Origin of the sequence: Aneurinibacillus uraniidurans (assembly GCF_028471905.1) — a bacterium.
Taxonomy (GTDB): domain Bacteria; phylum Bacillota; class Bacilli; order Aneurinibacillales; family Aneurinibacillaceae; genus Aneurinibacillus; species Aneurinibacillus uraniidurans.
On sequence record NZ_CP116902.1, the window covers coordinates 1,106,712 to 1,163,952 of the forward strand.

Here is a 57,241-nt window from a genome sequence, read left to right on the forward strand (position 1 = left end):
AGTTCCATTTGTGTTTGGAGTTCCGCTTGTGCTGGAAGTTCCGGTTGGGCTCGAATTTTTCATGTATCTCCCTCCTGATTACGGATCCTGCATTCGCCGCTTAAGAGCAGCCAAAATTTCATCCAGTGTAATCGTACCGTTATTACGTAGGAAGTTAGCAAGTTCGCCGACACGATTTTCCTGCTGATTCTTCTGGCAGGGATTCTGTAACTTTCCGACCAGCGAAACGATAATCCCTCCATCGCGTCCGAACTCAATGGAATCGGTGATGAGTTCTCCAGATAAAAGCAGAGCAGCCGTAATAATTTCAAGTTGTTTCGAGGAGAAGAAATGGTCATACGGAGAAGAATGGGTGCTATTTGTTTGTGTATTGTTTGTCTGCGTTTTGTTTGTTTGTCCGCTTGATTTTGTAGTCTCGGTATTCCTACGCTTCGCCATTTTCTCCCCTCCCTCTTACACAGTATGCAGGAGTGGGCCGGATGCGCCGATTATCGCGGCTCAATTAATTGGAACGCGCCTGTGCCGGCTAGTATAAGTCGCCCTTTCTCATTATGAATGCGGCATTCACATACACAACGAGTACGTCCTCGCCTCAGTACAGAAGCGGTAGCGATTAATCTTTCTCCCTTGCCAGGAGAAAGGTAGTGAACGTTCATCTCGGTAGTGACGACCTTATAACCTGTAGTCCGACTTGCTACTGATCCCATCACGCTATCGGCGAGAGTAGCTGTCATACCGCCGTGTACAATACCGAGTCGATTCATCATAAAAGGGGTAATAGGCACATCAAAGCGGTATGTCCCATCCTCCAGGTATTCTCCTTGCAGTCCAAGGAAGCCGGAAATATAGGCTGTTTTACGTTCCTGCATGTATTCTATAGCCTGGCGGGCAAGATATAGAATCTGTTGATCTTCCTCTGATCCATTCTCAAGCGTATCTTTTACAAATTGAAGCAATGCTTCCTGGTCGTGTCTCATGCTTTCACCTGTCCTTTGTAGGATTGCTTTGTCGTGTTCTTTTGTAGTATACAAGATTTTTGTGGAAAACTACTTTTCGTATAACAAGGAACGTGCAGTTTGTCTTGACGTAGGAAATGTGTATACTTACTTACAACAATGTTTTGTATTCGGATGGTGAACCGTATGATTCAAACAAATAACGATGTTTACACAGTAGATCGGATTCTTGGCAGTATTAATGAAAGGCTGTATACGCAGCTTGCTTCCGTAAATAACTGGCCAGAAAGAAACAGGGCAGCGCTACATCTGCTTACCCCAACAACAGTGGAACAAACGTGGCAGGCGATGACACAGGAAGAAAAACAAATGCTTGTGTATATGCTGTTCGCGATCGGTCACGATATGCTTACATACCGACAGATGGAGCAATATGCGCGTACTACATCGCCACTTGCTGCTTATAGTGGCTTAACAGGACTTAGAAGACGGGGGCTTGTATATACACTCCGCCGATTATGGGGAGAAGTCGCATATATCATGCCATACGACTTGCAGGCAGTGTGGCGAGCTCACATCCGAGCTAGCGAAAAAAAGGGTGGATCATTACACATAAGAATGGATGGATCTGAACCTGTACCTGCTATATGGGATGTATTATTTACGACTATACATACATACCGTCATGAGCCCATTGCGTTAACAAAAAAGGGTACATTGCCGATGAAAATAAGGCGACGCCTGCAGGCGCTTATTCCGTATGAGGAAGAGTTGATCGCTGCTGTATATGTACCAGATACCGATTACACAGCAAGAGAAAGATTTGTAGTAGACTTATTACTTCAGACAGGAGCGCTTCAGCTTTATGAAACAGATGCAGGGCTCGTATATCAGGTGGAAAATAAAGCGGTATGTCGCTTGTTTGCAGATAGGCGATCAAACGTGCAGGCTCGCGTATGGCAAGCGACTAAAGAGATTGTAGGTCGTTTACATCCGCTGTATCCGGGTATGCTAGAAGGACTTACGCTGGCTGATGAAGTGGATGTGGAGGCTTTGTATGACCGGGAACGTATTCTTCTTGCGGAAGCAGGGGTCACCTTGGATCAACAGGCATGGGATGGTTTTATTGATCATGTGCTGCCGCTTCTTGCCGGGTTAGGTTTTGGATGCTGCCATACCAACGAAAGCCGTGTGTGGTTTAGCTGGAATGGCCAAAAACCAGGCATGTATGAAGAGGAAACAGGAACAGACGAACGCCTGGGATACGTGCAGCCGACAATGGATGTGCTCCTACTTCCGTCTGCTCCGTATGATGTTCGCTGGGAAATGGGGGCTTATGCAGCGCTTGCGGATCAGCAGGAGGTGTGGACGTTCCGGCTTACACCGCAGAGCGTTCGGGACGGTATGCGTTCCCGAGGGCGTGCCGATCTGAAAGTGCTTCTTACGAAGATTCAGGGGGCGGACATTCCTGAGCCTGTACGAAAACAGCTTGAGCGCTGGATGAACGGTGGGCAGACCGCGACTTTTGATCATGTCCTTTTTTTGCGCTGTCCGGATGAAGCAGTGGCAGACTGGCTAGCTGGCGAGCCATCTCTTGCGCATGCTGTACGAGAGCGCTTGAATACGTGTGACTTTCTCATCCACGAAGCAGGCTGGAACATTGTCCGTACTGCGCTGGAAAAACATAATATTCTTGTCCAGTCTGCCGAGGAACCCGTATTGCGTCCGTTTGCAGTACAAAAGGCAGATGAGATAGGATTTAAGGTAGAATCAGTATTTCCAGTACTGGAAGACTCCCTTCCAGAACTGCGGAATATTCCTGCTATCTGGTATAAAAACTGGCAGACGTATCATGCGTCCACACTTCGTAACATGTTGTCCAAAGCTCAGGTGCTCGGGGTGCCGCTTCGACTTGAAGTCGGAACGAGCGAATGGGAAGGTGCACGTGTAACAGAAATTCGAAATGAAGATGGTCACTATCGTGTTCGATTTGCTATCGCAGACGATAGCATGACGGTTCCGCTTCAAGAAGTTGGTCGGGTCAGTTGGAAGCTCTCCTTCTTCTAAGCAGGCTTGTCGAGCAAAGACTATGCACAGTGAGGACAAAATGATACAATAATGGGCGAGGTGAGGAAATGGCAAGCAAGTCAATCAAGGTGCTAGATTGGAACGATGTATTAGAACGTGCCTATCACATTGGCGAACAGCTGACCCACTCACAGGAAATGCGGCGTTATAAGGAGACGCGTCAGGAGATGGAAGCTGACGGAGGGGCCGCCGCACTGATTGAGAGCTTCAAACGCCTAAAAGAAGCGCATGAAGAAGTGGAACGATTCGGGACTTATCATCCTGATTATCATACTGTTACTCGTGGTGTCCGTGAGAAAAAGCGGGAGCTTGATAAAGTGTCAAGCATTGCCGCATTCAAGCAGGCTGAGAATGATTTAGATGAACTGTTGTATCGGGTAAGCCGGGTAATTGCTGATTCCGTATCGGAGCAGATTAAAGTGCCAAGCAATAACCCGTTGTATGAGCTTGGTGGGGGATGCGGCAGCGGAGGATGCGGTACAGGCGGAGGATGCGGCTGCTCATCACGCTGACCTAAGAGCTAAGCAATGCTAGTATGAAGAAGGAGAGTCGAAGCATGAGAGAAAGACGCGTAGGGCTTGCCGTATACGTGAAAAGCTTAAAAGCGGCCCGCAACTTACGCAAGTTTGGCAATATCCACTACATGTCACGCCGCCTGAATTATGTGTCGATGTATATAGCGGCTGATACATTTGAGCAGACAGTCGAACGTATCGCACGCTTAGACTTCGTTACGCGTGTAGAACACTCTCATCGCCATGAGATTAAGACGGTGTACGACAATGCCAAGCCAGATAAGGCGAAAGAATTCGACTACAAAATGGAAGAGAACCAGATTTTGTCGATTGCGCGTGGAGAACAGCATAATAGCCTATAAAAAGCATAAAATGATTCTGAAGAAGCAGCCGATAAGGGTTGCTTTTTTTATTCATTGTTTGGTAATAGTGCCAATGGTATAATGCATAAGTACACAGAGAAAGGGAAAAACCAAAATGTTTATGCATAACCACATTAAGAGTAAACTCCGCTTCGTTTCGTTAACGGTGATTACGCTATCATACTTTCTTGTTAAGGATTATCCCGGATTTAATGGGATTGTGTTCTGGGGATTGACACTAACCGGATGGATTATTGCAGCTTTTGTATACAGTTGGAAAGGGAAGAAGACAGGAATTTTTCTAGAAGAGAATGAGAGCAAACTTCGTTTTATGGACTTTGCATTTGTACTTTGTTATATGACTGTAACAGGAGGCATTGAAGAAAGTCCTTATTTATACTTGATTTATCTAGGAATCGCATCTGTAGGACTGTACGGTTCAAAGCGCTTTGGTCTAATATACTCGCTATTGGCACTTATAATTTTGGTTGGATACGACTTATCTTACCATCAGATCATGGAGGGCCGGTTTGTTGGGGTGGGGCACATATGGCCCAAGTTATGTATGCTACCGGTATTTGGTCTGTTGGCTGATATGTTAATGGTGCATTTCCAATCGATGCAGGAGAACGAAGAGATTGTACTTGATCAGCTTGTGACAAGTCTTGCCAAAGCGATTGGTAGTAAAGATTCATATACACTTGGTCATTCAACGCGCGTGCAGATGTATTCACTTGCGATTGGCAATGAGCTTGCACTTACCCAGGAAGATATGTTTACGTTGCGGTACGGAGCGTTGTTGCATGATATTGGGAAAATTCATATTCCGTCCAGCCTGCTTAATAAAACAGGTCGCCCTACGCTTGATGAATGGAATGAACTTAAAAGTCATTCCACGGAAGGTGCACGCATTATGGAAGGGCTTCAAAAATTGAGTGGTGTGAGGGATATTATCCTGTATCATCATGAAAAATATGATGGAACTGGCTATCCGAAGGGACTGGCGGGAGAAGAGATTCCATTTCTTGCAGCTATTGTAAACGTTGCCGATTCGTTCGATGCAATGACGTCTACGCGGTCGTATAATCAGCCGAAGACAGTAGAGGAAGGAATGGCAGAAATCCAGAGCTGTATGGGGAAACAGTTTCATCCAAAAGCGGCAGCAGCAGCACTTGCTCTGTTTGAACGAGGGGAGTGGCCGCGCTTTAAGCAGCTTGAGGAAAAAGCAGATAGTGAACATTGTACGAAATCTGCAAAGAATTTTGCCATAAGTAAGTAACATAATTGTGACAACTTTTTTTATTCGAACATGTTACAATGAAAGAGAAAATGAATACAGCTAGGGGGAAAACAGAATGTTTACTAAAATAGTGGTTGCGATTGATGGCTCTGAGATGGGAGTAAAAGCACTGGAGGCTGCGATTGCACTTAGCGCCGAGCAGAAGGCGGAACTTGCTGTGTTGCATGTAGGCAGAGAAGTCTTTGTCTCTCCATATATTGTAGGGGAAATGGCGTATTTGACGAAAGACTTTGATGAGAATGTAAATGAGGCAATTCGTAAAGAATCGCAAAAATTACTTGAAGAAGCGAAAGAAAAAGCGATGGCGCGTGATATTGCGATTCAGGCTGTATATGTAACAGGAGATCCAGCACATGAGATCGTTAAGTATGCAGAGGAAAATCAAGTAGGCCTCGTCGTTATAGGAAGTCGTGGACTTGGTAGCTTGAAAGAAATGATGCTAGGAAGTGTTAGTCATAAAGTTTCTCAGCTCGCTTCTTGCCCGGTTCTTATCGTGAAATAGTGAGAGATTTAATCCCTGATCCGATATGAGCGAATCAGGGATTTTTTATTGTACGAAAAGTAATCGCTTTCTTTTTTATGTTCTAGACTGTTGACAATCAACTGTAAATAATGTAAGTTTAATCCGTTAGAAAAATTAGATAAATAGAAAAAGAGAGAAAAAACAGAAAAAGGGAGAGAATGTTTATGAAGAGTAACCAGGAAGTTGCAGAAACAAAGATCGTAATGTCAGATCCAACCGCACTCGGTGTGTTTGGATTGGCGATGGTAACGTTTGTGGCATCATCACAAAAACTTGGGTGGACGACTGGCACTACTTATTTATTGCCATGGGCGATTTTCCTTGGCGCAATTGCTCAAATTTGGGCTTCAACTGTAGATTTTAAGAAAAACAATTATTTCGGTTCGATTGTTCTAGGCGCATACGGATTGTTCTGGATCGGGGTTGCGTCGCACTGGATGATCGCCCTTGGGTGGTTTGGGGATGTTGGAAAATTAGCAGACCCGAAACAACTGGCTTTCGCATTTTTTGGATACTTGATCTTTTCTTTATTTATTACAGTAGCAGCATTGGAAGTTAATAAAGCGTTTGCAGCGATTCTGATCTTGATCGATGTTCTTTTATTCTCACTTGCACTGGCAACACTCGGTGTGAATAAAGAAATGTTCTCGAAGCTTGCCGCTTATTCTGAACTTATTATTTCTCTTATTGGTTTTTACGCAGCAGGAGCTGCATTCCTCAACGCTTTCTTTGGTAGACAAGTCCTGCCGCTTGGTAAGCCGCTTGGTCTGATCAAGAAAACTGCACCAGCAAATAGCCAGCCTGCTACCGGTCGAAAAGTGGCAGCAAACGAATAATTTTTCTAACATACGTACATTTTCCCGCTGAGTAGATCAGCGGGATTTTTTTTGCAGAAAAGTGTCGGGAAAGAGTTGTTCTCTTGTAAGTATATGGTATAATTTGGTAAAAAAGGAGGGGTAAGGATGCTGGATGTGTCGGAATATGTCATAGCGGTTATCCGGGACGGAATTGCCAGGGGCGCAAGTGATATTCATATTGAACCAGCGACGAATGAACTTGTCATCCGATTTCGCCTAGATGGATATTTGCAGGAAGTAGAGCGTAAAGAAGAAGCCTGGGGACCTCCTGTCATCTCACGTCTTAAACTGATGGGAGGTATGGACATTGGAGAGAGGAGGCTGCCACAGGATGGCGGATTTTCGTTGGAATCTAAGGAAGAAGAGCACGGGGAGATGATTGATGTACGGGTGGCAACGCTTCCGACCATTTATGGCGAGAAAGCTGTGCTTCGTCTACTTCCGCACGCACCTCGCTACGGCACCCTTACTTCGCTTGGCATGAATGAGACGGATGCCTCCCGCGTTCGCTCCATGCTTTCGGGAACACAGGGAATGATTCTGGTAGCGGGAGCGACCGGAAGTGGTAAAACAACGACGATGTACACGATGCTTCAGGAGCTGAGCAGTGAAGGGCGTAACATCGTATCGCTAGAACAGCCGGTGGAATATCGGATTCCAGGGATTAATCAGGTGCAGATTCATCCGCGTTCCGGCCTATCCTTTCATGAAGGGCTGCGAGCTGTACTGCGGCAGGACCCGGACGTTATTCTGGTCGGAGAGATTCGGGACAAGCTGACAGCAGAGATTGCCGTTCGGGCTGCGCTTACAGGTCATCTCCTTATATCGACGATTCATACAAAAGATGCGGTTGGCACGATTGTTCGTTTGCTTGATATGGGAATTGAGCCGTACCTGCTTACATCTGCACTGGTCGGTGTAATTGCCCAGCGGCTTGTACGCCGCCCATGTCCGAATTGCTACGGTGAGATGCCAGCATGTTCATCCTGTCATGGAAGTGGCCTGTGTGGTCGTATAGGGATTTATGAAGTGCTGGTGGTAGCCGATGATTTTCATCCGTATATTCTTCATCGCTGCTCAGCGGATGAAATGAATCGTTATTTACGGACAAACGGATTTGTTCCCTTGTCGGTCTCTCTTGAACAAAAAATAGCGGAAAGAGAAGCGGAGCCAGATGCTCCGATGTTATACAAGTCGTATGCGTCTACGAATCAAGTGGTCTGATGTCTTGCTCTCCCGTCTATGTGACAGTCTCTCTCATCTGCTAGAAGGTGGAATTCCGCTTCTTGATGCGCTGGATGTTACAAGTTCTCATATGCCGCTTTTATATAGACGGCAGCTTCAGGCCGTCAGGAAGGAGCTTGAAGCTGGCTATCCACTATCTCATGCACTCGAGCAAATTCGGCCCCCTGCATTTTTTCTCTCATTGCTTTCGGCAGGGGAAGCTCATGGTGATTATGCTCGTTGCTTTCGATTTGCGGCCCTGCATTATCAAAAGAGGTATGAATGGAAGCAGCGTCTCAGGCAGCTTCTTAGTTATCCGTTGTTGTTACTTGTTCTTTCCTCTTGTAGTCTACTGTTTTTGCTCCATACGATTTTGCCTCAGATGATTTCGATGTATGCGTCGATGAATCTTCAGCTTCCTGTTTTTACTCGTCTATTTCTTCAGGCTAGTTCGGTTACGCTATCGGCTCTACCCATTGTGATTCTCCTAGTAGCTGGCATGACACCTCTTCTCCTATGGGGGCGAAATCATGCTTCTCTCGGCTTATTCTGGCTTCGGATTCCTGGTATACGAACTTTTTGTCGGATTGCATATACCCAATATTTTGCACGCCAGGCAGGGCTTTTGTTTCAGGCGGGTGTGTCTATTCTTGACATTTGTACGCTGTTTTATGAGAAAGCTCCGTGGGCTGTAATGAGGCAGGAGATGCATCTGTTAATAGGGGAACTGCTGAAAGGGCAGAGCTTGAGTGCTACGATGCGGAATCGCGTTTGTTTTACACAGGGATTGATCCGCTGTCTTGAACTTGGGGAGCAGAGTGGGCAGATTGATGAATGTCTGCTTGTGTATAGTGAGCAGCTGGAAAGGCATGTTCGTCATAGGATCGAACAGATGCTGCGCTGGATCGAGCCGGGACTTCTGCTTGGGATTGGGCTGATCGTGTGCGGCGTCGTTTTTTCTTTGTTTTTGCCTGTATTGTATATGATGAGTCGTATTTCACAATAAAGGAAGGAGCCGTATAGATCAGATGAATCGCATGGGAACGAAGCATAATGAACGAGGTTTTACCTTAATTGAAATGCTGGTTGTAGTCGCGATTATCGGCGTGTTTTTGTCGCTTGCCCTGCCTGTTTATAAAGATACGGTTGTGAATGCACAAAATCGGAGCTGTGAGTTAAACAAGCGAATGTTGAAAGTAGCGATGGAAACGTATTATTTGAATAACGGGAATGTATACCCGACAATGCGAAAAGAGATTGATGAACTGTTGGCTAAGCATTATTTAGAAGAACGTCCGACGTGTTCAGGTGGAGGAACGTATACGTTTACTCCATCGGCAGATGGTAAGTCGGTGGACGTATCCTGTACGATACATCATGCACCGTAATCGATCAGGTCAATATGATGGTGAGCGAGGCTTCACCTTGATTGAAATGCTGCTGACCATAACAATTCTTACCTGCATGCTTGCTATTATAATGCCGGTTGTCCAGTACAGTGTTCAGCGGATGCAGGAGCGGCAGTATATTGAACAGCTGACGGCGGATCTATATTGGGCAGCCAGTGAAGCGCGCTGCCGCCAGAGTACGATTACAATCAATTTCGCAGCAGATGCTTCGGGTTATACGATTCGAACGGCATACGGACAACCGCTTAAACAGGCACCATTACCTGTTGGCTTTCGTCTGTATCATAACTTTCAAGGGCTGATGGTTTATTTTAACGAATTGGGACATATCAGTCGTGCTGGGACGATTCGACTGATTAATCCGGAAGGGAAGGAACGAAAGGTTGTGTTGTATATAGCAAGTGGACGGTTTCAGGTGGATGGAGGGAGTGAATGAAGAGTCAGGATGGTTTTTCGTATGTTGAGACAGTGATCAGTATTTTACTGGTGGCTCTGCTTGTAGGCGTGACCGGGCAGATGACGGCGCTAGCTGTGCAAATTCGAGAGGGGCAAGCAGAGGAAACACAGGGATATTTACTCGCTTATTCTATGGTGGAGCGATGGAAAATGGATGGAGTTGTTGGAACGTTTCAAAAGGAGATAGAAGGCTGTCGTTACGACATAAGGATACAGAGTGAGTCGCTTACCGAACGAGTGGAACGGTGTGAGGTGCTGGTGCAATGGGGAGCAGAAGCAGAGCGCAAACAGGTTCAGGTAAAAGGGAGCCGTTTTCTGGGAAGGACTCCTGCAAGAGGAACTGGGAGCGGGGGATAACGCTGTTAGAAAGTCTGATTTCGTCTCTGGTGCTCTTCTTACTAGCTGCCGTTGTGCTGGTACTGTATGTGCAAGTAGAGCGAGAGATGCAGCAGGTGCAAGAGGTGAAGCGACTGGAGATAGAAGCTCGTTCTTTTTTCATGTATATAGAGGAAGAAATTCGTCGCAGTGATCAGTTTGAAACACCGACTTCATATGTGCTCCGTTTTCGGGATGATGCGGGGGGCACGATCATGTACTGGATGACAGGAAATCGGTTATGTCGACAAGTAAACGGTACTGGTTATGTCGTGATACTGCAATATGTAAGTCGGGTGGATTTTACCGTATTTCCGAATGGCTGCCAGGTGTACATTGAACTTACAAAAGGCGGTGTATCCTGGAAGGGGGAAGTGTTCATCGCCAAAAGAGTAGAACTGGCTGCATGAGAGGTGGTATAATGCAGAAAAATCAGACGCGTTCCCGTGGGTCGGCTCTGCTCATTATTATTGTGTATACGCATTTGGTGCTGCTGCTCATTTTACATACAACTGGGATTTTGTATACACTCGGTCGGATTGCGGCAAATGATCGCGCACGCCTAGCGAATAAATATCGGGCAGAAGCTGCTGCATATATGGCAGTGGAATACTTACTGCGAGAGGCTTCGTTGCCGAATACAAGCTGGTATCAGGTAGACGGAGAGCGGGTGAAAGTAGATGTGCTCAAGCGAAACGGTGTATATGTGATGATTGGAGCAGTGGCCGATCGTGCGAGCGTGTGCCTGACAGTAGAGACGCAAGCGGGACGTATTGTGAAGTGGAGTGAAAGTTGATGAGACATGTTATTTTGATCGGATTCATGGGAACAGGAAAAACAACGGTAGGGGAGGCACTTGCCAGACGGCTTGGCTGCAGACAGGTTGATTTGGATGAGTGCGTGGTCGAACAGGCAGGCCGAAGCATTCCGGATCTGTTTGAGACGGAAGGAGAGGAAGGTTTTCGTTTGCGCGAGACGCAGGTGCTGCGTGAGTTGGTGCAGCGCGTAGATGGACAAGTTCTTACAACGGGAGGCGGTGTTGTAACGCAGCCGCGCAATATTGAAATTATGCAGGCGAGTGGAATTGTTGTTGCGCTGTTTGCGCGTCCAGAGACGATTGTTGAGCGTGTTCGTGGGGATGCAAACCGACCGCTTCTGGCAGGGGATGTGGAGGAACGGGTACGAAAGCTGTTACAGGAGCGAGAGGGGCTGTATGATTTTGCCCCGATTCATATCCAAACGGACGGCAAAACCGTACAGGAAGTCGTAGAGGAGATTATCGCACATCCTGCATTTGTGGCGACGTCGGTGTGATTGAAAAGATGTGCGGGGGGATATACTAGAAACAAATGAGCGTACAGGAGGTGGGGACCAATGTCCTCTCAGGAATACGTTCGGTATTTAACGCAGCGCTTTGTTACGTATGTGGAAACACCTAAGCAGGAGCGTCCCAAACGAGTACGGGAACCATGGTCATACCGCTGGTTTGGCTTACTTCCTTTAGCGCTCGGTATGCTGTTTCATCGTCGCCCGAAGAGAAGAACCCGGAATTTGTGATCCGGGTTCTTTTATTGTTTTTTTAGATAAAACAATCCACCGTTGATGAGAGTAACGTCGATGCGTGGTTCATATTGCCAGCGTAACTCTTCCATCCGCCGGGTGTGCGAGGTGGTGTAGTCTGTTTCCTCTTCGGCTGACTCCGCTTGTCGTGTGTAAAATTGCTCGGCCATCTCGAGTTCAGCGGCAAGCCGCTCTTGTGCGCGGGCTGCCCAGGCGGTATCCTCTGCGCTGATGCGTTCAGACAGGTACGTGCGAAGGCAGGTCCGGGCTGATTCCAGACTATAAATAGGGCGCATTGTATACGCATATGCAGGCAAGGCAGGCTGGAGGGTGGTTTGTTCCATTTTGGCATAGAAGTCTTCTACGATATGCCCGTGGATCAGATTAAAACCGAGCGAGAATAATAAATCTTTTTTGCGATCACATACAAAGGAAATTTTATAGTTGATGCCAAGCCAAGGAACGAGTGCGGTCTGTTCACTTGATACGTCAGACGAAGTTTGTTCGTACAGGCGCACATAGCGACCGTGCCGCTCAGCTGAGGCAAAAAATTGCTGCAGCCGGGGCGAACCAAATGTGAGATCTTCCCCTCGTATATCTGGAGGAGCAGCCTGTCGCTCAAACACGCAAGTCATGTTCATTGGTTGAGGAGGGAGATCGAGCTGCTCTACATATGTCCAATAGAACGGGCGGTTGCCGAGATCTTTGTCTACTTTGATCGGAAGCTCAACGACAAAGTAGGCAGGATGCCGTTCGATATAATGTGTCTGATGGGCGTCGAAATAACGTTCAAGAAAGGAGCGAACCTCCTGCTGATTCACGGCAGCACCGATCCTTCCAGTGTCTCGCGTGCTGTTGACGGTATTTGCTTGTGTGCAGACCGGATGATTTCACCCAGATTCTCCATTTTAATCCGAACCTCTCCTTCACTTTTGGATGCGAGCAGAATGTTAATGATATTTTGTTCCAGCGACTTTTGTAAATGAAGTCGGTCAATAATCGTATCGAGTTCACCGATGACCATTTCGAACAGATTAATTTTCTCATATAACAGATGAAGAATTTTTTCTTCAATTGTATTGGCTGTAGCAAGATTATAAATGTATACGTCCCGCTGCTGGCCAAGTCGGTGTATGCGGCCAATTCGCTGCTCAACACGCATGGGATTCCATGGCATGTCATAGTTAATGAGGCGGTTGCAAAACTGGAGGTTGATTCCTTCGCCGCCTGCTTCCGTCGCAATCAACACCTGGGCACGTGACTCAAACAGCTGGCTCATCCAGTCTTTTTTACTGCGCTTAAAGCCCCCGCGAAACAGGACGGACGTAATGTCGTGTTCGGCAAGCAGATGCTGCAAATATTCCTGCGTGGCCCGGTATTCAGTAAAAATAATCAGTTTATCGTCAGATTCCCGAATGATGTCGACTGCTTTTTGCGCTTTTGTGTGACGGTCAATTTTTTTGAGCATGTGCACCAGCTCCACAATATGAGCGCGAATCGGGGAGTTTTCTGGTGCCCGATTATGCATGTTGACAAGTGTCATAAAAGCAGCGTCCCGGCTGCTGCATACTTCTCGCTGGAGTGTGATTAGCGACAGGGCATTGCTTGCGCCTTGTGCAGTCGTATATTGTTCTTGTACGAACTCGGTGACGCCGTTATATAGTGCCTGTTCTTCTGCTGACAGTTCAATGGGGACTGTAATGACATGACGGGTCGTGAATTCCACATTGCCATCCGAGCGTCGATTGCGGACCATCACCTTGCGCAGCTCCTGCTTGAGCGTGTCGTTGTTTTTCACGTTCCGTTTGCCATGTGCATAGCTTTGCTGGAAATGTTCAGCCTGTCCAAGGTGACCGGGTTTAAGCAGGGTGATCAGGTTATACAGCTCATTGAGCGTATTTTGAATCGGCGTAGCGGTTAGAAGCAGACAGTATTTTTTCGTCAGCTGCTGAATGAACTGATAGTTTTTCGTTTGTTTATTTTTTAGTTTGTGTGCTTCATCCACAATGATTAAGTCATATGGTTGGTTCAATACGATGTCGCGATGCGGTGGACGCTTGGCTGTGTCGATTGATGCCACAAGAATATCGTGACGTGTCCACATGTATTCTTTCGTCTGAGCTACCGCAGGGATGGAGAATTTTGTGTTTAGCTCTCGCACCCACTGGACGACAAGCGAGGCGGGAACGAGAATAAGTGCTTTTTTCACGAGACCGCGTACCATATATTCTTTCAGGATCAGGCCCGCTTCAATTGTTTTGCCAAGACCAACTTCATCAGCAAGCAGGGCACGCCCGTGCATATCTCGAATGACGGTTTGCGCCGTAGTAAGCTGGTGATCGAGCGGTGTGAGATGAGGGAGGTAGCGCAGACACTGGAGTTCATCAAAATCTCCAATCGCATTGGCTTGAGTTGCCTCCCATGCCAGACGAAATAACTCACGTTGATCCCATGGACCATCATCGGTTATACGCGTCTGCAAGTCTTCAAACCATTCGTCCTGGAAGGAAACGGAGATGTGTGTCACGATTGTACCACCTTTGGTTTACTAGAATCGTAACTAGTATGTGCGCTGTCTTAAAAACTATGTAGCCGAGAGAAGAGAAACGGAAAGAAAGACAAAAAACGCCGATCTCGTGGATAGGCGTTCTGGTTATTTATCTCGCTGGCGAATGGAAATGCGAAAGCGGCGGATCGAGGGAGTAAACACGTAGCGGATGACGAGAGCACCAGGGAGAACATAGCCGATCAGTGCTTCGAGAATGGCCACACCGCGTGCCCAGCCGAACGGAGATAGATCACCGTAGCCAACGGAGAGAAGGGTAATGGCGCTAAAATAAAGCGTACGGGTAATGCGGTCGCTCCACTGCTTCTGGTGGGCAGCGGAGGCGTAATGGTCAAGAATAAAGCCTAAATTCGCCCATTCGACTACCCAGTATAGGAGGGCAAAAAATATCACCAGATTTACATACAGAAAAAACAGCGTTACAAAGTTGTACCAGGTTTTTTGTTTGGAAATCTGATTCATGGAAAGACTCCTTCATACAAGGGTTACATCTGTACGAATACGATCTTGTACATATGTATGCGGGAGTCTATCGTTTATAATCGGCTGCGGTAAAAATGCTCGTCCCCGTCCTCATCATAGCCTTTTTTGCTAGCGTCTGATTGAGTAGGTTTCTTTGCCTGTTGAATTTCTTGCTGAAGCTCGTTTATACAATTCATGCAGTATGCCCCGGCCGTAATGGCGGCGCCGCATTTTTTGCAGGCATACATCATGCTTGGATAACGGGTTACATCAAAATATTTTTCCTTAATTAAGTATTCTATATAAACAATCGGAATATCGAGGTCTTTTGAAATTTGTGCAATGGGAGCATTTCGATTTTCTTTTGGTTTTAAGTATTGGCGAATTCGCTTAACGGTCTCAAGTTCTTTACGCGCACAATCCGGACATACCGGTTTGGAAATTTTTAGGTATATTTTTCCGCATACCGCGCAGTTAGAAGGTATCATAGCGGTACTCCTTTCTTTAAAACGTACAGTAAAAAACATTCATACTTCTATAATAAGATGTTTCGGTCTGTTCCTCCTATGTTTTCTTGTCTTTTTTTACAAAATGAGAAAATAGCACCTCATTGCAAATGCTGTTTTTGTATAAACTAGTCTTAAAATACTACTTGATTAGAAATGATATACAGTTTAACGTAAAGAGAGATTGAATAAATAAAGGTGCAGTGAAATAAGTAGTAGATAAAAGAAAGAATTCTATCCCGTACCAGGAGGAGAGTGTAGAGAATGGATAAGAAGCCAGTAGTCTGTCATATGGATGAAAAAGGGAATATCCTGCTTCCAGCAGAGTTTCAAAACGTTCTTGGTTATGGTGTTATTGAATTTGTCATTGAGAATGATTGCATTGTACTAACGAAAGCAGAACCGATTTATACAGGCACCCTGGATGTAAAACGGAATCGAAATTGATACATAAAGAAATTTTTTATTTTCCTGAATATTTCGCATGCTAAAGCATAGATTTTACATAGTAGCGGATGAGTGTAGCGGGAAGAGCCGCGTGATGGCACACGTCGCGCAAAAGGAGCAAGGACAGAGATGGGGAATTCCCTATTCCTGTCCTTTTTTATATAACGTGTGGAGGTGGAAACATGACCAAATTACGACGAACCCCGCTGTATGCGCTGTATGAGAAGTACGGGGCAAGGACGATTGATTTTGGTGGATGGGAACTTCCGGTTCAGTTTGCAGGTATTCAGCACGAGCATGAGCGAGTGCGGACAAAAGCGGGACTATTTGATGTTTCGCATATGGGAGAGATTGAAATAAGCGGGCGGGATGCGCCTGCCTTTCTTCAGAAGATGATGACGAATGACGTATCGCGTCTTATGACAGGTTGTGCCCAGTATACATTGATGTGCACGCCTAACGGTGGTACAGTGGATGACTTGCTTGTGTATAAACGGAGCGAACAGGAGTACTTGCTGGTCGTGAATGCGGCCAATACCGAAAAAGATGAAGCGTGGCTTAACAAGCATGTGACAGGCGATGTTGTCATAAAAAATGTATCAGATGAAATGGCGCAGCTTGCCTTACAAGGTCCGCTTGCCGAGCGGATTCTGCAGCAACTAACAGCTGAGCCAATTGCAGCTATTCGCCCGTTCTGCTTTCGAGAGCATGTGCAGATTGGGGCAGTGCGTACGCTCATTTCACGTACCGGATATACAGGAGAAGATGGATTTGAACTGTATGTAGGAGTGGAAGACGCTCCTAAACTGTGGACACAAATTCTTGACGAAGGTGGGAAAGATGTGATGCCATGTGGTCTTGGTGCACGTGACACGCTGCGATTTGAAGCGCGGTTGCCACTGTATGGACAGGAACTTAGTGAAAGCATTACACCTCTTGAGGCGGGCCTTGGATTTGCGGTCAAACTTGAGAAACCGATGTCCTTTATTGGGCAAGAAGCGCTTCGGCGTCAGAAAGAAGCAGGGGTTTCACGCAAACTTGTTGGCATTGAGATGACAGGTCGCGGTATTCCACGAACGGGTTATGCTGTGTATGCAGGTGATCAGGTAATTGGGGATGTGACCACGGGTACACAGTCTCCAACGTTTAAGAAAAATATTGGTCTTGCACTTGTGCAGGCGGTGCACAGTACTCCAGGGACTGAAGTAACCGTTGAGATTCGTGGCAAAAAAGTGGCGGCTGTAGTGGTACCGACACCGTTTTATAAACGAATAAACCCATAAAGGAGGCGCAGCCTGTGTCCTACCGTTATCTGCCGATGACAGACCGAGACCGTCAGGAGATGCTCGATATGCTCGGTATTGCGAATGTAGAGGAATTGTTTGTTGATATTCCAGAGGTGGTACGTTTTCAAGGAGAGTTGGCGATTCCAGCTGCGCTGTCTGAGCCTGCACTCATCAGACATATGGGACAGTTGGCAGCGAAAAATGTAAATGCAGCGGACTGTATTTCGTTTCTTGGAGCCGGGACGTATGATCACTACATTCCGAGTGTAGTTAATCATGTGATTTCTCGCTCGGAGTTTTACACGGCTTATACTCCATATCAGCCAGAGATCAGCCAGGGCGAATTGCAAGCGATCTTTGAATTTCAAACGATGATTTGCGAGCTAACAGGCATGGATGTGGCAAATTCCTCGATGTATGACGGAGCGACAGCATTGGCAGAAGCGGCGGCGCTAGCAGTTAGGAAGACGGGCCGAGCAAAAGTAGTCGTGTCGGGCACAGTGCACCCCGAGACACGTGATGTACTTAAGACTACTGCCAAAGGGCATGGCTATCTTGTAGAAGAAGTTGGATTTGAGAGTGGCATAACAGAGTGTACGGCGCTTGCTGCGGCAATCGATGAAGAGACGGCTGCTGTACTCGTGCAGTATCCGAACTTTTTTGGTGGGCTGGAAGATTTATCTGCCATCGAAGCGGTGGCACATGGGGAAAAAGCATTGTTTGTTGTAAGTGCGAATCCACTTGCGCTCGGAATTTTGAAGCCGCCGGGCGCGTATGGAGCAGATATTGTAGTAGGGGATGTACAGCCATTCGGCATTCCGATGTCATATGGCGGGCCGCACTGCGGGTATTTTGCAGTGCGGAAGGAATGGATGCGTCAGATCCCAGGCCGAATTGTCGGCCAGACGCAGGACGATCAGGGGAGGCGTGGATTCGTGCTGACGCTGCAGGCGCGTGAGCAGCATATTCGTCGGGAAAAGGCGACCTCTAACATTTGCTCGAATCAGGCACTGAACGCACTAGCTGCTGCGGTAGCAATGACAGCACTTGGCAAGCAGGGCGTACGGGAGATGGCGCGTCTAAACATCCAGAAAACACAGTATGCAAAGCAGCGCATTCAGGCGCTTGCCGGGTATGACGTGATCGGGGGTGCGGCTGTTTTTAATGAGTTTGTCGTTAAGGTACCTGGTTCAGTTGCACAGGTAAATCGGATGTTACTTGCAGACAGGATCATTGGTGGACTTGATCTTGCCCGTTTTTATCCAGAGTTTGCCGGACATATGCTGCTGGCTGTAACGGAGATGCGTACGAAGGAAGATATTGACCGGCTTGTGGATCGACTGGGAGGGATTTGTCATGCATAGTGAGGGACGCAAACAAGATCAGGCGCTTATTTTTGAGGTGAGTCAGGCGGGGCGCAGCGCATGTTCGCTTCCAGTGTGTGATGTACCGGAAGTAGAGCTTGCTGATGTATTGCCGATCGGTCATCTACGTGAAGTAGCTGCTGAGCTGCCGGAAGTGAGTGAACTGCAGTTGATTCGCCATTATACGGCATTATCTCGCCGGAATCATGGAGTGGACTCCGGATTTTATCCGCTTGGCTCTTGTACGATGAAATACAATCCGAAAATCAATGAAGATGTTGCGCGTTATCCTGGATTTGCCCGCATTCATCCGTATCAGCCGGAAAAGACCGTGCAGGGAGCACTCCAGCTCATGTACGAGTTACAGTGTGATTTGGCAGCGATTACAGGGATGGATGCAGTGACGCTCCAGTCGGTGGCGGGTGCTCACGGTGAATGGACAGGGTTGATGATGATTCGTGCGTATCATGAAAGCAGGGGGGAGACACGAACGAAGGTGATTGTGCCGGATTCTGCCCACGGTACGAATCCAGCCTCTGCGAGTGTGGCGGGACTTACAGCGATAACGATTCCATCGGATGCGGATGGTTTTGTAGATGTAGAGGCGTTGCGACAGGCGGTTGGCCCGGATACAGCGGCGCTTATGCTGACAAATCCGAATACGCTCGGTCTATTTGAGAAAAACATCGCAGAGATTGCTCAGATCGTCCATGAAGCAGGCGGGTTATTGTATTACGATGGAGCGAATGCAAACGCCGTTCTTGGCAAGGTGCGTCCGGGTGATATGGGATTTGATGTCGTACACCTCAATTTGCACAAAACGTTTACCACACCGCATGGCGGCGGTGGACCGGGGTCCGGTCCGGTAGGAGTGAAAAAAGAATTGATTCCGTTTTTACCAAAGCCCGTCGTTGTGAAAGAAGGAGAGATGTACCGACTTGACGATGATCGCCCACAGTCGATTGGACGGGTTAAAGCGTATTATGGTAACTTTGGGATTAATGTGCGGGCGTATACGTACATTCGTACAATGGGACCGGAAGGACTACGTCTCGTCTCAGAGTATGCAGTGCTGAACGCGAACTATATGATGCGTCGTCTGGCCGAGCAATATGATTTGCCGTTTGATGTGGTGTGCAAGCATGAGTTTGTTCTCTCGGGCAACCGTCAGAAAAAGCTTGGGGTACGCACGCTTGATATTGCGAAACGATTGCTTGACTTTGGGTATCATCCGCCGACGATTTATTTTCCACTTATTGTGGAGGAATGCATGATGATTGAGCCGACGGAAACCGAAACGAAAGAAACGCTGGATGCTTTCATTGAGGTGATGCTGCAAATTGCGCAGGAGGCGGAAGAAACACCAGAACTCGTGCAGGAAGCACCGCATCATACGGTAGTGGGTCGCCTGGATGAGGTGCTGGCGGCTCGCAAGCCGAAGCTGCGGTATACAAAAGAATAAGCAAGAAAACTGTGACCACCCGACATCTGTATCCGGGTGGTATTTTGTATGCGTCGCTGCTAAATACTACAGGTAAGTACGCCGCTTGCGGTGTGCATTTTGTGCTGGATTAAGGAGGGAGAACGGATGCTGTCTTCTCAGGACCTTGCGTATTTTCGTGAACGCCTTACGCGTCAGCTGCATGACTTGAAAACACGTTTAGTCGACAATGATCATTATGGGACAGGACGTGCTGCCATGCAGGAGTCGATCGGAGAACTTTCCAATTATGATAACCATCCGGCAGATACCGGAAGTGAAATGTTTGAGAGGGAGAAAGACATTGCGTTAACGGAACGAACGGAACAGGATATGTATGATACAGAGCAGGCGCTTACAGCCATTCAGAACGGCACGTATGGCACATGTGAGGTGTGCGGGGCAGAAATTCCGCGCGAACGTCTTGAAGCTATCCCACAGGCGCTTTGCTGTGTACAGCACGCCGAGCAGAACGTGCGGAACCATCGTCCGATAGAGGAAGTGGTGCTCGGGCCTCCGTTTGGCGCTTTTGATTATGATCGCTGGGATGCGACGATGTATGATGCAGAAGATGCGCTTCAAGAGGTGACGCGATACGGCACGTCGGATTCGCCAGCGGATCATCCGAGTCGGGATGGGCTTAGCTACAATGATATGTATCTGGAGGCAGAGGAGCCGGTTGGGTATGTAGAAGAAGTAGAGGGTCTGGCGATCTCGGACATGGAGGGCCATTATATAGGGATTAATACGGACTCTCTGCTCCATGAGCGTTATGAACGGCGCATTGACGAAGCGGATACGGAATGGATGACACGCCTCGAACAGTTGGATGAAATCGGTGGCGAAGCGCATGAGCGCAGCGTAGAGAGAAGATAGGGAAAGCCAAAAACCCCGATTCCTTTGAGTCGGGGTTTTTGGGTAGTCTAAATATAGAGAAGAATATATGGTACAATACAAAAGTAAGTTGGATGAAAGGAGAGTCAGTATGGAACAGTGGCGTTTTCTTGATACCGGCACAAATTCTCCAGCCATCAATATGGCGATTGATGAAGCGGTTTTGACGATACATAGTAAGGGGCTGACCCGTCCTTCCGTTCGTTTTTATGATTGGAATCCGGCGACGGTATCCATTGGTTATTTCCAGAAGGCTGAAAAAGAAATTGATCTTGCTCGTGTGCAGGAGCGTGGACTTGGATTTGTGCGCAGGGCAACAGGTGGGCGAACGGTACTGCACGATAAAGAGCTGACGTATAGTGTGGTCGTATCTGAGCACCATCCGCTTATGCCATCTGGCGTCACGGATGCGTATCGCATCATTAGCCAGGGATTGTTAGAAGGATTTCGTCTGCTTGGTATGCAGGCAGACTTGATGAATCCAGAGGCGGCGAAATTCGCAGAACCATCATCTGCTGCTTGCTTCGATGTACCGTCCTCATACGAGCTTGTTGTAGAAGGACGTAAAGTAGCAGGAAGTGCCCAAACGAGGCAGAAGGGCGTGATTTTACAGCACGGCTCGATTTTGCTGGATATGGATGCAGAACTTTTGTTTGACATTATACGATTTCCGAATGAGCGAGTGCGGGATCGATTGTTAAAAAGCTTCTATGAAAAGGCGGTTGCCATTAATGAACTGCGCAAGCAACCTGTCACGCTTGCAGAGGTAAAGCCGGCATTTCGAGAAGGGTTTGCACGCGGATTTGCAGTTGAACTAATAGACGATGTTTTAACGCAGGAAGAGTGGGAGCTAGCCGAGCAACTTGCTTATGAAAAGTATGGGAATGACGAGTGGAATTTTAGACGGTAGAAAAAGGAGACGACCGTGTTTCGGTCGTTTTTGTCTTGATTATTATGATGGCAAATGAGGAATTATCTATATATTGTGTTTAAAATTTTAAGTACATACAATATATTGACGTGCATCCAACGCTAGGGTAGACTAATAAGACATTGATTAACTGTATCAGACAGGCCGCCTTACGGTCAATTGGTACATAGTATAACTGGAGGGTGAAAAATGGAGGCAGTAACTGAATCACAAGGAAAAATGAGGCTTGAAGGTTTAAGCGAGAAAATTTTCCTTGATCGGTATGCTCTGAAAGATACAGATCCAGACCACATTCAGGAAGGCGATACGGTTCTTGTTCTAACGCATGACGATCCGAAGTTTCCGAAGAAAGAAGTCGGGATTGTAACAAAACGGACAGGTAGTGAGCTCGAGGTTGAGCTGCGGAACGGTGAGATGGTGACATCGAATGCCGATAAAGCACTCCGCACGCTAGAACAAACACCGGAAGAGATGTGGGATCGCCTGGCAAAAACGATTGCATCAGTAGAGACAACACCTGAGAAGCAGCAGGAATGGCAGGAGAAATTCCGTAGTCTATTGGATGACTGGAAGCTTGTGCCGGGCGGACGGATTGCAGCTGGAGCGGGTGCCAATGATGAATTGACACTGTATAACTGCTATGTAATCCCTTCTCCGCATGACAGCCGGGGCGGCATTATGGAAACGCTCGGTCAAATGACAGAGATCATGTCCCGAGGCGGTGGGGTTGGAATCAACCTTTCAAGTCTTCGCCCGCGCCGTGCGCAAGTAAAAGGCGTGAACGGATCGTCAAGTGGTTCGGTGTCATGGGGTGGACTGTTTAGTCATACGACCGGATTAATTGAGCAAGGTGGGAGCCGCAGGGGAGCATTGATGCTAATTATGAACGACTGGCACCCTGACCTGCTGGAGTTCATTACCGTTAAACAAAACATGGGCATGATTACAAATGCCAACCTGTCAGTAGCAATAAGTAATGGTTTTATGAAGGCTGTAAAAGAAGACCTGGAATGGGAACTGAAATTCCCGGATACGACAGACCCGGAATACGACGAAGTATGGGATGGAAACCTGGATAAATGGCTGTCACTCGGTAAAGAAGTGCGCGTATACAAAACGGTTCGCGCGCGCGATGTGTGGCACATGATTATTGAATCGGCATGGAAGTCTGCTGAACCAGGTATCGTATTCATGGAATACTACAACCAGATGTCGAACAGCTGGTATTTCAACCCGATTATTTGTACGAATCCGTGTGGGGAGCAAGGTTTGCCAGGATGGGGCGTATGCAACCTTTCTGCTATTAATCTATCAAAATTCGCTAAAGATGGCGAAGTTGATTGGGACAGCCTATCTACAGCAGTTCGTTATTCCGTTCGCTTCCTCGATAACGTGGTCGATGCAACACCGTATCATTTCGAAGAAAACAAAGCGAATCAGAAAAACGAACGTCGCGTAGGTCTTGGTACGATGGGCCTTGCAGAAATGATGATTCACCTGAAAATCCGCTACGGCAGCCCGGAATCGCTTGAATTCCTGGACAAGCTGTATGCGTTCATCGCTCGTGAATCATATCTGGCATCGTCTGAAATTGCCGCAGAAAAAGGCAGCTTCCCGGCGTTTATCGCAGATAAATTCCTGGAGAGCGGCTTCATGAAGCAGTTCGATGACGAGCTGCGTGAAACGATTCGTGAAAACGGTATGCGCAACGTAACTGTTCTGACACAGGCTCCTACTGGGTCCACAGGAACCATGGTTGGAACAAGTACCGGAATTGAGCCTTTCTATGCATTCGAATACTTCCGTCAAAGTCGCCTCGGCTTCGACAAACAGTACGTGCCAATCGCGAAACAATGGGTGGAAGAGAACGATTCCGAAACGCTGCCAGATTATTTCGTAAGCGCAATGGATCTGTCCGCAGAAGACCACGTGCGCGTACAAGGTGCGATTCAGAAATGGGTGGACAGTTCCATCAGTAAAACGGCAAACGCTCCGGCTGATTTCACAGTTGAAGAAACAAAAGCGCTGTACGAACTCGCCTTTGACCTTGGCTGCAAAGGGGTTACCATTTACCGTGATGGCAGCCGCGATGTACAAGTTCTGACAACGAAAAAAGACGAGAAAGACAGCAAGAAAGAACCGGAAAAAGCCGAAAAAATCGCGCAATCAACCGACCTTGATGAAGCAGCACCAACGAAAGACTACCGTCGTCGCCCACTTCGCCTCAAAGGTGCTACATACAAAATGAAAACACCACTTGGCAAAGCGTACATTACGGTGAATGAAGCAGATGGTGCTCCATTTGAAGTAATTGTAAACGTCGGAAAAGCAGGTAGTGACGTATTTGCGATGTCTGAAGCGCTGGGTCGTGTATCGACACTGTTCCTCCGCTTCGGTCAACTGCCAGACGGAAATAAAGCTCGCCTGTTGATTAAGCATCTCAAAGGCATCGGTGGATCAGGTGCAGTCGGCTTCGGCGCTAACCGTGTCGATTCGATTCCAGATGCGGTAGCGAAAGCGATTGAATTCTACCTTGATGGGGAAGATGACAGCGCACCGGTTGCTTCAGCAAGCGAAGTAGCTTATGCAGATATGACGGCGGCTTCAGCAACGGATACACACAAGCACGACCGTGATGAAGATGGCGATGTGTATCGGGAAGGACTTGATCTGTGTCCGGAATGCGGTGCGGCAGCCCTTGTTGCGGAAGAAGGCTGCAAGCATTGTGAGGCATGTGGATATTCACGTTGTTCATAAGATGAGTTTTCTATAAATAGCTGGATTTTCTGTGATTTTTCACTATTGATGAATAATTATACAAAAAGGTGAAGACAAACATGTCTTCACCTTTTTGCAGGAATTTAAAAACTCACATAAAAAAGCAGAAACGTTATTTTAGAGTTTAATAATTGAGAGATTCTATGATAGGTTTATAACTAAATTTGCTTTTTATAGATACACAACCAAGATTTATCCTTTGTGCATAAAAGGGTATAGGATTATTCTATATTTATAAGGATTTAGCGAAGAAAAGATAATCCGTTATCAAATCTGTCATTTAAGAAACCTCTCTATTTATTACTCGTCTTATCTAATGTTGTTGATTCTTTTAAAATAGTAAAAAATATTTTCAATCTATAAATAATAATGATACACTATGATAGGATTATAATCGATACAGAAAAGATGTGTGATTAGGTCGTGCCTGGCTTGCTATAGCGTCTAAGAAGGAGCGCCTACATCTTTTCTGCAAATCTTAGATAAAAGGACGATAAAAATGAGCAACCATACTAAAACAGACGTTATCTTAATTGGTGCCGGAATCATGAGTGCCACTTTGGGGACACTTCTGAAAGAATTAGTACCGGACTGGGACATTACAGTGTTTGAGAAGCTCGCAAACACGGGCGAGGAAAGCTCTAACGAATGGAATAATGCAGGAACGGGGCATGCGGCACTGTGCGAGCTTAACTACACCGTCGAAAAACCGGACGGATCGATAGATATTAGTAAAGCGATAAAAATCAATGAACAGTTCCAGACTTCAACGCAGTTTTGGTCTTATCTTGTAAAGCACAATCTGATACGTAATCCGCAGGACTTTATCAGGGCATTGCCTCATATGAGTTTCGTACAAGGGGAACAAAATGTAACGTTTTTAAAGAAACGTTTTGAAGCGCTGTCTAACAATCCTCTATTCCAAGGGATGGAATTTTCTGATGACCCGGGAAAACTGATGGAATGGATTCCGCTTATTATGAAAGACCGGACATCGAATGAACCTATAGCAGCAACAAAAATCGACTCTGGAACGGATGTCAACTTTGGCGCTTTAACACGCATGTTGTTTGACAACTTAAAGAGTAAAAACGTCGATGTAAAATTCAAACATAGTGTTGATAATATTAAACGTACGAGCGACGGCTCATGGGAATTGAAAGTGCGGAATGTCGATAGCGGTACCGTCGAACGCCATACTGCAAAATTCGTCTTTATCGGTGGCGGGGGAGGAAGCCTGCATTTACTGCAAAAATCCGGTATTCCTGAAGGGAAACATATCGGAGGATTCCCGGTAAGTGGACTATTTATGGTGTGTAATAACCCAGATGTTGTAGAGCAGCATCATGCAAAAGTATACGGAAAAGCTAAGGTTGGGGCTCCTCCAATGTCTGTTCCGCATCTTGACACAAGATTTATCGATAATAAGAAATCGTTGCTATTTGGACCGTTTGCTGGCTTCTCACCAAAGTTTTTAAAATCCGGTTCAATGTTCGATTTGTTAACTTCCGTAAAAACGGATAATCTCGTAACTATGTTGGCGGCAGGCGCAAAAAATGTTCCATTGACAAAATACCTGATCGAGCAAGTTATGTTATCGAAAGAACAGCGCATGGAAGAATTACGGGAGTTTATCCCAAGCGCTAAAAGCGAGGATTGGGGTATGGTAGTAGCGGGTCAACGTGTACAAGTTATTAAAGATACTGCAGCCGGCAAAGGAACGCTTCAATTTGGTACGGAAGTTGTTAGTGCCGCTGATGGCTCAATAGCAGCATTGCTTGGCGCTTCTCCGGGTGCTTCTACTGCCGTTCACGTTATGCTTGAGGTAATAAAAAAATGCTTCCCGCAACATCTACAAGAATGGGAATCGAAAATAAAAGAAATGATTCCTTCTTATGGTGTGTCACTACTGGAAAATCCAGAGCTTATCGATGAAATTCATACTTCAACAGCGCAAACACTTGGCTTAGAGGATAAAAAACAGTACGCGTACGTATAAGACGGTCCTACTGTATGCTCAGACATTAGAAAGACAAATGAGCAATGCCGTACTAGAAAAATTGGCAAATCCAGAATAACCAAAAAACTCGTATGTTAAAGGAAGCATAAATTGCCGTTTTGGCAAATTTATGTTTCCTTTAGTTGTTTTAAGTACCTTTATTGGTTTAGTCGACAGATGTCAAGTTTGATGACTGTTGGCCAATCGTTTTTCTGCCTATATATCCTTTTCCTATAATTATATAATCTTATTGTAAAATATATGTTTTTATTTCTAAAAATTTAAAATAAATCTAGGTAAATGAATTTTAACATTTCTTCAAAATTAATCAGACAGAATGATTGAGCCTGGTAGAATATCTACCAGGCTATTCATGTTATCGATATACTTTTTCTTAGCCTATTCTAAGAAAACAATGATACACTATTCTTTGCTGTACGATATCAAGAAAAGGAGAGAATTTTTTTGTATAAACCACCTGTAAAACAGCCGGTTGAACAAGAGCCACAAACTACAAAGAAAAGAGTTACCCGAAAAAAGCCAAAGAAAAAGTTCAGAAGAAGGGTGTTTTTCCTTTTTCTTGGATTATGTTATATATATGTTTCTACCGCTTTATTTGTTTTTAAGGGACCCTATCAAAATGTGAAAGATTACGCACTTCAATCGCTGGGGACTACACAGCATCCGAATCTTTGGATCTCTCTTTTTTCACTAAATACCGTTTCTGCGGCAGAAATTGCGAAGTATACGGTTGGAACTGGACAGCCTACTGTGGACAGCAGCGGGAATGCAACTGGATTTGGTGATTTTGGAGGCATTAAGGACAGCTCGATCCAAATTGAGGATTACAAAGATAATACGTACTCCGCAAAGATTATGCTTGTTCGTGATCCGATGCGCCTCAAAGTTGCCGTTACCAATCAAATAGGTAAGGTTGGCCAAACAGTAAGTGAAATGGTGCGTGATAACAATGCGGTAGCTGGCGTGAACGGTGGGTCGTTTCAGGATGTTGGCTGGCATGGAACCGGGGGAGATCCGCTCGGGACAACCATGCATGATGGAAAATATTATGCCACTAGTGAAAACAGCAATGTGATTGGGATCACCTCAAGTGGTTCTTTGATTTCAGGAAAATATTCAGTGAAAGAACTGCAGGATATGGGAGTGAAGGAAGCTCTCTCATTTGGACCGATTCTTGTGAAAGACGGGCAAGGACTGGTTCGTGGCAATGGTGGCTGGGGGAATGCTCCCCGTACGGCAATTGGTCAGAAGGCCGACGGTACGATCATTCTTATTGTTACAGACGGTCGCTTTGTTCATGGACCTGAGAATCTCGGGGCAACCTTGCATGACATACAGGATCTTATGTTGAAATACGGAGCTGTCACCGCAGTTAATCTGGACGGCGGTTCTTCTACTACGATGGTGTATAATGGGAAGCTGGTAAATGAACCAAGTGATGTACTTGGAGAAAGAAAAATCGCGACTTCATTTATCGTTATGCCGGAATAGGAGGAGGCAATTTGAAAAAAGTTATTTGGTTTTTGTTACTTGTAACGGGGATGCAAATTGGAATACTCTCGCATTATAATCACTTGCTAGATAGGGGAGTCAAAGGGACGGATACAGCTGCGGTTACACTTTTTGACGGGCAGACCGATCTGATGGCTTTGTCTGCTAGCAAAAATCTTGTTGCGTATGTTGATGAGCAGAATACACTTCATGTAAAAGACGTAACAAGCAACCAAGAAGTGTATACGCTTAGCAATGAAGGCAAGATCGATTATATAACTTGGATTCAGGATAACGGATTGCTGCTTGGAATTAGTAAAGGAAAAGGCTCGAATAAAAAACTGGTCGTAAAAACAGCGATGCTTTCAACGAATAATGTTCGGACTATCCGGACGATTGGCCCGGTATCGTCCACTTCGACGTTTAAACAGATGACGTTTAGCCCGTTTACGAACGATATTTATATACTGGTTGGCAACAAAAATATCTCTAAGCTTTATCATGTCGGTACAAGTGGGGACTTTAAGATGATGAATGTCAGCAGTTACTATGTTGATGATATTCTTATGGCATCCACCAAAAATGAGCTGTTTTTTGAAGATGTAAAACAGCACATTCCGTACTTGCATAGCCGGGATGAAAAGGGAACTCATCGAATCGAAAAGAATGCGGTACCGCTTCGAGCGATTAACGATACGTTGTATTACGGCAAGCTTGATGATACTGGTGATGTTACTTCTATCTATACGTATGAACAGGGGACCTCGAATAAAATTATCGACATCAGTCAGCCGATTAAGCCGGATCGTCTACTTGTCAAAGAAGATGGGACGCCCATACGTGTTGAGGATACAAAATATATTGATCTGAAAACGAACAAGGAAACGGCGATAGCCGGAGAAGGACAGGCGATCGTAAAAAATAATTTACTATTTAAGTCATCGCCATCAGGTACAACGCTTATCGACTTATGAAAAAGGCCAGAGGTCAATTCATTCGGATTGACTTCTGGTTTTTTCATTTTTGGTTGACTTTTCCTCCTGTCCCAGTGTACTATATATCTAGAACACTAAAACACAAATACAAAAGGAGAGGACGAAAAATGGAAGTGTGGATCCGATTACTCGGAAAAGATTTAAAGATGATGAAAGGATGGTTTCTAGGCGGCATTGCTGTAATGATTGCGATCAACATACTGGGCGCATGGATCGCATATGAAACACGCGTAGGGGCATCTAGTTTTTTACTGTCGTTTGTGCTCTTCATCCATGCTCTGTATGTACCGGTATATATATGGATTAGTTTGTCTAAAGAATGGAGGGGAACGTACGTATACTGGTTGCAATTCCCCCAGTCCAGCTGGACATTACTAGCGATCAAATTAGGGAGCGCTCTTATTAGCCTGTGTATCTCTTATGTTGCTGCTTTTGTTATGTTTTATGGCATAAACCAGATGGATTTGAACAGCAGCAAATCGTTGATGAACATTATGACAGGTCCAGATGCTTTTGATATACGCGGGTATGTTGACTATATGAACGAGCATTTTTTCTCGGTGTTTTCCCTTGTGTTATATATGAATGTTGTTTTCGGCGTATGGGCTCTTCTGTTTAACATTTCGATCCAGGCTGTACGACGTAGATTACATCGTTTTAGTGGGATTGTTATGTTTGTGATTTTTGCCTTTTTACTTTGGGCAGAATTTAAATTTAGTACCACGAACCTGTATAGTTCAGTAACGAAATGGGGAGCGTTTTCAGGCGATTCCGTATGGGCGTATTTAGAGATGAATATGGGAGAACTTTTATTTGACCTTCCCATCATGATCGTATATTTCTTTTTGGCGGGATGGTTAGTAGAGAGGAAGGTCGAGGTGTAGTCAGATGGGAGAAGAATTTAATACTTCCCAGCCGATTTATCAGCAGATTGTGGCACGTATTTGTCGGCAAATCGTTCGAGAAGAAATCAAAGCGGGAGAGAAGCTTCCGTCCGTGCGGGAAATGGCGGTACAGTCGGGCGTGAATCCGAATACGGTCCAACGTGTTTATTCAGAGTTGGAACGGATGAACATTGTAGAAGCGAGAAGAGGGCAAGGTTCCTTTGTGACAGAGAATCAAGAAGAATTGGAGCGATTGCGGGTGGAGCTGAAGGTTGAATACATTAGAGATTTCGTAAGTAATATGCAGGAAATGGGTTTTTCTCCTTCTGAGATTATGGAAGGGATTCAGAATTATTTGCAGCAGGAAAAATAAATCATATAGGTAGGAGGGAGAAATATATGTCACATATGTTGGTGAAATTTCAGCATGTATCCAAAAAATATGCGCGGCAAGTTGCGCTGCAAGATGTAAGTTTTGAACTGCCAAGTGGAAAAATTATCGGACTAATCGGTGTAAATGGAAGTGGAAAGTCGACCATGCTGAAACTGATGGCAGGGATGATCAGACCAAGTAGCGGAAAGATTATAATGAATGAACACGAAATAAACGGTCGGATTCCTGAGCAAGTGGCCTTTTTGCCCGATGGCGACGAATTGTATTCGTTCTACACAGTTGTAGAGACGATTGAATTTTTTAGCAGCCTATATGGTGACTTTGATAAGAAGAAAGCGTATGAGATGCTAACGTTCATGGAATTGCCGCGCGATCAGCAAGTAAAAAGCTTATCTAAAGGGAATAAAGGGCGGCTGAAGATTATTCTCGCTCTTTCCCGTCAAGTTCCGTTACTCTTGATGGATGAGCCATTGTCCGGGCTTGATCCGCTCGTTCGAAGTTCGATTATTAAAAGTCTCATTTCTTTTATTGATATCGAAAAGCAAACAATTATTATGTCAACCCATGAGGTGGCAGAAATTGAACCGCTGCTTGATTTGGTTGTGCTAATTCATAATGGTCAACTGAAAGCTGTTCAAGAGGTGGAGCAGATTCGTCTAACTAGCAGTCTAAGTCTCGTTGAATGGATGAAAGAAACGACCAAATAGTTTTGCGAAATCCTCTCCATAAAATAACAATGACTTTACCGAAAATTAATATCAATTCCTTATACTAAATGTTGTATTTAATATTTTTGGTAAATAAAAGAGTAGATGTTAATTTGGAGAGGAGTTCATCATTTATGAAGAAAAAAGGTATGATCGTTTCCATTTTAAGCATGGCGCTGTTAGTACCAGCTATCTCACCTGTGCAGGCGGTAGCTGCGAAAGAGGCGAAGGTACAATCCGTTGAATTTATCGGCATGGATGCACCGGCTGCTGCGGGGGATATGGCTAAAGTCTACTCGACTGCTAAAGTAGAAGTTACATATACAGATAAAACAAAGAAGACATTTCCGCTGTCTTATAAAATGTTGATGAAATCTACAGAGAAGATCGGTGGTATTCAGGCAGGCGCAGCGCTGGATGTGACAGGTAAGCCGATTATGGACAACAGTGTGCCGGGAAGCCAGGTTCCGTTTGTTTCAGACAGCCCGGATTCGAACAGCTTAATGAAGATTGAAGGAGCTGCCCCAACTGGCAAAGGGGGCAATCCGCTGTCGCTCATTACGCATTATGAATACATTACAAACGATCAATCCGGTCAGTCTGCCTACGGTCTCGTTCCGGCTTCGATGAGTCTAAGTATGATTGATCAGAATAAAACGAACGGTGAGCTGAGTGTAACTGGATTGAAAAAAGTCGACTTTTCATCCGTAGATGGTCTATGGATTCCATGTAACGGCTCACTCACACCGTGGAATACCCATCTGAGCAGCGAAGAGTACGAACCGGATGCGCGTGACTATGAAGCCGATCCGACTAAAACATATGTCGCTCCATTTACGAAAAACTATTTCCAGGATGCGAATAAAAAAGGAAATCCATATGCGTATGGATTCATACCAGAGATTACCGTACATAGCGATAATTCAACAAGTGTCGTCAAGCATTACAGCATGGGTCGCTTCTCACATGAATTAGGACGAGTGGCGCCGGATAAGAAGACCGTATTTTTCGGGGATGACGGCAGCAATACGATGCTGTTTATGTATGTAGCGGATAAGGCGGAGGATTTATCTTCCGGAACGCTTTATGCCGGCAAGTGGATACAGACTAGTGAGAAAAATGGCGGGACAGCCAACCTGCAGTGGATTCAACTGGGGCATGCGGCCGATCAGGAAGTGAAGCAGTATATTGATAAAGGGATCAAGTTCAGTGATATTTTTGAAACAGCAGACAAAGAGACAGCAGGCTTCACCAAAATTAAAACGTATCCGAGTGGAAAAGTCGAATGGCTAAAAGTAAAGCCGGGCATGGAGAAAGCTGCTGCCTTCTTGGAGTCTCGTCGCTATGGGGCGATCCTAGGAGCTACATCCGAATTTAACAAGATGGAAGGCGTCGCTGTAAACGCGAAAGACAATAAGCTGTATATTGCCATGTCCTATGTAGAGAAAGGCATGGAGAAGGATGAAAAAGGCGAAGCACAGGATGATATTCAACTGCCAAAATTGAAATCAGGCGTAACATACGAATTGGATATGAAAGCAGGACAGAAGGATAAGAGTGGAAATGTGATTCACAGTCAGTATGTCCCATCTGTGATGAAAGGGTTAGTTGTGGGTCAGGACCTGAAAACCCCGGATGAAAAGGGAAATACCGCAGATGTGAATAAAGTCGCTAATCCTGATAACCTTTCTTTCTCAGAAGACATGCGGACGTTGTTTATCGGAGAAGATAGCGGTATGCATACGAATAACTTCGTGTGGGCGTACAACGTGGACACCGGTAAATTGTCTCGTATTCTATCTGTCCCGGCAGGCGCAGAAGCGACTGGCTTACAGGCAGTGGATAATCTAAATGGCTTCCGCTATATTATGAGCAACTTCCAGCATCCAGGTGATGAGCTAGATAATTTTAAAATGCCTGCCGACCTAAAGGCAGAAGTAGTTAAACAAATCAATGAAAACTTTGATAGCAAACGTGCTGGCGCGATCGGATATATTAGTGGATTGCCGAGCGCAAGTGTAACAAAATAGTCGGAAAAAAATTCCCAACCGGCAAAAAATTCCGCCCTACAGCGGATTTTTTTGCCGGTTTTTTCTTTTAAGTGCTTCATTTGCTTGTATTTTTAAAATGGTATGAATATTGCACTAATATTTGGTGAACATATACAAAACATAAAAGGGGAGGAAATAATCTTGAAAAAGTTTTTTGCACTTTTTTCTACGTGTCTGCTCGTATTCCTGACACTTGTGGGCTGTTCTAGCAGCAAGCCAACGCAAGGAGGAGCGGAAGGAGCGAAAAAGCCTGATCGCATCACGATTGCTACCGCAACGACAGGCGGTGTATATTATCCACTTGGTAACGCAATGGCGAAATTATGGACAGAGAAAAGCGGCGTGCAAGCAGTAGCCCAAACAACGTCCGGTGGTGTAGCCAACATCAATATTTTGAAGAAGAAGGAAGCAGAAATTGCTTTTGTTGAAAATGGAATCGTTTACTTCGCGCAAAACGGAACGGAAATGTTCCAGGGCAAAAAGACAGAAAACTTGCGCGGTCTAACGTATTTGTACCCGAATGTCATTCAGTTTGTTGTGAAAGCGGATTCTAACATCAACTCGATTAAAGACTTAAAAGGAAAACGTTTCGTTCCAGGTAGTGTTGGGTCATCTACAGAAGCCAATTCTCGCATTATTTTAGGTGCATATGGTCTGGATTATCGGGATCGAAAAGATGTAACAGTTGATTACATGGGTTTTACTGAAGCGGCAGAAGCTTTGAAAAATGGACAAATTGATGCATTTGCTGTATCCGGTGGTATTCCAACGGCATCGATTATGGATGTGGCAACAAGTGCGAACATTAAACTTCTCTCAATTGACCAGGATGTAATCGCAAAAATTAAAAAAGACTATCCATTTTATGATGAGTACTCCGTTCCGAAAGGTACGTATAAAAATCAGCAGCAAGATGTGAAAACAGTTTCGGTGGCGAACCTGCTCGTTGTACGTGAAGATTTACCGGCAGATTTCGTTTATAACTTAACGAAATCGATGTATGAAAACTTGCCGCAATTAGTTGCTACGCATAAAGCGATTAAAGATTTGAAAAAAGAAGATGCGCTTAAAGGGATGATTATTCCGTTACATGAAGGAGCGAAAAAATATTACAAAGAAATCGGTCTGAATGTAGACGGGAAATAACCTGAATTTTTCTCGACCTGCCTTCGAATGTATGTTTTTTTCGAAGGCGGGTTGAAATTCGATTACGATCATATAAGGGGGATTGGAAGTGGAAAAAACAAACCCTGTACAACAAGAAGAACAGGTTGATATTCAAAAGCTGCTCGAAGAAGTGGACCACGAATCGAGATTTAGAAAATATGTCGGTCCGATGGCCTTCATCGTTGCTGCTATTGCCATTGGAATGAGTATGTTTCAATTGTATACATCTGGATTTGGCTTGCTAGAGTCAATTCGCCAGCGTTCAATGCACCTTTCCTTTTTGCTCGTTCTTGTATTTTTGCTGTATCCAGCTCGCATGAAAACAAGTAACCGGAATATGCCAACGCTGATCGACTTTGTGTGGGTGATTCTTGGTCTTATTCCTCCGCTTTATTTGTTCTTTACGATTGAAGAGATTCAGTTTAATGGTGGAATTCTCGGGGAGACGGATTATATTGTCGGTGCTATTGGCATTATCGTTTTATTCGAAGCGTCTCGCCGCGTATTAGGTATGGGATTAACAACAGTCGCCTTTGTTTTTATGCTGTATACGTTATTGGGGCATTATATTCAAGGTTCACTTGGGCATAGACAGTTCAGTTTCGAAACGATTATTGAACATTTCTATTTTTCAACAGAAGGGATTTTTGGCGTTCCGCTTGGCGTTTCAGCGACGTATATTTTCTTATTTGTCCTGTTCGGTGCATTCCTGCAGGAAACAAAAATGACGAATTTTATTAATGATTTAGCGCTGTCCATTGCGGGACGCACGCCAGGTGGTCCGGCTAAAGTAGCGGTAATTGCTTCCGGTTTTATGGGCATGATTACAGGAAGTTCAGTAGCGAATGCCGCGTCCATTGGTTCATTTACGATTCCGCTTATGAAGAAATACGGGTATCGCTCGCATTTTGCTGGTGCGGTAGAGGCGGTAGCCTCCACAGGTGGGCAAATTATGCCGCCGATTATGGGAGCGGCAGCGTTTATCATGGCAGAGTTTTTAAATATTCCATACAGCCGCATTATGCTGGCTGCGATCATTCCGGCGCTATTGTATTATTTGGCGTGCTGGGTCATCATTCACCTAGAGGCAAAGAAGAATGGATTAAAAGGATTGCCAGCTGACGAAGTGCCGAAGTTTACACAGGTATTGAAAGAAGGCGGGCACTTATTACTGCCAATCATTGTGCTGATTTACTTGCTTGTTTCCGGTGTTACGCCGCTTTACTCGGCAGCATGGGCCATTGTTGCGGCTATTGTCGCAAGCTGGTTCCGAAAACATACGGCAATTGGCTGGAGAGGAATTCTTCGTGCGTTAGAGATGGGCGCACGTGGGGCTATTTCTGTCGGGATCGCATGTGCGATTGTAGGGATTGTGGTTGGAACGATTTCCATTTCGTCGCTCGGATTAACGGTTGGGAATAGCATCATTGGACTTGCGGATGGTAGTCTGCTGATGACGATGATCTTGACGATGATTACATGCTTGATTATGGGGATGGGTGTTCCGACAACCCCGATGTATATTATTGTGGCGACCGTAGCCGCTCCGATTTTGGTGCAAAATTTTGGGGTGTTACCGCTTGCTGCCCATTTATTTGTCTTCTATTATGGTGCATTAGCTGAGATTACGCCGCCGGTAGCATTGGCTGCCTTTACAGCTTCCGGTATTGCCAAAGCGAAACCGTTACAAGTTGCTGTCACAGCGTGCCGCCTAGCATTAGCTGGTTTTATCATTCCATATTTCTTTGTGTATAGCCCTGTACTATTATTTGAGGGAAATAATTACGTAGAAATTATTACCGCGATCGTAACGTCTGTTCTGGGTGTTATCGCGCTTGGTATCGGTCTGCAAAATTGGATGTTCCAGCAAACAAATGTGATTCAGCGTATTGCCATGTTTGCAGCGGCTATTTTGTTGATTATACCTGGGATGATGACAGACATTGCCGGAGCCGCTTTATTTTTGAGCGTATTCATCTGGCAAAAGTTGTCGCAGAAAAAAATAAGCAGCGCTGAGCATTCTTCTATGGCGTAAACATAGCAGCTTTATAAAAATAGGCTATCTTCATCATCGAAATAGCCTATTTTTATTATTTTTGATAGACTTTTTCATAAGAATGTGTTTTTGGTGAAGGGTGCACACGGTATGAATAGATCTTTCTTTCGTTTTTTTGTTCTGCTTGTTTTGTGTTTCATCATAGTATGGCCAGCTTTTTTTACTGATGCCGCAGCAGAAAAGCCAAAGATCGCAAACAAAAAAGTCTATCGCATCGCTGGTGAGAAATATTTAGCTCCATTTTCGTACATCGATGAAAGTGGCCAGTTTACCGGTTTTAGCATCGATTTTTTGAATGTGATTGCCAAGGAACAGAACATTACATTTCAATATGTGCCAATGGATATACATCAGGCCATTCAGGCGCTGAAAGCAGGGCAAGTCGATGCCATCATGGGACTAAAATATTCTGCTACATATGGTGATACATTTTTGTTCTCGAATCCGTACTTTACGATGGCAGATGCGGTTGTCATTCCAAAACAAATAGAAAAAGAGATTCATACGTTAGCAGATTTCCAGAATAAAACGATTGCCATTCGGGATGAGCCAGGAGCATTTACTTTGCTGTTAAATGTACGGCGAGCGAATTTTCAATTAGCGCTTAATTCAAAAGATGCGCTCGGCTTTATGATGATGGGAAGGGCAGATGCTTTTTTAGGAAATAAATGGACAGCACGTTTCTATTTGGAGCAATCGGGGAGGAGTAATGATTACGTCATTAGAGAGAATTTATTTGAAGTACCCGTTGATTTTTCTGTCGTAGTTAATCGACAGAACGAATCGCTTCTTTCCATTATTAATTTTTCGCTTGCTCGGATGCAGGGAAGTGGGGATTATCAGAAATTATATACGAAATGGTTCGGAGAAACGGAAGAGCAAGTGCATCGTTTGCGAACGTGGATTACACTTTTACTTGTCACAATACTCGTATCATTGCTAATTGTATGGATGATATACATGTGGAATAAACGACTCAAACAAGAGGTGGAAAAACAAACCGAGGCGCTGGCAAAAGCGAATCTTAGTTTGGAAGCGCATCAGCGTGCGATTGAACAAAGCGATGCGTTTAAAACACAGATTATTGAAAATGTATATTCAGGTATTGTAACACTGGATGAGGATTTTCTTGTGACGAGTACGAATCAGCGAGCTTGTGATATGTTAGGAATTCAACTGGGGGCTTGCCGACAAAAAGCTTATAACATCCCCCTTTTGCAGCATATTTTGAACGAGTATGCAGCCGTACGTAAGCAGGAAAGCAAAGGGCAGATTTTTTCCTATGAAATGGAATATGAGAAGGCCGGAAAGCATTTGTTTGTGCTATATCGAGTCATTCCCTTGTACGATCAATCAGATATGTTGACGGGCTATTTAGTTACATTAGCGGATCGAACTGAGGAAAGAATGCTGCAGCACAAGCTGACTACACAGGAGAAAATGCGAGCATTAGGACAGCTAGTGGCAGGGGTAGCGCATGAGATTCGCAATCCTTTGACGTCTATGAAAACATTTATTGATTTACTGCCACGAAAATATGAAAGTTCTTCCTTTCGTGATGAACTGCTGCGCCATGTACCGGAAGCTTTACAGCGTATGAATCGAATTGTCGAAGACTTACTTGATTATGCAAGGCCTAAGTATCCTAGGCGAACCATCATCGATGTTTCATCGCTGCTTGATTCTCTTATTATCATTATAAGTCCAACACTAAAAAAGGAAAATGTTCACCTTTCCTTTGCTGTTGAACCAAATATGCAGCTGTATAGTGATCCCGACCAGCTCAAACAAGTCCTATTAAATTTGATGTTAAATGCGATTGATGCAATGAAAGAGAGTGCAGAAAGACATCTATCGATTGAGATGAAGGTAGAAGGGGAAACTGGATGCATTCGCATTACCGATACAGGTTGTGGAATAAAAGAGAGCAATCTATCCCACATTTTCGAGCCATTTTATACATCCAAAAGCAGTGGGGTTGGGCTGGGGCTTACGTTATCGTATCAATGGATTTGTGAAAATAACGGAGAAATTGAAGTGATCACGAAAGAAGGGCATGGCACGACGTTTTGCATTACATTGCCGACTACAGACAAGGAAGGAGCCTCTCCATGAATACAGCCATTCTTATTATTGATGATGAGCAAGCAATTGGCTCCTCTCTTTACTTCGCCTTTGAAAATGACTACGATGTTTCGGCAACGACAATGGTGTCAGACGCCTATACGATCATTCAGACAAAATCGATCGATGTGGTACTGCTTGATTGGCGGTTAGGTGAGCATGATGGACTGGATGTATTAGTGGAAATTAAAAAGCTCAGTCCGTCCACGGAAGTCATCATGATGACAGCGTATGGAACCATCGAATCGTCTGTCGAAGCAATAAAGCGAGGCGCGTATCATTATATTACCAAGCCGCTCGATATTGACGAGCTGCAGCTTTTGGTTGAAAAAGCAGTGGAGTACAAGCAGCTTCAGACACAAATTGCAGAGTTAACAGAGACCATTGATAAAATCAAAGGCTACGCTGAAATGATTGGTCAAAGTCCTGCGATGCAGCACGTATTTTCCGTGATTGAGCGGGTGAAGGACATTGATTCAAGTGTACTTATTTTTGGGGAAAGTGGAACAGGAAAAGAGTTGGTCGCTCGGGCTATTCATCGAAAGGGAAAGCGAAAGACTAAGCCGTTTATCTCTATCAATTGTGCCGCCATTCCAGAGAATTTACTGGAAAGTGAATTGTTTGGGTTTGTAAAAGGGGCGTTTACAGGTGCGGTACGTGATAAAAAAGGAAAGCTCGAAGAAGCACATGAAGGGACCTTGTTTCTTGATGAAATCGGAGAAATGCCCCCGAACTTACAAGCTAAATTATTGCGGGTGATTCAAGAAAAAGAGGTTACCCCTGTGGGAGCCAGCTATGCAAAGAAACTTGATGTACGAATTGTAAGCGCAACGAATAAAAATTTGCTGCGCATGGTACAAGACGGAACATTTCGGGAAGACTTGTACTTTCGTTTGAATGTAATCCCGCTTGAGCTTCCGGCACTACGGGAACGCAAGGAAGATATTCCGCTACTTATTTCGTATTTTCTCGATAAATATTCCATCGATATGCAGCGTCCGTTACGTTCCCTCTCAGACCGAGCGTATGAACGTTTACTCGCGTATGAGTATCCAGGGAATATACGGCAGCTAAGCAACATTATCGAATATGCGGTCGCTTTATCGAAGCAACCAGTCATCGAAGAAAGTGATTTACCGATTGCTGTACAAAGTTCGCCGGTTTCACATTCTTCAGGAACGACTGTACAATCGCATGACAATATACTAACGATTCGTATCGGATCTACCATGAAAGAAATCGAACAAGCTGTGATCGAGGCAACTCTTACATATTGCCAGGGAAATCGGCGCCAGACCGCCCAGCTATTACAAATTAGCGAGCGGAATTTACGAAATAAGCTGCATGTATATCGTGAGCAGGATGAATGACGAAAAAGGAAAAGCAGAGGAGGCTGGTGATGAAAACATGGATGATAGTTTCGGTGATAGCTTGTTTCATCATCGGACTTACAGCAGGATGCAGCGATCAGTCTGCCTTCTCATCGGGAAATGCTGAGGGCGGAAATATACAAACTCCTCTCAAGAGAGCTGCTATAGAGGACAAATATGTCACGATCGTCACAGGGGGCACATCGGGTGTATACTTTCAACTTGGCAATGCATTAGCGAAAGAGTATGGAGAGAAGCTGGGAGCGAGAGCAAGTGCCCAGACAACAGGGGCATCCGTTGAAAACATCGAGAAGATTCATCGGAAGCAGGCCGAGCTTGGCTTTGCGATGGCTGATATTGTGGGGGATGCGTATGAAGGAAAAGGAACGTTTTCTAACGTTGGTCCGCTGCAAAATCTGGCAAGCATCGCTTCTTTATATCCGAATTACATGCAAATTGTCACCACAAAAAAAAGTGGAATTAAAACATTGCAAGATATAAAAGGAAAACGAGTAGCAGTTGGTGCGATCGGAAGTGGCACCGAAATTATGACCAGACAAATCCTGGAGGGTGTTGGACTTACGTATAACGATGTGAAAGCAGATTTTCTATCGTTTGCAGAAGGGGTAGAAGGAATTAAACATGCAACGATTGATGTTGCCTTTTTATCTTCGGGATATCCGAATGCAGGCATTATGGACCTTGCGGAAACACATGACATTTATTTAATTCCGATTCCGAACGAGCTAACAGAAAAGTTGAAAAAGCAGCACCCATCTTATTCGTATTCTACCATTCCTGCTAATACGTACAAAGGCGTTACAAAGGCGGTGGCAACGATTACCGCCAACAATATTTTAATTACACACAAAGATATGACAGATGATGAAGTATACGAATTGACGAAAACACTGTTTGAAAATATCGATACGTTGCACAGTACTCATAGCTCAGCCCAGCAAATTAAGCTAGAAACAGCTGCATATGGGCTGCCGATTCCGCTTCATCCAGGAGCGGCACGATACTATACAGAAAAAAATGTTTGGCCGTAAGCTGCGCTGCATATTTACGATCAAAACAGCAGGAGGAGTGGGATAATGGTACTGAATAGAAAGCAAATCGAGGAAATCCGAACGATTATCAAGAGCGGACAAGTGCTAACAGAAGAGAGTGATCGCTATAGCTATTCATTTGATGCATCATTCGGCACGTATTTGCCGGATGCGGTTGTACAAACGAAAAGCGTAGACGAACTCATAGCGCTTGTAAAGCTGGCCAATCGAGAGCTGATTCCGATATATCCACGCGGCCAGTCAACCAGCTTAAGTGGTGGACCACTACCGGTACAGGGCGGGATTGTTCTTGATTTATCTGTGATGAATGACATATTGGAAATCGATGAAGAAGATTTGGTAGCAATCGTCTCACCTGGTGTGCTGACTTCCGCAATTCACAAGGCAGCAGAGGAAAAAGGGTTATTCTATCCGCCTGACCCGAGCAGTTCGCACGTATCGACGATTGGCGGGAATCTCGCGGAGAATTCCGGCGGACCACGCGGGCTTAAATATGGCGTGACGAAAGATTACGTTATTGGTCTTGAAGTCATTACGCCGGAAGGAGAACTGATTCGAACGGGCGGGCGTACGGTGAAAAATGTGACCGGCTATGATTTGACGAAGCTGATTGTCGGTTCAGAAGGTACGCTTGGCATTATCACCAGGGCAATTTTGCGTCTGCTGCCGAAGCCGCCCGCTTCTGAAACGGTGATGATTACGTTTGATAGCCTAGTGGACGCCGGGCGAGCAATCTCCCGGATTTTATCCTCTGGCATCCTGCCAGCAAAGATGGAATTGATGGATCAGGCATCCATTGTGGCAGTCGAAAACTATGAACCATCCAACTTGCCAGTCGATGCCGAAGCGATTATTTTACTAGAACTTGACGGTCATCCGATGGCAATTAAAGATGAAGTAGAAAAGGTAGCAGCCTTGTGTGAAGCGGTCGGTGCACGAAATGTCCGTATTCCAAAGAACGCTGCCGAAAAAGCGGACATCTGGCGGGCACGTAAGCTTGTTTCTCCGGCTATTGTGCGGATTAAGCCGACTAAAATTTCCGAAGATGCGACCGTTCCACGCAGCAAAATCCCGGATATGTGCGCACGCCTACAGGAGATTCGCAAGAAATATAACATTCATCTCGTCGTATTCGGCCACGCTGGAGATGGCAATCTCCATCCGAATATTATTGCGGACAAACGTGATAAGGAAGAGATGCACCGGGTAGAGCAAGCGGTAGCCGAGATTTTTGCAGCCGCGCTTGAACTCGGAGGTACGCTGTCAGGAGAGCATGGCATTGGCACGATGAAAGCACCGTTTATGGAGATGGAGCTTGGTGCGGTTGGGCTTGATATGATGAAACGCATCAAGCAAGTATGGGACCCGAATAACATCATGAACCCTGGTAAAATCTTTCCGGAGCCGGGGCAAAAACTGGAGTTGACGTAATGAAGGAATCTCTTGAAGCGTTGCGTGCCGAATTTGCCTATGAGAAAACGAACAGCTGTGTTCAGTGTGGCTACTGCCTCCCGGTTTGTCCGACATATGCATCGATGGGAAAGGAGACGCACTCGCCACGGGGGCGCATCAATCTGGTGAAAATGGTCGGAGAAGGACGTATTACTGATCTGTCTGTGCTAGAGGAGCCGCTTGACTTATGTCTGGGCTGTCGCAACTGTGAAACTGCCTGCCCGACTGGAGTGGAATACGGAGTCATTCTTGAAGCTGCCCGTGCTGCACTCGTCCGGCGCAAGACGTTCTCGGCTCCGGTGCGGATGCTGCGGAATACGATGTTTACGAAAGTCTTTCCGAGCAAAAAGATGATGAAGCTGGCCGGGAATGCACTCTGGCTGTATGAAAAAACCGGATTGCAAACGGCTATCCGTAAGTCTGGATTGCTCAACAAGCTTCCGTATCATATGGGCGCGTTTGAAGCCATTACCCCGGGGGCGGCATCGCCTGCTGAACGGAAACAAATGCCGCAGCGTATACAGGCAAAAGGACAAGCAAAGTATACCGTGGCGTTTTTCACTGGATGCATCATGGATGCGATGTTTCAGCGAATTAATCGTCTATCGGTACAACTGCTGGCAGCAGCGGGCTGTAACGTAGTCATTGTTTCGGAACAGACGTGCTGCGGGGCGCTGCAGGCACATGCGGGAGAGATGGCCGAAGCGAGGAAGCTAGCAAAGCGAAACATTGCGGCTTTTGAAAAGGAAGAAGTTGATTTTATTGTCAATAACGCAGGGGGATGCGGCGCTGCGCTGTATGAGTATGCTCATTTACTGGCGGACGAGCCAGAATGGAGTAAGCGGGCGCAGGCGTTCACGGAGAAATCACGGGATATCAGCCAGGTTCTCGCTGTCTGCGGTGGACTGCACCTTCAACCTCGCTCAGGTGAGCGGGTTACATATCAGCCCTCCTGTCACCTGACCAACGTGCAGAGGGTGACACGCGAACCATTAGAACTCATTCGCAGTGTGCCGGGTATTGAATTTATCGAGATGGGGCAGGCGCATATGTGCTGCGGTTCGGCGGGTATTTATAATCTGGTGCATTATGAACAGTCGATGGATATTCTTGATGAAAAAATGAAATATACGAAAGCGACCAAAGCTGATGTTGTGATCACAACGAATCCGGGCTGTCTGTTGCAAATGAAAATGGGCATTGGAAGAGAAGGGCAAGCTACTTCTATACGAGCGGTTCATCTTGTTGAATATCTGGCAGAAGCGGCAGGGATATCATAGGAAATTCCCATCCGATCATCATAAGAACCTCCTGTGCAATGATATGAGTTCATTGCACAGGAGGTTTTTTTGTTGGCGTTTCCCTAGTTGACTTAGAGTGCGCTCTAAGATGTAAGATTACTCCATGGAACAATATTTGAGCATTCGAGCCATATCTGATCTTACTGGAATCAGCGCATATACCTTACGTTACTATGAGAAAAATGGATTGATTCATGCCATAACCAGAGGTTCAAACGGTCGTCGTCAATATTCCGCAAATGACCTGGAATGGATTCGTTTTTTAGTAAAACTTCGAACTACAGGAATGTCCATTCGACAAATGCAGCAAGTTGCCAACTTGAGGAGGCAAGGTCCAGCTACAAGTAAAGAAAGGAGAATATTACTGGAGGCTCATCAACAAGAGGTAACGGAACGAATTAAAAAGCTTCAAGAAAATATGGAATCCATCAGTGCAAAAATAGAATTTTACCGTCAATGGGAATTAGAAAACAACGAACAGGAGAGAAAGAAATGAACTCATCATACGCAATCGGAAAGAAACTTTTATATGAAACTTATGAGGAAGGGATTCAAGGAGTGCTCGATCATTTACATGACATATCTCCACACATCGGTAGATACATTATCGAATTTTACGGGCAAGCTTTCAGCAATCCACTACTTACACATCAACAAAGACAGATGATCACGATCTCCGTATTAACCTCATTAGGAGATTGTCCAACTCAACTGAAATGGCACATCAATTTCGGGTTAAAAGTAGGACTAACTCCAAACGAAATTGTAGAAATCATCACCCATTGCATTCCGTTTTGTGGTGCCCCTCGCGCTCTAAATGCTATTACTATTACGAAGCACGTTTTTGAAGAACAAAATATTACAGTAAACATAAAGGATGAACTAGAGAATGAGGGAAGAAGACGGGAAAGAGGGCTGGAAAAGCTTCAGGAAATCGATGGAGAACACGGAGAAGCAGTTGTTCGTTCACTTACCGAGATTTCTCCTGCTTTAGCAGAACAAATCATCGAATTTGCGTTTGGTGAAATCTATAGCCGCCAGGTACTGGACTCTAAGCAGCGACAGCTCATCACTTTGGGAGCCTTAACGGCACAAGGAGGGTGTGAGCCACAATTGCATGTTCATATCAATGCCGCAATTCGTATAGGTCTAACGAGACAAAAAATAATCGAAGCACTGCTACAATGTTCTCCGTATACGGGCTTTCCTAAAGTATTAAACGCCATAAATGTTGCGAAAAAGATCTTCTTATCCCAATAAATTTAGGCCTGATGTCTAAAAGTATAAGTATGGTTCTACTACCTTGTATGAAGTCGATGTCCTTACTCTAGATGAATATAATCAAGGAACGGATAGGATATACCCATAATGCTTGTTATCTTGCCTGTTGTAGCATCAATGTCTATAATAGCCCGATTCGACTTTGGATTATTTGTGTAGAAAATAGACTGCCAATAGCATAGTTAATCTAGAAACAGGAATGTTTGTTTTTTTGAATCTCTCATTCCCATCACCAAAGTTGCTTTTTTTACAATTTCCCTTAATTCTCCGACAGTTTTTCCGCATTTATTCGCTATCATGATGGCAATCAACCGAATGCTTGGAAAGACGAAACGAATGGGGAGATCCTGATGTTTAAAAATTTCACAGACTATCCAATTAAACTAAAGCATGCCATTGTCGCAGGAGGGATTGCTGTTCTCCTCTTACTGGCTGGCTTCTGGTTGGGGCTAAAGAATGCAGGGTATCTCAGACTATAGACGATACACTGAAAGCTTCGGCTACAAGTCAGACGACTTCAGTCGTGGCTACGCCAACGATTGCTGGCACAGACGATAATTCGATTACAAGTGTAGTCAAAAAAGTCGGCCCGGCTGTTGTCGCCATTGAAACAAAATCAACGCGCAACATTGAATCATCCAATAACAGAAGGTTTAACCGGAATTTCGGTGCGACTCCATACTCACAACAAGAACAAACCGAACAGGGGCTTGGTTCTGGTTTTATCATCTCCAAAGATGGATATATCTTAACCAACAATCACGTAATTGAAGGAGCTGATTCGATTAACGTTAGGCTGCAAGGAGACACGACGACAAAAGAAGCCAAAGTCGTCGGAACAGATGAAGCGCTCGATGTCGCGCTCCTAAAAATTGATGCAGGTAAGGACTTACCAGTTGTGGCGATGGGAAATTCGGATGCGATTGAGGCAGGTGACGGAGCCGTTGCCATTGGCAACCCATTTGGCCTTGATCATACGGTAACAGCAGGGGTCATCAGTGCAAAAGGTAGACCACTAACAATCGGCACACAAAACTTCAAAAACTTATTGCAAACGGATGCCTCCATTAATCCAGGGAATAGCGGTGGACCACTTCTGAATCTGAAGGGAGAAGTAATCGGGATTAATACGGCGATTAATGCAGAAGGCCAGGGACTTGGATTTGCCATTCCGATTAATACCGTACAAGAAATTCTTACGGATCTGGTCAAAAAGGGGAAAGTATCTCGGCCGTGGGTTGGTGTGTCCATTGAAGACATGACGCCGGAACTTGCTGCTTATGCGGGAGTGGATAGTGAAGAAGGTGCGGTTATTGCTCAGGTCGTGTCGGGAAGTCCGGCTGAAAAAGCGGGGCTCAAACAAGGCGATATTATTGTGGAAGTCGATAAACAAAAAATAACGGATAGTCAAAGCTTTTCTGATAAAATTAGCAGTTTTAAGGTAGGGACAAAAATCCAGCTGCGCGTATCACGGCAGGGTACGCTGAAAACCATTGATGTTCTTTTAGGTGAGAAATAGAAGAAGAGGCTGTCTCAGCCGCCTTGTTACGGCCTGTGAGACAGCCTCCTTCTCTATCTCGGCATTGATCCCGGACTACCTGGAGCCTGTGATGGACTACTCGGGGCAGGACTACCTGGAACATGCGCTGGACTACTTGGAACCGGACCACCTGGAACATACCCCGGACCACTCGGACCGTGTCCCGTACCAGGCCAAGGACCATGTCCTGGACCGTGCCCTGGCCCATGTCCTGGTCCAGGGGCTGGACGGAGAGATTGGAATGATACGCGCAGAATCGTATCAAGCACGCGTGCCTGTGTAGCAGGAGCTACCCCATACAGGTTCATAATCTCGAAAATCCACGCACGCTGGCGACGCAGGGCGCGTTCCGCTTGGGTAACTCTTTGATCAAGCGTACCTGTGTATTGATTATATGTGTCATCAACAAACCTGACAATCGAGCGGAATAAATAATTGACGAGTCGATAGTCCATGCCAAGCCGTGTCAGTTCCTGATACAAGTACCCATAGTGAGCATGTAATATATTCATAACTCGTGTTACATCCTGAGGAGCGCGTTCCTCTTCTTCGAACTCGCTATCCACTCGTTCATCATACGGATATTCCCATCCGGCATACGAGGAAGGGTAGGCAACATAGCCATATGTGTATGGATAATAAGATTGGTACATCCAATCGCCTCCTTATCAATTTTCATCCTATCTTATGTAGGCGGGGATTGAATGACAGAAAGTTGGGCTTGACCCCCTTCGTTTCTTTTCTGTGTAAAATTTGGTACGATAGAAAGTAAAATCGGATGATACATCAGGAGGGAAAAAATGAGTAAGGAAAATTCATTTGATATTGTATCGAAAGTAGAACTATCAGAAGTAACAAATGCGATCACTCAGGCAACGAAAGAAATTGCCCAGCGGTATGATTTTAAAGGCAGCAAAAGCACCATTTCACTTGAGAAAGAGGAGCTTGTTCTCGTGTCTGACGATGAGTACAAGCTTGAGCAGGTGAAGGACGTACTAAGCAGCAAGCTGATTAAGCGAGATATTTCCTTGCGCAACATTGATTTTGGCAAGATTGAACCGGCGAGCGGTGGTACAGTCCGTCAGCGCGGTAAAATCGCCCAGGGAATTGATGCGGATAACGCTAAAAAAATTAACAAGCTGATTAAAGACAGTAATTTGAAAGTCAAAAGTCAGATTCAAGCGGATCAGATTCGAGTTACTGGCAAAAGCCGTGATGATCTTCAACAGATTATCGCGCTGCTCAAAGGTGCTGATTTGCCACTTGATCTACAGTTTATTAACTTCCGCTAAAGAGGAAAGCCCTGGCGTTTTTGTCAGGGCTTTTTGCTGCCCTCCTGTCTGTTTAGGTACACACTAACAGATAAGGAGGGAAGAGATGAGCACACATATAATTGAGATACCACATAAGCCAAGATTGGTTCCGTTCGAGCCAGATCAGGTATTTTTTGAACCGGGAGCGCTGCACTATCCGCTCGGGCAGGAATTGCTTGCGCGTTTCAAGGCGAAAGGTACACCGATTCAGATGACAACGTCACACAATCAAGTACGGGGTATTCCAGGTGAGACAGAGGTGGAGCAATACCGCAACGCGAAGCGAACGCTCGTTGTTGGGGTGCGGAAAACACTCAAGTTTGATACGTCGAAACCATCGGCTGAATATGCCATTCCGTTGTCAACGGGCTGCATGGGTCACTGTCATTACTGTTATTTGCAGACAACACTTGGCGCAAAGCCTTATATTCGCGCTTACGTCAATATCGATGAGATTTTGGCGCAAGCAGGGGAATACATCGCGGAGCGTACGCCGCAGATTACCCGATTTGAGGCGGCATGTACATCTGATCCGGTCGGTATTGAGCATATTACAGGTAACCTCAAGCGCTGCATCGAATATATAGGACAACAAAAGTATGGCAGACTTCGCTTTGTCACGAAGTTTGCGCACGTAGAGCCATTACTCGATGCTCAGCATAACGGTCATACCCGCTTCCGCTTTAGTATCAATGCGGATTATGTCATCAAAAATTTTGAACCAGCGACGTCAACTTTTTTAGAGCGAATTGAGGCGGCTGGCAAGGTTGCTCGTGCCGGGTATCCGCTCGGGTTTATCATTGCCCCGCTGTATCGATTTGATGGTTGGCAGGATGGATATCGCGATTTATTGGAACGCCTGGCTCATATGCTGCCAGACGATGCGAAGCAGAACGTTACATTCGAGCTGATCCAGCATCGGTATACGAAAACAGCAAAAGCGGTAATTGAGAAGCGATATCCAAAAACAAAGCTGGAAATGAATGAGGAGAATCGGCAGTATAAGTGGGGGCGGTATGGACGAGGGAAATATGTCTATAAAAAAGAGGCAGCGGCTGAGCTTGAGGAAACGCTGCATCATTTGCTGGACTTGTATTTTCCAACAGCAAAAATTGAGTATTTTACTTGATTATGTTGCATCACTTTTTTAAAGTACGTTATCATAAATGAGAAAGCGGACTAGAGGGGAACGGGGAGTTCGTATGAAGGATGGGGGATACGTATGGCAACTCCGAGTATGGAAGACTATTTGGAACGGATTTACAAACTAATTGAGGAAAAAGGATATGCACGCGTCTCTGATATTGCGGAAGCGCTAAATGTTCATCCATCCTCTGTGACGAAGATGGTACAGAAGCTTGATAAAAGCGAGTATCTCGTATACGAAAAGTATCGAGGATTGGTGTTGACCAGCAAAGGCAAAAAGATGGGCAAGCGTCTCGTTGATCGACATGCGCTGCTCGAGGACTTTCTCCGGGTAATTGGGGTGTCGGAAGATGTCATCTATAATGATGTAGAAGGAATTGAGCACCATCTAAGCTGGGATTCGATTATGTGTATTGAATATCTGGTTCAATATTTGCAACAAAATCCTGAGCGGGCAGCGGAGTTGATCCGCCTGCGCGAAACAGAAGAAGTGAGCGAATAGCAGGAAAGACGGGCGATGATCCCGTCTTTTTTTATTCTGAAAAAAGCGAGGGGTGAGTACATTGTAGCAGTGGAGGTGGGGAGCAATATGGTGAAGATTGATGCTGTATTTGAAGGTGGCGGAGTGAAAGGGATTGCCTTTGTAGGGGCGGTTACTGAATTTGAACGATGTGGCTATACGTTTTGCCAGGTGGCGGGAACGTCCGCCGGTTCGATTATTGCCAGTCTGATTGCCGCCGGATATCGGGCGCCTGAGCTTGCGAAATTGATGGAGTCGTTTGACTATCGGGCGCTTCAACAGAAGCGGGGCCTAGCCCGCATCCCGGTTGTCGGAACATGGCTGAATTTATGTATGAAAAAAGGGATATATTCAGCAGACTATTTGCAAAATTGGATGCAGGAAGTGCTTGCGAAGCAGGGGATTTACACGTTCGGAGATTTGCCAGCAGGTAAGTTGAAAGTGATCGTCTCCGATATTACCGATGCGGAATTACTAGTACTGCCGGATGATGCACATCGGATTGGTTACAAGCCGGAGGAACTTCCGATCCCGCTGGCCGTGCGAATGAGTGCAAGCATCCCGCTTTATTTTGAGCCGGTTATTGTGTATGACAAGCTGATGCCGGTTTATGTAGTTGATGGCGGCATTTTGAGTAACTTTCCGCTTTGGATTTTTGGGGATGACGAAACAAATCCGTATCCGACGATAGGCTTTCGTCTACACGCTGATTCAAAGGTAAAGCCTTATCCAATTCATAACTTGCGAGATTATATACATGCGATTCTTCGCACGATGATTCAGGCACACGATCAGCGCTATGTCGAGCAGCAGCATGCGGCGCGAACCGTGTTTATTCCGACGAACGGCATTGCAGCAACTCAGTTTGATCTGTCTAAAGAGGAACAGGTGTGGCTGTATGAGTCAGGTGTAGAAGCAGCGAAGCGCTTCATGAGCCGGATGCCTGGGCTGCGTCGCCGGATCAAAAATGAAAAAACCTCTTGAGTATGCTCAAGAGGTTTTAGATCGTTTGCCTGATTTGTTTTTCTTGCCATCGATGACTTTGAACGGATGGTCGCGACGGGTTAATGACTTTAAGCGGTTCATTTTTTTAAGCTCAGGGCCTGCTGATTGCTGTAAGCTTTTTTTGTTGCGTTGTTTTTGTTGACGCAGAGCCCGCTCGTAGCCTTTATCCGTGCTGCTAGAAAACATGCCAGCCCCGCGCGAAGTCATGAAGCGCGTGAACAGAAAATACAGAACACCGGCAATCACGACCGTAATCAGAATGGAGCGAATTAAGCCTGCTGGATTGTTATACAGCTCACTGGCAAAACCCACTCCGACCAGGGCAAGAAGTGCAACTGAGAACAAGGAAAATTTTCGTGCCATCTTAACACCCCATTCCGAAAGATGGTAAACATAAAAAACGTTACGAATGAGCGGAAACAGCTGTACTTGCAGTGTTTCCTTCTTCCAGCTCGCGCATGCGTTTAAAAGAAGCAAGAGCTACTTCTACTTGTGCATCGTCCGGTTCGCGTGTTGTTAGCTTCTGTAACCACAGTCCCGGATAGCCAAGAAAGCGGAGCAACGAAATGTCGCGAACTTTGTTAGTAGCTTGAAGCGTTTCATAGGAGACACCGATGACGACGGGCAGAAGCAGAATACGCTGGTATACGCGCTCCCAGAGAGAATCATAGTGGAAGAACGAGTAAATAACTACACCGGTAAGAACAGTGAAAATCAGAAAACTGCTCCCACAGCGATAGTGAAGCGTAGAAAACTGCTGTACATTCTTTACTGTTAATTCTACCCCTGCTTCATACGCATTAATCACTTTATGTTCAGCACCATGATACTGGAACAGGCGCTTGATCATCGGGGTGCGCGCAATGATTGCCATGTACGTAAAAAGAAGTATAAGCTTAATGCCGCCTTCGATAAGATTTTGCAAAATATTGTTGGTAACCCAATGCTTGAACAGTACATCCGCAAGAATGGCGGGAACGATGGTAAACATTAATTTGCCGAATAGAAAAGACAGAACACCGATGACGGCAACACCGAGAATTAAAGTAAGTTTGGATGAGGTATCCTCAGTTTCTGCTTCGTCGCCTGGTTCGGTATCGTAGCGGTCGGTTGAAAAATTCAGATGTCTTGATCCGTTAGCACTTGCGGAAATAAGGGAGACAATACCTCGAATGAACGGAATACGTTTGAATGGTCTAACCCACGCCTTTTCCTGCTTTGGTTCTTCCAGATATTCAATCGTATCATCTTTGCGGCGAATCGCTGTCACCGTATAACGGTGTCCACCGAACATTACGCCTTCGACAACAGCCTGACCTCCGTAAGCCGGTAATTGTTTTGACAAGTTAAACACCTTCCTTATTCCTTATTGTAGCGGATTGGGCAAAGAGATTCTAGCAAAAAAGTCAGCGTGATGTAACTTTGTGTATCGTGTATTGAAAAGGGAGAGAGGAGATGAGAAAATTGGAAATGTGGGGAGGTGAAACCAATGAAAAAAATGGCAACAGCAGGTTTTCTACTCATGCTTGCATTCGGTATGACTGCGTGCGGTAACAAGCAGTCAGCACAAAAGCCGATATCGAGCGATGCAGAGGTAAAAGCTGCCCTTCAGTCGCGATGTGCGATGTGTCATGGTGCAGAATTGACAGGCACCGGTCCAAATCCAAATCTGACTACGGTAGGCAGCCGTTTGAGCAAGGATCAGATTAAAGAAGTTCTGCAAAAAGGACGGAAAGGCATGCCGGGTGGCCTCGTTAAGCCAGAGGAGCTTGATGTAGTGGCAGCGTATCTTGCCAAGCAAAAATAAGTACGTACAATACATAGTCGAAAGAAGAGCATCCTGCATGTGAAGGGTGCTTTTTCTTTGTTTTCAGAATGGTTATGATACAATAACAAGGATGGAAACAAAACGGCAAAACAAGGAGGAGACGCACATGGCCCGTATTCTTGTGTTGAATGGCCCGAACTTAAACATGCTTGGTAGGCGTGAGCCGTCTGTGTACGGATACGAAACACTAGCTGATATTGAAGCAAAGCTTGTGAAGATTGCGACAGAGCTTGGAGTCGAGCTTGCTTTTTTTCAATCCAATCATGAGGGGGCATTGATTGACCGCCTGCATGAAGCGTTCGAGCAGTGTGATGGGATTGTGATCAATCCGGGAGCCTTTACTCATTATAGTTATGCACTGCGGGATGCATTTGCAAGTGTGAATATCCCGTTTGTTGAGGTGCATATTTCGAACATTCATGCTAGAGAATCGTTCCGCCATCATTCGGTGTTGGCAGCGATTGCGATTGGCCAGATTTGCGGGCTTGGCACATACGGTTATGAGCTGGCACTACGGGCCATTGTCCGGCATATTACAACACAAGGGGGCGAGGTGCGATGAACCGCATCGCAGAACAATTGCAGGCAAAAGGGCTCGATGCTTTGCTTGTAACGAATCCGTACAACCGTCGCTACGTATCTGGTTTTACAGGTACATCCGGGTGTTGTCTTTTGACGACTTCTGTGTGTGAGCTACTGACAGATTTTCGGTATATGGAGCAGGCGAGTGTGCAGACAAAAGCGAGCGGCTTTGCGGTCATACGCCACGAAGCGGATATGATGGCGACCGTGGCCGAGCGAGCGGCCAGATACGGGGTGAAACGGCTCGGATTTGAGAAGGATAATGTTTCGTATTCATTGTATGAAAAGTTACAAGCTGTGTTTACAGGTGTGGAGCTTGTACCCGTATCCGGGATGATCGAGGAGATGCGCCTGATTAAGACAGCGGATGAGCTTGCGATTATTCAGGAAGCTGCGTCCATTGCTGACCAAGCCTTTACCCATATTCTTAATTTTATTAAGCCGGGACGCACAGAGCTTGAGGTGTCTAACGAACTGGAGTTTTTCATGCGCAGACAGGGCGCGACTTCTTCTTCTTTCGATACGATTGTTGCATCAGGCGTGCGGTCTGCGCTTCCACACGGTGTAGCATCCGATAAGGTGATTGAGAAGGGTGACATGATTACGCTTGATTTTGGGGCATACTATAACGGATATTGCTCCGATATTACGCGTACGATTGCAATCGGCGAACCGGGTGAGAAGCTGCGGGAGATTTATGAGATTGTATACAAAGCGCAGCTGCATGGTGTAGCACATGTGAAGGCGGGATTGACCGGGAAAGAAGCGGATGCGCTGACACGTGATATTATTGTTGCTGCCGGATACGGTCCGCAGTTCGGGCATAGCACTGGACACGGCATCGGACTTGAAATTCACGAGACGCCGGGTCTTTCCTTCCGCAATGAGAGCGTGCTGCGTGCCGGGATGGTTGTGACCATCGAGCCGGGGATTTATGTAGAAGGAATTGGTGGGGTACGAATTGAGGATGATGTCGTCCTTACCGAGAGCGGCTGCGACGTTCTGACAAAATCTCCGAAGGAATTACTTGTTCTCTAGGGCGGATTTTATGTTATAATTTGAAAGTTAAAATACATGAAGCACACGTTTGTAGGAGGTTTATTCATGATTTCAGTTAACGATCTGCGTCCGGGCATTACGATAGAGTATGACGGAGCTATTTATTCCGTAATCGAATTCCAACACGTAAAACCGGGGAAAGGCGCGGCATTCGTCCGCACAAAACTGCGCAATCTGCGCAACGGCTCCATTAAAGAAACAACATTCCGTGCGGGTGAGAAAGTATCCCGTGCTCTGATCGAAACAAAAGAAATGCAGTATCTGTATGCATCTGGCGATGAGCATGTATTCATGGATACAGAAACATACGATCAATTGAGCCTGCCGACTGCTCAAATCGAGCATGAGCTTAAGTTCTTGCTTGAGAACATGAACGTAAGCATCGTAATGTTCCAAGGTGAAATTCTTGGCGTACAGGTGCCAAACTCTGTTCAGCTCGAAGTAGCAGAAACAGAACCAGGCATTAAAGGTGACACACAGTCCGGCGGTACAAAACCGGCGAAAATGGAAACAGGACTTGTTGTTCAAGTTCCGTTCTTCATCAATGTAGGCGAAAAGCTGATCATTGATACACGTAACGAAACATACGTATCCCGCGCATAAGGAACGTTGATTCAAAAAGAGGCTGTCTTACCCGTCATACATGACGGGTGAGGCAGCCTCTTTCTACTTAGTTATAAATTTTCACGGGCAAACTGGTTGATACGATCTACAGAAGATGCCATCTCTTTCATGGAAGCAGCGATTTCATGAACAGCTGTTTCATGCTGGGCACTCGCTGCTGTACTTTCCTCGATCTTATATTTGATCTTCTCCATCTCATTCTGAATATGCTTAATGCGTTGCAAAATCTGGCCGGCAGAATCATTCGTCTGATTTGCAAGTTTCCGCATTTCTTGTGCTACAACGCCAAAGGCACGGCCTTCATCTCCGAGACGAGCTGATTCAATTGCAGCGTTGAGTGATAGGAGGTGGGTCTGATCTGCCACATAAGAAATTAACTTATTCATCTCCATAATGGAGGTAAAGCTTTCATTCATCTGTACAATTTCTTCTGCCATCTCACTGAAGTTGCTGAGCATACGCCCAGACATTTTGCCAAGTTCGCCTACTGAACCGCCAATATGTTCAACTACTCCATACACATTCTCCATGGAAGATTTGAGCGTCTGCTGGATCGACATGTCAATCAGGATGCCTACAATTCCGTCATCGAATGGTATTACAAGCGCTTGTATTGGTTTTCCGTATACATCCTCAGGAATCATAAATTCTTCTGTTTTACGGTGTTCAATTGCTTTATACATCGGACTATCTTGTCGTATCATATCTCCTACTTGAAACGGTTTAAGCGTTCCGAATACGGATATAACTTTTCCGCTGAATTCTCCTGCTGCAAGCCCCCAGTTTTTTGCGCGAATCGTCTTCTGGATGATGGGTAGCCACTGCTTAATGTCATGAATTGATGGCATCGTATCGTCCTCTCCTTTTCTCTCTTCATTATGGGAGCAGAAAAACCGAGATTCAACCCATTTTGAAAATTTTTCTACTATTTATTTTTTATATCCTCTTCTTTTCTTTTCGTATAGCATAACCAGTTTGTCCAAACGTGTCATAAAGCGGCTGCGCCCCCCATAAGATGTGATAAGTAGAGTGGGACAAAGGGGGGGAAGGCCGGTGATTGCAGATGTTTGTACAATCCTGCCTGACCGGGTGCGTCGCTATGTTGAGACGCTTGCACCTGGTGAGCAGGAACAAATCGAAGAAATTCGTCTCCGCGTTGGCCGACCGATAGAGTATGGAGCCGGTGGTACGCTCGCTTTTATCAAACAGAACGGGGGACGCACATCACGGATCGAGGAAGCGGCGTTGTTCACCGCTGAAGAAGGTATGCAGATATTGACCCGACTGAGCCAGCACTCGCTATACACGCTAGAAGAAGAAATGCGGCGCGGCTATGTGACAATTCGAGGCGGACATCGTGTTGGACTTGCCGGGCGTGTCGTGCTTGAACAGGGCAAGGTCAAGCTGATTCGAGATGTGACAAGCTTTAACATTCGGGTTGCTCGTGAGCAGAAGGGGGTGGCTAATGCAGTGCTTCCCTTGCTGACACCGGGTGGTCGCATACGAAACACGCTGATTATTTCCCCGCCGCAGTGTGGGAAAACGACGCTTTTGCGCGATTTGGCCCGTCAGCTTAGTACAGGAGTTGGTCGCATTGGTCCGTATAAGGTAGCGGTTGTGGATGAGCGGTCAGAGATTGCCGGCTGTGTTGCTGGCATTCCGCAAAAAGATATTGGACCACGCACAGATGTACTTGATGCGTGCCCGAAAGCAGAAGGCATGATGATGATGATTCGATCTATGGCCCCCGATGTGTTGATAACAGACGAGATTGGCCGGCCTGAAGATGCCTTGGCGCTTGAAGAAGCGATTCACGCAGGGATTACAGTGCTAACAAGCGCACACGGTAAAGATGTAAAAGATATTATGCGTCGTCCCGTGCTGTCACGTTTGCTGCAATCCGGTATTTTTGAGCGCTACCTTGTGCTCAGTCGTACGCCGCGCATCGGCACGATTGCCGGAGTATATGACGGAGCCTTTGCAGAATGTCGGGAGAGATTGCGATGCTGAAGCTAATAGGAGCGGCGCTTATTATTGCGGCTAGCACGCTGATCGGCATGCAGTTTGCCAGACAAGTGGCCAGGCGACCCATTCATATTCGCCAGCTTCGCGCCGCTTTTACATTACTGGAGACTGAGATCGTATACGGAGCGACACCGCTGCAAGATGCACTTGCCACGATTGCACAGCGGGTAGGGGGAGAGGCGGCAGGTCCTTTATTTCACCGGGCGGCCACCCTGCTTGCAGAAGAGTCAGAACTTTCTACAGCGGCATGCTGGCGGCAGGCAGTACAAGAGAGTTGGTCTAAGACGGCGATGCAGGATGCGGAGCGGGAGGTGGTCCTTCAGCTTGGAGCTATGCTTGGACGCAGTGACCGGGAAGATCAGCGTAAGCATATTCAGCTTGCGGTGATCAATTTAGAAAACGAGGAGCAGACGGCGCGTGATAACCAGCGGCGCTATGAGAAGATGTATCGCAGTCTCGGTGTGCTCGGCGGGATTCTGCTCGTCATTTTACTCTATTGAGAGGTGGAGACATGGGGTATGACGTAAATGCCATTTTTCAGATTGCGGGCATCGGGATTATCGTCGCGATGATTCATACGGTGCTTAAGCAGTCGGGCAAAGATGATTGGGCACAGTGGGTGACGCTGATTGGTTTTATTGTTGTGCTGTTCATGGTGGCGTCTTTTATCAGCAAGCTGTTTGTCGAAATCAAACGGGTATTCCTGTTCCAGTAGGGGGAACAGGACATGGACATTTTACAAATCGTCGGACTTGGGATCATCGCTACTATTTTAAGTCTAGTCGTGAAGGAACAGAAGCCGATGTTTTCTTTTATTCTTGCTACCTTTACCGGGGTTGTCATTTTTCTGTTCCTGATTGGCAAAATCTCAGATGTAATTCATGTGCTAGAAGG

General features: G+C 45.7%; 63 protein-coding genes (2 of these 63 only partly in view). 52 read left to right on the forward strand and 11 right to left on the reverse strand.

The genetic code is table 11. From position 1 onward, the window contains the following. The 3 genes in view from PO771_RS05560 to PO771_RS05570 are tightly spaced (at most 50 nt apart) and all read right to left on the reverse strand, a layout consistent with a single transcriptional unit that may run on beyond the window. Window positions 1–63: the 5' portion of a hypothetical protein gene (locus PO771_RS05560; RefSeq protein ID WP_272562281.1), read on the reverse strand. 117 nt of this gene lie to the left of the window's left edge; only the first 63 of its 180 coding nucleotides appear in the window; it begins with the start codon at window positions 61–63; its stop codon lies off the left edge, out of view. 15 nt (window positions 64–78) lie between these two features. After that, on the reverse strand, window positions 79–438 hold the full coding sequence (locus PO771_RS05565; RefSeq protein WP_272562282.1) for a hypothetical protein: 360 nt from the start codon (window positions 436–438) through the stop codon (window positions 79–81). A 50-nt stretch (window positions 439–488) separates the two neighbouring features. Next, the gene (locus tag PO771_RS05570) at window positions 489–977 is read right to left on the reverse strand and encodes a PaaI family thioesterase (RefSeq protein ID WP_272562283.1); all 489 of its coding nucleotides are present in this window, start codon (window positions 975–977) and stop codon (window positions 489–491) included. A 165-nt stretch (window positions 978–1,142) separates the two neighbouring features. On the opposite strand from PO771_RS05570, the gene PO771_RS05575 reads away from it, so the two are divergent. The 15 genes from PO771_RS05575 to PO771_RS05645 all read left to right on the forward strand — a co-directional run bounded on the left by PO771_RS05575 (window position 1,143) and on the right by PO771_RS05645 (window position 11,622). After that, window positions 1,143–3,023, forward strand: a complete 1,881-nt coding sequence (locus PO771_RS05575; RefSeq protein ID WP_272562284.1) for a hypothetical protein — start codon at window positions 1,143–1,145, stop codon at window positions 3,021–3,023. A gap of 68 nt (window positions 3,024–3,091) precedes the next feature. After that, window positions 3,092–3,556, forward strand: coding sequence for a YlbF/YmcA family competence regulator (locus PO771_RS05580; protein WP_272562285.1), 465 nt, complete (start codon window positions 3,092–3,094; stop codon window positions 3,554–3,556). A gap of 44 nt (window positions 3,557–3,600) precedes the next feature. Then, a complete protein-coding gene (locus PO771_RS05585; RefSeq protein WP_272562286.1) occupies window positions 3,601–3,921 on the forward strand; it encodes a YlbG family protein in 321 nt (106 codons plus the stop codon). Between the two features lie 115 nt (window positions 3,922–4,036). Beyond that, complete coding sequence (locus tag PO771_RS05590; protein WP_272562287.1) at window positions 4,037–5,200, forward strand: HD-GYP domain-containing protein; 1,164 nt, start codon at window positions 4,037–4,039, stop codon at window positions 5,198–5,200. Between the two features lie 76 nt (window positions 5,201–5,276). Further along, window positions 5,277–5,723: a universal stress protein gene (locus PO771_RS05595; protein WP_272562288.1), complete on the forward strand. Its 447-nt coding sequence runs from the start codon at window positions 5,277–5,279 to the stop codon at window positions 5,721–5,723. 185 nt (window positions 5,724–5,908) lie between these two features. Further along, entirely contained in the window at window positions 5,909–6,580 is a 672-nt protein-coding gene (locus PO771_RS05600; protein ID WP_272562289.1) for an acetate uptake transporter, read from the forward strand. 126 nt (window positions 6,581–6,706) lie between these two features. Then, entirely contained in the window at window positions 6,707–7,825 is a 1,119-nt protein-coding gene (locus tag PO771_RS05605; protein WP_272562290.1) for a GspE/PulE family protein, read from the forward strand. Further along, the gene (locus PO771_RS05610) at window positions 7,776–8,831 is read left to right on the forward strand and encodes a type II secretion system F family protein (protein WP_272562291.1); all 1,056 of its coding nucleotides are present in this window, start codon (window positions 7,776–7,778) and stop codon (window positions 8,829–8,831) included. Before PO771_RS05605 ends, PO771_RS05610 begins: the two co-directional genes overlap by 50 nt. 22 nt (window positions 8,832–8,853) lie before the next feature. Then, window positions 8,854–9,213: a competence type IV pilus major pilin ComGC gene (locus PO771_RS05615; protein ID WP_272562292.1), complete on the forward strand. Its 360-nt coding sequence runs from the start codon at window positions 8,854–8,856 to the stop codon at window positions 9,211–9,213. Further along, window positions 9,203–9,670, forward strand: a complete 468-nt coding sequence (gene comGD, locus PO771_RS05620) for a competence type IV pilus minor pilin ComGD (RefSeq protein WP_272562293.1) — start codon at window positions 9,203–9,205, stop codon at window positions 9,668–9,670. The genes PO771_RS05615 and comGD overlap by 11 nt, the downstream gene beginning before the upstream one ends. After that, window positions 9,667–10,047 carry a PilV family protein gene (locus PO771_RS05625; protein WP_272562294.1) on the forward strand — a complete coding sequence of 127 codons (381 nt, stop codon included), beginning with the start codon at window positions 9,667–9,669 and terminating at the stop codon, window positions 10,045–10,047. Before comGD ends, PO771_RS05625 begins: the two co-directional genes overlap by 4 nt. Window positions 10,048–10,115: 68 nt before the next feature. Further along, on the forward strand, window positions 10,116–10,475 hold the full coding sequence (locus tag PO771_RS05630) for a competence type IV pilus minor pilin ComGF (protein ID WP_272562295.1): 360 nt from the start codon (window positions 10,116–10,118) through the stop codon (window positions 10,473–10,475). A gap of 11 nt (window positions 10,476–10,486) precedes the next feature. After that, window positions 10,487–10,861, forward strand: coding sequence for a hypothetical protein (locus PO771_RS05635; RefSeq protein ID WP_272562296.1), 375 nt, complete (start codon window positions 10,487–10,489; stop codon window positions 10,859–10,861). Then, on the forward strand, window positions 10,861–11,379 hold the full coding sequence (locus tag PO771_RS05640; protein WP_272562297.1) for a shikimate kinase: 519 nt from the start codon (window positions 10,861–10,863) through the stop codon (window positions 11,377–11,379). Before PO771_RS05635 ends, PO771_RS05640 begins: the two co-directional genes overlap by 1 nt. A 60-nt stretch (window positions 11,380–11,439) precedes the next feature. Continuing rightward, entirely contained in the window at window positions 11,440–11,622 is a 183-nt protein-coding gene (locus PO771_RS05645) for a YqzE family protein (RefSeq protein WP_272562298.1), read from the forward strand. An 11-nt stretch (window positions 11,623–11,633) separates the two neighbouring features. On the opposite strand, the gene PO771_RS05650 is transcribed toward PO771_RS05645, so the two are convergent. The 4 genes from PO771_RS05650 to PO771_RS05665 all read right to left on the reverse strand — a co-directional run bounded on the left by PO771_RS05650 (window position 11,634) and on the right by PO771_RS05665 (window position 15,141). Beyond that, window positions 11,634–12,446 (reverse strand): YqhG family protein, encoded by an 813-nt coding sequence (locus PO771_RS05650; RefSeq protein ID WP_272562299.1) that lies wholly within the window; start codon window positions 12,444–12,446, stop codon window positions 11,634–11,636. Beyond that, window positions 12,443–14,152 (reverse strand): DEAD/DEAH box helicase, encoded by a 1,710-nt coding sequence (locus PO771_RS05655; RefSeq protein WP_272562300.1) that lies wholly within the window; start codon window positions 14,150–14,152, stop codon window positions 12,443–12,445. Before PO771_RS05655 ends, PO771_RS05650 begins: the two co-directional genes overlap by 4 nt. A gap of 126 nt (window positions 14,153–14,278) precedes the next feature. Beyond that, window positions 14,279–14,653 carry a potassium channel family protein gene (locus PO771_RS05660; RefSeq protein WP_272562301.1) on the reverse strand — a complete coding sequence of 125 codons (375 nt, stop codon included), beginning with the start codon at window positions 14,651–14,653 and terminating at the stop codon, window positions 14,279–14,281. A gap of 74 nt (window positions 14,654–14,727) precedes the next feature. Beyond that, on the reverse strand, window positions 14,728–15,141 hold the full coding sequence (locus PO771_RS05665; protein WP_272562302.1) for a hypothetical protein: 414 nt from the start codon (window positions 15,139–15,141) through the stop codon (window positions 14,728–14,730). Between the two features lie 282 nt (window positions 15,142–15,423). On the opposite strand from PO771_RS05665, the gene PO771_RS05670 reads away from it, so the two are divergent. The 25 genes from PO771_RS05670 to PO771_RS05795 all read left to right on the forward strand — a co-directional run bounded on the left by PO771_RS05670 (window position 15,424) and on the right by PO771_RS05795 (window position 46,224). Beyond that, window positions 15,424–15,606: a division/cell wall cluster transcriptional repressor MraZ gene (locus tag PO771_RS05670; protein ID WP_272562303.1), complete on the forward strand. Its 183-nt coding sequence runs from the start codon at window positions 15,424–15,426 to the stop codon at window positions 15,604–15,606. A gap of 182 nt (window positions 15,607–15,788) precedes the next feature. Continuing rightward, window positions 15,789–16,889: a glycine cleavage system aminomethyltransferase GcvT gene (gene gcvT / locus PO771_RS05675; RefSeq protein WP_272562304.1), complete on the forward strand. Its 1,101-nt coding sequence runs from the start codon at window positions 15,789–15,791 to the stop codon at window positions 16,887–16,889. 35 nt (window positions 16,890–16,924) lie between these two features. Continuing rightward, the gene (gene gcvPA / locus PO771_RS05680; RefSeq protein ID WP_422665000.1) at window positions 16,925–18,256 is read left to right on the forward strand and encodes an aminomethyl-transferring glycine dehydrogenase subunit GcvPA; all 1,332 of its coding nucleotides are present in this window, start codon (window positions 16,925–16,927) and stop codon (window positions 18,254–18,256) included. Beyond that, entirely contained in the window at window positions 18,249–19,718 is a 1,470-nt protein-coding gene (gene gcvPB / locus PO771_RS05685; RefSeq protein ID WP_272562306.1) for an aminomethyl-transferring glycine dehydrogenase subunit GcvPB, read from the forward strand. Before gcvPA ends, gcvPB begins: the two co-directional genes overlap by 8 nt. 126 nt (window positions 19,719–19,844) lie before the next feature. Further along, the gene (locus tag PO771_RS05690) at window positions 19,845–20,612 is read left to right on the forward strand and encodes a TraR/DksA C4-type zinc finger protein (RefSeq protein WP_272562307.1); all 768 of its coding nucleotides are present in this window, start codon (window positions 19,845–19,847) and stop codon (window positions 20,610–20,612) included. Window positions 20,613–20,721: 109 nt separating this feature from the next. Beyond that, window positions 20,722–21,540 (forward strand): lipoate--protein ligase family protein, encoded by an 819-nt coding sequence (locus PO771_RS05695; RefSeq protein WP_272562308.1) that lies wholly within the window; start codon window positions 20,722–20,724, stop codon window positions 21,538–21,540. A gap of 210 nt (window positions 21,541–21,750) precedes the next feature. Continuing rightward, on the forward strand, window positions 21,751–24,318 hold the full coding sequence (locus PO771_RS05700; RefSeq protein WP_272562309.1) for an adenosylcobalamin-dependent ribonucleoside-diphosphate reductase: 2,568 nt from the start codon (window positions 21,751–21,753) through the stop codon (window positions 24,316–24,318). Window positions 24,319–24,814: 496 nt separating this feature from the next. Continuing rightward, a complete protein-coding gene (locus PO771_RS05705) occupies window positions 24,815–26,338 on the forward strand; it encodes a malate:quinone oxidoreductase (RefSeq protein WP_272563106.1) in 1,524 nt (507 codons plus the stop codon). Between the two features lie 642 nt (window positions 26,339–26,980). Then, complete coding sequence (locus tag PO771_RS05710) at window positions 26,981–27,850, forward strand: phosphodiester glycosidase family protein (RefSeq protein ID WP_272562310.1); 870 nt, start codon at window positions 26,981–26,983, stop codon at window positions 27,848–27,850. Between the two features lie 11 nt (window positions 27,851–27,861). Then, entirely contained in the window at window positions 27,862–28,824 is a 963-nt protein-coding gene (locus tag PO771_RS05715) for a hypothetical protein (RefSeq protein ID WP_272562311.1), read from the forward strand. Window positions 28,825–28,952: 128 nt separating this feature from the next. After that, window positions 28,953–29,729, forward strand: a complete 777-nt coding sequence (locus tag PO771_RS05720; RefSeq protein WP_272562312.1) for a hypothetical protein — start codon at window positions 28,953–28,955, stop codon at window positions 29,727–29,729. 4 nt (window positions 29,730–29,733) lie between these two features. Continuing rightward, entirely contained in the window at window positions 29,734–30,102 is a 369-nt protein-coding gene (locus PO771_RS05725) for a GntR family transcriptional regulator (RefSeq protein ID WP_272562313.1), read from the forward strand. Window positions 30,103–30,128: 26 nt separating this feature from the next. Next, window positions 30,129–30,830, forward strand: a complete 702-nt coding sequence (locus tag PO771_RS05730; protein WP_272562314.1) for an ABC transporter ATP-binding protein — start codon at window positions 30,129–30,131, stop codon at window positions 30,828–30,830. Window positions 30,831–30,964: 134 nt separating this feature from the next. Then, window positions 30,965–32,860, forward strand: a complete 1,896-nt coding sequence (locus PO771_RS05735; protein WP_272562315.1) for a PhoX family protein — start codon at window positions 30,965–30,967, stop codon at window positions 32,858–32,860. Between the two features lie 162 nt (window positions 32,861–33,022). Further along, window positions 33,023–34,027 (forward strand): TAXI family TRAP transporter solute-binding subunit, encoded by a 1,005-nt coding sequence (locus PO771_RS05740; RefSeq protein WP_272562316.1) that lies wholly within the window; start codon window positions 33,023–33,025, stop codon window positions 34,025–34,027. Window positions 34,028–34,115: 88 nt separating this feature from the next. After that, window positions 34,116–36,083: a TRAP transporter permease gene (locus PO771_RS05745; RefSeq protein ID WP_272562317.1), complete on the forward strand. Its 1,968-nt coding sequence runs from the start codon at window positions 34,116–34,118 to the stop codon at window positions 36,081–36,083. A 111-nt stretch (window positions 36,084–36,194) separates the two neighbouring features. Further along, window positions 36,195–38,219, forward strand: a complete 2,025-nt coding sequence (locus PO771_RS05750; protein ID WP_272562318.1) for a transporter substrate-binding domain-containing protein — start codon at window positions 36,195–36,197, stop codon at window positions 38,217–38,219. Continuing rightward, window positions 38,216–39,598 (forward strand): sigma-54-dependent transcriptional regulator, encoded by a 1,383-nt coding sequence (locus PO771_RS05755; protein WP_272562319.1) that lies wholly within the window; start codon window positions 38,216–38,218, stop codon window positions 39,596–39,598. The genes PO771_RS05750 and PO771_RS05755 overlap by 4 nt, the downstream gene beginning before the upstream one ends. A gap of 29 nt (window positions 39,599–39,627) precedes the next feature. Next, window positions 39,628–40,650 (forward strand): TAXI family TRAP transporter solute-binding subunit, encoded by a 1,023-nt coding sequence (locus tag PO771_RS05760; RefSeq protein ID WP_272562320.1) that lies wholly within the window; start codon window positions 39,628–39,630, stop codon window positions 40,648–40,650. A gap of 45 nt (window positions 40,651–40,695) precedes the next feature. Further along, window positions 40,696–42,102, forward strand: a complete 1,407-nt coding sequence (locus tag PO771_RS05765) for an FAD-binding oxidoreductase (RefSeq protein WP_272562321.1) — start codon at window positions 40,696–40,698, stop codon at window positions 42,100–42,102. Beyond that, window positions 42,102–43,403 (forward strand): (Fe-S)-binding protein, encoded by a 1,302-nt coding sequence (locus PO771_RS05770; RefSeq protein ID WP_272562322.1) that lies wholly within the window; start codon window positions 42,102–42,104, stop codon window positions 43,401–43,403. The genes PO771_RS05765 and PO771_RS05770 overlap by 1 nt, the downstream gene beginning before the upstream one ends. 124 nt (window positions 43,404–43,527) lie before the next feature. After that, window positions 43,528–43,920, forward strand: a complete 393-nt coding sequence (locus PO771_RS05775; protein ID WP_272562323.1) for a MerR family transcriptional regulator — start codon at window positions 43,528–43,530, stop codon at window positions 43,918–43,920. Beyond that, entirely contained in the window at window positions 43,917–44,684 is a 768-nt protein-coding gene (locus tag PO771_RS19395; RefSeq protein ID WP_336297950.1) for a carboxymuconolactone decarboxylase family protein, read from the forward strand. The genes PO771_RS05775 and PO771_RS19395 overlap by 4 nt, the downstream gene beginning before the upstream one ends. A gap of 371 nt (window positions 44,685–45,055) precedes the next feature. After that, window positions 45,056–45,184 carry a hypothetical protein gene (locus PO771_RS05790; protein ID WP_272562324.1) on the forward strand — a complete coding sequence of 43 codons (129 nt, stop codon included), beginning with the start codon at window positions 45,056–45,058 and terminating at the stop codon, window positions 45,182–45,184. Window positions 45,185–45,228: 44 nt separating this feature from the next. After that, on the forward strand, window positions 45,229–46,224 hold the full coding sequence (locus PO771_RS05795; RefSeq protein ID WP_272562325.1) for a S1C family serine protease: 996 nt from the start codon (window positions 45,229–45,231) through the stop codon (window positions 46,222–46,224). A 53-nt stretch (window positions 46,225–46,277) separates the two neighbouring features. On the opposite strand, the gene PO771_RS05800 is transcribed toward PO771_RS05795, so the two are convergent. Further along, window positions 46,278–46,898, reverse strand: a complete 621-nt coding sequence (locus PO771_RS05800; protein WP_272562326.1) for a hypothetical protein — start codon at window positions 46,896–46,898, stop codon at window positions 46,278–46,280. Window positions 46,899–47,045: 147 nt separating this feature from the next. Here PO771_RS05800 and PO771_RS05805 point away from each other — a divergent pair, with 147 nt between their 5' ends. From PO771_RS05805 to PO771_RS05820, 4 genes are all read left to right on the forward strand, one after another. Beyond that, window positions 47,046–47,537 (forward strand): YajQ family cyclic di-GMP-binding protein, encoded by a 492-nt coding sequence (locus tag PO771_RS05805; protein WP_272562327.1) that lies wholly within the window; start codon window positions 47,046–47,048, stop codon window positions 47,535–47,537. Window positions 47,538–47,622: 85 nt separating this feature from the next. Continuing rightward, on the forward strand, window positions 47,623–48,687 hold the full coding sequence (splB, locus tag PO771_RS05810) for a spore photoproduct lyase (protein ID WP_272562328.1): 1,065 nt from the start codon (window positions 47,623–47,625) through the stop codon (window positions 48,685–48,687). A gap of 93 nt (window positions 48,688–48,780) precedes the next feature. Continuing rightward, a complete protein-coding gene (gene mntR, locus PO771_RS05815; protein WP_272562329.1) occupies window positions 48,781–49,206 on the forward strand; it encodes a transcriptional regulator MntR in 426 nt (141 codons plus the stop codon). Window positions 49,207–49,293: 87 nt separating this feature from the next. Beyond that, on the forward strand, window positions 49,294–50,208 hold the full coding sequence (locus tag PO771_RS05820) for a patatin-like phospholipase family protein (protein WP_272562330.1): 915 nt from the start codon (window positions 49,294–49,296) through the stop codon (window positions 50,206–50,208). Between the two features lie 6 nt (window positions 50,209–50,214). Here PO771_RS05820 and PO771_RS05825 read toward each other — a convergent pair whose 3' ends face one another. Both PO771_RS05825 and PO771_RS05830 read right to left on the reverse strand, forming a co-directional pair. Beyond that, entirely contained in the window at window positions 50,215–50,592 is a 378-nt protein-coding gene (locus PO771_RS05825) for an SA1362 family protein (protein ID WP_272562331.1), read from the reverse strand. 40 nt (window positions 50,593–50,632) lie between these two features. Next, a complete protein-coding gene (locus tag PO771_RS05830) occupies window positions 50,633–51,523 on the reverse strand; it encodes a DUF1385 domain-containing protein (RefSeq protein WP_272563108.1) in 891 nt (296 codons plus the stop codon). Between the two features lie 195 nt (window positions 51,524–51,718). Here PO771_RS05830 and PO771_RS05835 point away from each other — a divergent pair, with 195 nt between their 5' ends. From PO771_RS05835 to efp, 4 genes are all read left to right on the forward strand, one after another. Beyond that, entirely contained in the window at window positions 51,719–52,036 is a 318-nt protein-coding gene (locus tag PO771_RS05835; RefSeq protein ID WP_272562332.1) for a c-type cytochrome, read from the forward strand. 127 nt (window positions 52,037–52,163) lie between these two features. Continuing rightward, window positions 52,164–52,619, forward strand: a complete 456-nt coding sequence (gene aroQ / locus PO771_RS05840) for a type II 3-dehydroquinate dehydratase (protein ID WP_272562333.1) — start codon at window positions 52,164–52,166, stop codon at window positions 52,617–52,619. After that, complete coding sequence (locus PO771_RS05845) at window positions 52,616–53,677, forward strand: M24 family metallopeptidase (protein WP_272562334.1); 1,062 nt, start codon at window positions 52,616–52,618, stop codon at window positions 53,675–53,677. Before aroQ ends, PO771_RS05845 begins: the two co-directional genes overlap by 4 nt. Before the next feature lie 66 nt (window positions 53,678–53,743). Then, window positions 53,744–54,301, forward strand: coding sequence for an elongation factor P (gene efp / locus PO771_RS05850; RefSeq protein WP_272562335.1), 558 nt, complete (start codon window positions 53,744–53,746; stop codon window positions 54,299–54,301). Between the two features lie 71 nt (window positions 54,302–54,372). Here efp and PO771_RS05855 read toward each other — a convergent pair whose 3' ends face one another. Next, complete coding sequence (locus PO771_RS05855) at window positions 54,373–55,170, reverse strand: methyl-accepting chemotaxis protein (protein WP_272562336.1); 798 nt, start codon at window positions 55,168–55,170, stop codon at window positions 54,373–54,375. 208 nt (window positions 55,171–55,378) lie between these two features. Between PO771_RS05855 and spoIIIAA the strand changes: the two genes are divergently transcribed. The 4 genes in view from spoIIIAA to spoIIIAD are tightly spaced (at most 12 nt apart) and all read left to right on the forward strand, a layout consistent with a single transcriptional unit that may run on beyond the window. Beyond that, window positions 55,379–56,332 carry a stage III sporulation protein AA gene (gene spoIIIAA / locus PO771_RS05860; protein ID WP_422665001.1) on the forward strand — a complete coding sequence of 318 codons (954 nt, stop codon included), beginning with the start codon at window positions 55,379–55,381 and terminating at the stop codon, window positions 56,330–56,332. Continuing rightward, window positions 56,326–56,847, forward strand: coding sequence for a stage III sporulation protein SpoIIIAB (gene spoIIIAB, locus PO771_RS05865; protein ID WP_272562338.1), 522 nt, complete (start codon window positions 56,326–56,328; stop codon window positions 56,845–56,847). Before spoIIIAA ends, spoIIIAB begins: the two co-directional genes overlap by 7 nt. Before the next feature lie 11 nt (window positions 56,848–56,858). Next, on the forward strand, window positions 56,859–57,062 hold the full coding sequence (spoIIIAC, locus tag PO771_RS05870) for a stage III sporulation protein AC (RefSeq protein WP_096464739.1): 204 nt from the start codon (window positions 56,859–56,861) through the stop codon (window positions 57,060–57,062). Window positions 57,063–57,074: 12 nt separating this feature from the next. Further along, window positions 57,075–57,241, forward strand: the beginning of a protein-coding gene (gene spoIIIAD, locus PO771_RS05875) for a stage III sporulation protein AD (protein ID WP_272562339.1). The gene runs 223 nt beyond the window's last position; only the first 167 of its 390 coding nucleotides appear in the window; its start codon is at window positions 57,075–57,077; its stop codon lies beyond the right edge, outside the window.

What these genes read in the sequence shown, in the direction of transcription:
- PO771_RS05565 (WP_272562282.1), bottom strand. Translation starts at nt 438, where the DNA reads ATGGCGAAGCGTAGGAATACCGAGACTACAAAATCAAGCGGACAAACA.
- PO771_RS05570 (WP_272562283.1), bottom strand. Translation starts at nt 977, where the DNA reads ATGAGACACGACCAGGAAGCATTGCTTCAATTTGTAAAAGATACGCTT.
- PO771_RS05575 (WP_272562284.1), top strand. Translation starts at nt 1,143, where the DNA reads ATGATTCAAACAAATAACGATGTTTACACAGTAGATCGGATTCTTGGC.
- PO771_RS05580 (WP_272562285.1), top strand. Translation starts at nt 3,092, where the DNA reads ATGGCAAGCAAGTCAATCAAGGTGCTAGATTGGAACGATGTATTAGAA.
- PO771_RS05585 (WP_272562286.1), top strand. Translation starts at nt 3,601, where the DNA reads ATGAGAGAAAGACGCGTAGGGCTTGCCGTATACGTGAAAAGCTTAAAA.
- PO771_RS05590 (WP_272562287.1), top strand. Translation starts at nt 4,037, where the DNA reads ATGTTTATGCATAACCACATTAAGAGTAAACTCCGCTTCGTTTCGTTA.
- PO771_RS05595 (WP_272562288.1), top strand. Translation starts at nt 5,277, where the DNA reads ATGTTTACTAAAATAGTGGTTGCGATTGATGGCTCTGAGATGGGAGTA.
- PO771_RS05600 (WP_272562289.1), top strand. Translation starts at nt 5,909, where the DNA reads ATGAAGAGTAACCAGGAAGTTGCAGAAACAAAGATCGTAATGTCAGAT.
- PO771_RS05605 (WP_272562290.1), top strand. Translation starts at nt 6,707, where the DNA reads ATGCTGGATGTGTCGGAATATGTCATAGCGGTTATCCGGGACGGAATT.
- PO771_RS05610 (WP_272562291.1), top strand. Translation starts at nt 7,776, where the DNA reads ATGCTCCGATGTTATACAAGTCGTATGCGTCTACGAATCAAGTGGTCT.
- PO771_RS05615 (WP_272562292.1), top strand. Translation starts at nt 8,854, where the DNA reads ATGAATCGCATGGGAACGAAGCATAATGAACGAGGTTTTACCTTAATT.
- comGD (WP_272562293.1), top strand. Translation starts at nt 9,203, where the DNA reads ATGCACCGTAATCGATCAGGTCAATATGATGGTGAGCGAGGCTTCACC.
- PO771_RS05625 (WP_272562294.1), top strand. Translation starts at nt 9,667, where the DNA reads ATGAAGAGTCAGGATGGTTTTTCGTATGTTGAGACAGTGATCAGTATT.
- PO771_RS05635 (WP_272562296.1), top strand. Translation starts at nt 10,487, where the DNA reads ATGCAGAAAAATCAGACGCGTTCCCGTGGGTCGGCTCTGCTCATTATT.
- PO771_RS05640 (WP_272562297.1), top strand. Translation starts at nt 10,861, where the DNA reads ATGAGACATGTTATTTTGATCGGATTCATGGGAACAGGAAAAACAACG.
- PO771_RS05645 (WP_272562298.1), top strand. Translation starts at nt 11,440, where the DNA reads ATGTCCTCTCAGGAATACGTTCGGTATTTAACGCAGCGCTTTGTTACG.
- PO771_RS05660 (WP_272562301.1), bottom strand. Translation starts at nt 14,653, where the DNA reads ATGAATCAGATTTCCAAACAAAAAACCTGGTACAACTTTGTAACGCTG.
- PO771_RS05665 (WP_272562302.1), bottom strand. Translation starts at nt 15,141, where the DNA reads ATGATACCTTCTAACTGCGCGGTATGCGGAAAAATATACCTAAAAATT.
- PO771_RS05670 (WP_272562303.1), top strand. Translation starts at nt 15,424, where the DNA reads ATGGATAAGAAGCCAGTAGTCTGTCATATGGATGAAAAAGGGAATATC.
- gcvT (WP_272562304.1), top strand. Translation starts at nt 15,789, where the DNA reads ATGACCAAATTACGACGAACCCCGCTGTATGCGCTGTATGAGAAGTAC.
- gcvPA (WP_422665000.1), top strand. Translation starts at nt 16,925, where the DNA reads ATGACAGACCGAGACCGTCAGGAGATGCTCGATATGCTCGGTATTGCG.
- gcvPB (WP_272562306.1), top strand. Translation starts at nt 18,249, where the DNA reads ATGCATAGTGAGGGACGCAAACAAGATCAGGCGCTTATTTTTGAGGTG.
- PO771_RS05690 (WP_272562307.1), top strand. Translation starts at nt 19,845, where the DNA reads ATGCTGTCTTCTCAGGACCTTGCGTATTTTCGTGAACGCCTTACGCGT.
- PO771_RS05695 (WP_272562308.1), top strand. Translation starts at nt 20,722, where the DNA reads ATGGAACAGTGGCGTTTTCTTGATACCGGCACAAATTCTCCAGCCATC.
- PO771_RS05700 (WP_272562309.1), top strand. Translation starts at nt 21,751, where the DNA reads ATGGAGGCAGTAACTGAATCACAAGGAAAAATGAGGCTTGAAGGTTTA.
- PO771_RS05720 (WP_272562312.1), top strand. Translation starts at nt 28,953, where the DNA reads ATGGAAGTGTGGATCCGATTACTCGGAAAAGATTTAAAGATGATGAAA.
- PO771_RS05725 (WP_272562313.1), top strand. Translation starts at nt 29,734, where the DNA reads ATGGGAGAAGAATTTAATACTTCCCAGCCGATTTATCAGCAGATTGTG.
- PO771_RS05730 (WP_272562314.1), top strand. Translation starts at nt 30,129, where the DNA reads ATGTCACATATGTTGGTGAAATTTCAGCATGTATCCAAAAAATATGCG.
- PO771_RS05735 (WP_272562315.1), top strand. Translation starts at nt 30,965, where the DNA reads ATGAAGAAAAAAGGTATGATCGTTTCCATTTTAAGCATGGCGCTGTTA.
- PO771_RS05750 (WP_272562318.1), top strand. Translation starts at nt 36,195, where the DNA reads ATGAATAGATCTTTCTTTCGTTTTTTTGTTCTGCTTGTTTTGTGTTTC.
- PO771_RS05755 (WP_272562319.1), top strand. Translation starts at nt 38,216, where the DNA reads ATGAATACAGCCATTCTTATTATTGATGATGAGCAAGCAATTGGCTCC.
- PO771_RS05760 (WP_272562320.1), top strand. Translation starts at nt 39,628, where the DNA reads ATGAAAACATGGATGATAGTTTCGGTGATAGCTTGTTTCATCATCGGA.
- PO771_RS05765 (WP_272562321.1), top strand. Translation starts at nt 40,696, where the DNA reads ATGGTACTGAATAGAAAGCAAATCGAGGAAATCCGAACGATTATCAAG.
- PO771_RS05770 (WP_272562322.1), top strand. Translation starts at nt 42,102, where the DNA reads ATGAAGGAATCTCTTGAAGCGTTGCGTGCCGAATTTGCCTATGAGAAA.
- PO771_RS05775 (WP_272562323.1), top strand. Translation starts at nt 43,528, where the DNA reads ATGGAACAATATTTGAGCATTCGAGCCATATCTGATCTTACTGGAATC.
- PO771_RS19395 (WP_336297950.1), top strand. Translation starts at nt 43,917, where the DNA reads ATGAACTCATCATACGCAATCGGAAAGAAACTTTTATATGAAACTTAT.
- PO771_RS05790 (WP_272562324.1), top strand. Translation starts at nt 45,056, where the DNA reads ATGTTTAAAAATTTCACAGACTATCCAATTAAACTAAAGCATGCCATT.
- PO771_RS05800 (WP_272562326.1), bottom strand. Translation starts at nt 46,898, where the DNA reads ATGTACCAATCTTATTATCCATACACATATGGCTATGTTGCCTACCCT.
- PO771_RS05805 (WP_272562327.1), top strand. Translation starts at nt 47,046, where the DNA reads ATGAGTAAGGAAAATTCATTTGATATTGTATCGAAAGTAGAACTATCA.
- splB (WP_272562328.1), top strand. Translation starts at nt 47,623, where the DNA reads ATGAGCACACATATAATTGAGATACCACATAAGCCAAGATTGGTTCCG.
- mntR (WP_272562329.1), top strand. Translation starts at nt 48,781, where the DNA reads ATGGCAACTCCGAGTATGGAAGACTATTTGGAACGGATTTACAAACTA.
- PO771_RS05820 (WP_272562330.1), top strand. Translation starts at nt 49,294, where the DNA reads ATGGTGAAGATTGATGCTGTATTTGAAGGTGGCGGAGTGAAAGGGATT.
- PO771_RS05825 (WP_272562331.1), bottom strand. Translation starts at nt 50,592, where the DNA reads ATGGCACGAAAATTTTCCTTGTTCTCAGTTGCACTTCTTGCCCTGGTC.
- PO771_RS05830 (WP_272563108.1), bottom strand. Translation starts at nt 51,523, where the DNA reads ATGTTCGGTGGACACCGTTATACGGTGACAGCGATTCGCCGCAAAGAT.
- PO771_RS05835 (WP_272562332.1), top strand. Translation starts at nt 51,719, where the DNA reads ATGAAAAAAATGGCAACAGCAGGTTTTCTACTCATGCTTGCATTCGGT.
- aroQ (WP_272562333.1), top strand. Translation starts at nt 52,164, where the DNA reads ATGGCCCGTATTCTTGTGTTGAATGGCCCGAACTTAAACATGCTTGGT.
- PO771_RS05845 (WP_272562334.1), top strand. Translation starts at nt 52,616, where the DNA reads ATGAACCGCATCGCAGAACAATTGCAGGCAAAAGGGCTCGATGCTTTG.
- efp (WP_272562335.1), top strand. Translation starts at nt 53,744, where the DNA reads ATGATTTCAGTTAACGATCTGCGTCCGGGCATTACGATAGAGTATGAC.
- PO771_RS05855 (WP_272562336.1), bottom strand. Translation starts at nt 55,170, where the DNA reads ATGCCATCAATTCATGACATTAAGCAGTGGCTACCCATCATCCAGAAG.
- spoIIIAB (WP_272562338.1), top strand. Translation starts at nt 56,326, where the DNA reads ATGCTGAAGCTAATAGGAGCGGCGCTTATTATTGCGGCTAGCACGCTG.
- spoIIIAC (WP_096464739.1), top strand. Translation starts at nt 56,859, where the DNA reads ATGGGGTATGACGTAAATGCCATTTTTCAGATTGCGGGCATCGGGATT.